Origin of the sequence: Methanoculleus taiwanensis (assembly GCF_004102725.1) — an archaeon.
Taxonomy (GTDB): domain Archaea; phylum Halobacteriota; class Methanomicrobia; order Methanomicrobiales; family Methanoculleaceae; genus Methanoculleus_A; species Methanoculleus_A taiwanensis.
Genome location: NZ_LHQS01000001.1, coordinates 277,439 through 333,497, shown reverse-complemented (window position 1 = coordinate 333,497; position 56,059 = coordinate 277,439). Strand labels below are relative to the sequence as shown.

The 56,059-nt window shown below is 62.4% G+C and carries 57 protein-coding genes and 1 pseudogene (2 of these 58 cut by a window edge); 17 read left to right on the top strand and 41 right to left on the bottom strand.

The window, feature by feature from the left end; genetic code table 11:
• A protein-coding gene (locus ABH15_RS01730) for a PAS domain S-box protein (protein ID WP_128692640.1) crosses the window boundary here: on the top strand, positions 1–3,145 show its 3' portion. The gene continues 2,678 nt to the left of window position 1, outside the view; 3,145 of the gene's 5,823 nt are visible here — the last part of the coding sequence; the start codon falls outside the window, past its left edge; its stop codon occupies positions 3,143–3,145.
• Positions 3,146–3,159: 14 nt separating this feature from the next.
• Here ABH15_RS01730 and ABH15_RS01725 read toward each other — a convergent pair whose 3' ends face one another.
• Positions 3,160–3,750, bottom strand: a complete 591-nt coding sequence (locus ABH15_RS01725) for a site-2 protease family protein (protein WP_128692639.1) — start codon at positions 3,748–3,750, stop codon at positions 3,160–3,162.
• 106 nt (positions 3,751–3,856) lie between these two features.
• Between ABH15_RS01725 and ABH15_RS01720 the strand changes: the two genes are divergently transcribed.
• Positions 3,857–4,141, top strand: coding sequence for a chorismate mutase (locus ABH15_RS01720; protein WP_128692638.1), 285 nt, complete (start codon positions 3,857–3,859; stop codon positions 4,139–4,141).
• Positions 4,142–4,157: 16 nt separating this feature from the next.
• On the opposite strand, the gene argB is transcribed toward ABH15_RS01720, so the two are convergent.
• The 6 genes from argB to ABH15_RS01690 all read right to left on the bottom strand — a co-directional run bounded on the left by argB (position 4,158) and on the right by ABH15_RS01690 (position 9,941).
• Entirely contained in the window at positions 4,158–5,027 is an 870-nt protein-coding gene (gene argB / locus ABH15_RS01715) for an acetylglutamate kinase (protein ID WP_128692637.1), read from the bottom strand.
• Positions 5,024–6,175: a bifunctional ornithine acetyltransferase/N-acetylglutamate synthase gene (argJ, locus tag ABH15_RS01710; RefSeq protein WP_128692636.1), complete on the bottom strand. Its 1,152-nt coding sequence runs from the start codon at positions 6,173–6,175 to the stop codon at positions 5,024–5,026. The genes argB and argJ overlap by 4 nt, the downstream gene beginning before the upstream one ends.
• Positions 6,172–6,654: a CBS domain-containing protein gene (locus ABH15_RS01705; protein ID WP_128692635.1), complete on the bottom strand. Its 483-nt coding sequence runs from the start codon at positions 6,652–6,654 to the stop codon at positions 6,172–6,174. Before ABH15_RS01705 ends, argJ begins: the two co-directional genes overlap by 4 nt.
• 9 nt (positions 6,655–6,663) lie before the next feature.
• Complete coding sequence (gene argC / locus ABH15_RS01700; protein ID WP_128692634.1) at positions 6,664–7,650, bottom strand: N-acetyl-gamma-glutamyl-phosphate reductase; 987 nt, start codon at positions 7,648–7,650, stop codon at positions 6,664–6,666.
• Positions 7,651–7,676: 26 nt separating this feature from the next.
• A complete protein-coding gene (locus ABH15_RS01695) occupies positions 7,677–8,582 on the bottom strand; it encodes an ADP-ribosylglycohydrolase family protein (protein ID WP_128692633.1) in 906 nt (301 codons plus the stop codon).
• A 960-nt stretch (positions 8,583–9,542) separates the two neighbouring features.
• Complete coding sequence (locus ABH15_RS01690) at positions 9,543–9,941, bottom strand: NUDIX hydrolase (protein WP_128692632.1); 399 nt, start codon at positions 9,939–9,941, stop codon at positions 9,543–9,545.
• Positions 9,942–10,056: 115 nt separating this feature from the next.
• Between ABH15_RS01690 and ABH15_RS01685 the strand changes: the two genes are divergently transcribed.
• On the top strand, positions 10,057–10,989 hold the full coding sequence (locus tag ABH15_RS01685; protein ID WP_241647970.1) for an AEC family transporter: 933 nt from the start codon (positions 10,057–10,059) through the stop codon (positions 10,987–10,989).
• A gap of 2 nt (positions 10,990–10,991) precedes the next feature.
• Here the strand turns inward: ABH15_RS01685 and ABH15_RS01680 are convergent, their stop codons facing one another.
• From ABH15_RS01680 to ABH15_RS01635, 10 genes are all read right to left on the bottom strand, one after another.
• Positions 10,992–11,846: a prenyltransferase gene (locus ABH15_RS01680; protein WP_128692631.1), complete on the bottom strand. Its 855-nt coding sequence runs from the start codon at positions 11,844–11,846 to the stop codon at positions 10,992–10,994.
• 13 nt (positions 11,847–11,859) lie between these two features.
• The gene (locus ABH15_RS01675) at positions 11,860–12,684 is read right to left on the bottom strand and encodes a phytoene/squalene synthase family protein (RefSeq protein WP_128692630.1); all 825 of its coding nucleotides are present in this window, start codon (positions 12,682–12,684) and stop codon (positions 11,860–11,862) included.
• A gap of 8 nt (positions 12,685–12,692) precedes the next feature.
• Positions 12,693–14,165 carry a phytoene desaturase family protein gene (locus ABH15_RS01670; RefSeq protein WP_128692629.1) on the bottom strand — a complete coding sequence of 491 codons (1,473 nt, stop codon included), beginning with the start codon at positions 14,163–14,165 and terminating at the stop codon, positions 12,693–12,695.
• 164 nt (positions 14,166–14,329) lie between these two features.
• Entirely contained in the window at positions 14,330–15,085 is a 756-nt protein-coding gene (locus ABH15_RS01665; protein WP_128692628.1) for a carotenoid biosynthesis protein, read from the bottom strand.
• A 56-nt stretch (positions 15,086–15,141) separates the two neighbouring features.
• Complete coding sequence (comE, locus tag ABH15_RS01660; RefSeq protein ID WP_128692627.1) at positions 15,142–16,269, bottom strand: sulfopyruvate decarboxylase subunit beta; 1,128 nt, start codon at positions 16,267–16,269, stop codon at positions 15,142–15,144.
• Complete coding sequence (locus tag ABH15_RS01655; RefSeq protein WP_128692626.1) at positions 16,262–17,536, bottom strand: cysteate synthase; 1,275 nt, start codon at positions 17,534–17,536, stop codon at positions 16,262–16,264. Before ABH15_RS01655 ends, comE begins: the two co-directional genes overlap by 8 nt.
• A complete protein-coding gene (locus ABH15_RS01650; RefSeq protein ID WP_128692625.1) occupies positions 17,533–18,774 on the bottom strand; it encodes a methanogenesis marker 16 metalloprotein in 1,242 nt (413 codons plus the stop codon). The genes ABH15_RS01655 and ABH15_RS01650 overlap by 4 nt, the downstream gene beginning before the upstream one ends.
• Positions 18,771–19,391 carry a (Fe-S)-binding protein gene (locus ABH15_RS01645; protein WP_128692624.1) on the bottom strand — a complete coding sequence of 207 codons (621 nt, stop codon included), beginning with the start codon at positions 19,389–19,391 and terminating at the stop codon, positions 18,771–18,773. The genes ABH15_RS01650 and ABH15_RS01645 overlap by 4 nt, the downstream gene beginning before the upstream one ends.
• Positions 19,392–19,394: 3 nt before the next feature.
• Positions 19,395–20,102 (bottom strand): GTP-binding protein, encoded by a 708-nt coding sequence (locus tag ABH15_RS01640; protein ID WP_128692623.1) that lies wholly within the window; start codon positions 20,100–20,102, stop codon positions 19,395–19,397.
• Complete coding sequence (locus ABH15_RS01635) at positions 20,099–20,878, bottom strand: ATP-binding cassette domain-containing protein (protein WP_128692622.1); 780 nt, start codon at positions 20,876–20,878, stop codon at positions 20,099–20,101. The genes ABH15_RS01640 and ABH15_RS01635 overlap by 4 nt, the downstream gene beginning before the upstream one ends.
• A gap of 105 nt (positions 20,879–20,983) precedes the next feature.
• On the opposite strand from ABH15_RS01635, the gene ABH15_RS01630 reads away from it, so the two are divergent.
• Positions 20,984–21,472: a helix-turn-helix domain-containing protein gene (locus ABH15_RS01630; RefSeq protein ID WP_128692621.1), complete on the top strand. Its 489-nt coding sequence runs from the start codon at positions 20,984–20,986 to the stop codon at positions 21,470–21,472.
• A gap of 69 nt (positions 21,473–21,541) precedes the next feature.
• Positions 21,542–22,432: pseudogene (locus ABH15_RS13930) on the top strand (Na/Pi cotransporter family protein); the annotation flags it as partial.
• Between the two features lie 723 nt (positions 22,433–23,155).
• Here ABH15_RS13930 and ABH15_RS13925 read toward each other — a convergent pair.
• The 9 genes from ABH15_RS13925 to ABH15_RS01580 are packed head-to-tail and all read right to left on the bottom strand — an operon-like array spanning position 23,156 to position 32,077.
• Positions 23,156–24,259: an ATP-NAD kinase family protein gene (locus ABH15_RS13925; RefSeq protein WP_128692619.1), complete on the bottom strand. Its 1,104-nt coding sequence runs from the start codon at positions 24,257–24,259 to the stop codon at positions 23,156–23,158.
• Complete coding sequence (gene trpA / locus ABH15_RS01615; RefSeq protein ID WP_128692618.1) at positions 24,256–25,092, bottom strand: tryptophan synthase subunit alpha; 837 nt, start codon at positions 25,090–25,092, stop codon at positions 24,256–24,258. The genes ABH15_RS13925 and trpA overlap by 4 nt, the downstream gene beginning before the upstream one ends.
• Positions 25,089–26,261, bottom strand: coding sequence for a tryptophan synthase subunit beta (trpB, locus tag ABH15_RS01610; protein WP_128692617.1), 1,173 nt, complete (start codon positions 26,259–26,261; stop codon positions 25,089–25,091). Before trpB ends, trpA begins: the two co-directional genes overlap by 4 nt.
• Complete coding sequence (locus ABH15_RS01605) at positions 26,258–26,830, bottom strand: phosphoribosylanthranilate isomerase (protein ID WP_128692616.1); 573 nt, start codon at positions 26,828–26,830, stop codon at positions 26,258–26,260. Before ABH15_RS01605 ends, trpB begins: the two co-directional genes overlap by 4 nt.
• Positions 26,827–27,585, bottom strand: coding sequence for an indole-3-glycerol phosphate synthase TrpC (locus tag ABH15_RS01600; protein ID WP_128692615.1), 759 nt, complete (start codon positions 27,583–27,585; stop codon positions 26,827–26,829). Before ABH15_RS01600 ends, ABH15_RS01605 begins: the two co-directional genes overlap by 4 nt.
• On the bottom strand, positions 27,582–28,598 hold the full coding sequence (gene trpD / locus ABH15_RS01595) for an anthranilate phosphoribosyltransferase (protein ID WP_128692614.1): 1,017 nt from the start codon (positions 28,596–28,598) through the stop codon (positions 27,582–27,584). Before trpD ends, ABH15_RS01600 begins: the two co-directional genes overlap by 4 nt.
• Complete coding sequence (locus ABH15_RS01590) at positions 28,595–29,176, bottom strand: anthranilate synthase component II (RefSeq protein WP_128692613.1); 582 nt, start codon at positions 29,174–29,176, stop codon at positions 28,595–28,597. The genes trpD and ABH15_RS01590 overlap by 4 nt, the downstream gene beginning before the upstream one ends.
• The gene (trpE, locus tag ABH15_RS01585; protein ID WP_128692612.1) at positions 29,173–30,708 is read right to left on the bottom strand and encodes an anthranilate synthase component I; all 1,536 of its coding nucleotides are present in this window, start codon (positions 30,706–30,708) and stop codon (positions 29,173–29,175) included. Before trpE ends, ABH15_RS01590 begins: the two co-directional genes overlap by 4 nt.
• A gap of 10 nt (positions 30,709–30,718) precedes the next feature.
• On the bottom strand, positions 30,719–32,077 hold the full coding sequence (locus ABH15_RS01580) for a TrpB-like pyridoxal phosphate-dependent enzyme (RefSeq protein ID WP_128692611.1): 1,359 nt from the start codon (positions 32,075–32,077) through the stop codon (positions 30,719–30,721).
• Between the two features lie 165 nt (positions 32,078–32,242).
• Between ABH15_RS01580 and ABH15_RS01575 the strand changes: the two genes are divergently transcribed.
• From ABH15_RS01575 to ABH15_RS01560, 4 genes are all read left to right on the top strand, one after another.
• Positions 32,243–32,806 carry a metal-dependent hydrolase gene (locus ABH15_RS01575; protein WP_128692610.1) on the top strand — a complete coding sequence of 188 codons (564 nt, stop codon included), beginning with the start codon at positions 32,243–32,245 and terminating at the stop codon, positions 32,804–32,806.
• A 108-nt stretch (positions 32,807–32,914) separates the two neighbouring features.
• Positions 32,915–33,367, top strand: coding sequence for a spore germination protein GerW family protein (locus tag ABH15_RS01570; protein ID WP_241647969.1), 453 nt, complete (start codon positions 32,915–32,917; stop codon positions 33,365–33,367).
• 23 nt (positions 33,368–33,390) lie between these two features.
• The gene (locus tag ABH15_RS01565; protein ID WP_128692609.1) at positions 33,391–34,059 is read left to right on the top strand and encodes a DUF2953 domain-containing protein; all 669 of its coding nucleotides are present in this window, start codon (positions 33,391–33,393) and stop codon (positions 34,057–34,059) included.
• Positions 34,052–34,336 carry a hypothetical protein gene (locus ABH15_RS01560; RefSeq protein ID WP_128692608.1) on the top strand — a complete coding sequence of 95 codons (285 nt, stop codon included), beginning with the start codon at positions 34,052–34,054 and terminating at the stop codon, positions 34,334–34,336. Before ABH15_RS01565 ends, ABH15_RS01560 begins: the two co-directional genes overlap by 8 nt.
• A gap of 281 nt (positions 34,337–34,617) precedes the next feature.
• Here the strand turns inward: ABH15_RS01560 and ABH15_RS01555 are convergent, their stop codons facing one another.
• From ABH15_RS01555 to radC, 8 genes are all read right to left on the bottom strand, one after another.
• The gene (locus tag ABH15_RS01555; RefSeq protein ID WP_128692607.1) at positions 34,618–35,790 is read right to left on the bottom strand and encodes an ABC transporter permease; all 1,173 of its coding nucleotides are present in this window, start codon (positions 35,788–35,790) and stop codon (positions 34,618–34,620) included.
• On the bottom strand, positions 35,787–36,452 hold the full coding sequence (locus ABH15_RS01550) for an ABC transporter ATP-binding protein (RefSeq protein WP_128692606.1): 666 nt from the start codon (positions 36,450–36,452) through the stop codon (positions 35,787–35,789). The genes ABH15_RS01555 and ABH15_RS01550 overlap by 4 nt, the downstream gene beginning before the upstream one ends.
• Positions 36,453–36,457: 5 nt before the next feature.
• Entirely contained in the window at positions 36,458–37,591 is a 1,134-nt protein-coding gene (locus ABH15_RS01545; protein WP_128692605.1) for a COG1361 S-layer family protein, read from the bottom strand.
• Positions 37,592–37,601: 10 nt separating this feature from the next.
• The gene (locus ABH15_RS01540; RefSeq protein WP_128692604.1) at positions 37,602–38,240 is read right to left on the bottom strand and encodes a YIP1 family protein; all 639 of its coding nucleotides are present in this window, start codon (positions 38,238–38,240) and stop codon (positions 37,602–37,604) included.
• A gap of 276 nt (positions 38,241–38,516) precedes the next feature.
• On the bottom strand, positions 38,517–38,855 hold the full coding sequence (locus ABH15_RS01535) for a DUF2703 domain-containing protein (RefSeq protein ID WP_128692603.1): 339 nt from the start codon (positions 38,853–38,855) through the stop codon (positions 38,517–38,519).
• An 11-nt stretch (positions 38,856–38,866) separates the two neighbouring features.
• Positions 38,867–39,355, bottom strand: coding sequence for a HEAT repeat domain-containing protein (locus ABH15_RS01530; RefSeq protein WP_128692602.1), 489 nt, complete (start codon positions 39,353–39,355; stop codon positions 38,867–38,869).
• 38 nt (positions 39,356–39,393) lie between these two features.
• Positions 39,394–42,471, bottom strand: coding sequence for a PAS domain-containing protein (locus tag ABH15_RS13920; RefSeq protein ID WP_128692601.1), 3,078 nt, complete (start codon positions 42,469–42,471; stop codon positions 39,394–39,396).
• A gap of 366 nt (positions 42,472–42,837) precedes the next feature.
• The gene (radC, locus tag ABH15_RS01520) at positions 42,838–43,503 is read right to left on the bottom strand and encodes a RadC family protein (RefSeq protein WP_128692600.1); all 666 of its coding nucleotides are present in this window, start codon (positions 43,501–43,503) and stop codon (positions 42,838–42,840) included.
• Positions 43,504–43,736: 233 nt separating this feature from the next.
• On the opposite strand from radC, the gene ABH15_RS01515 reads away from it, so the two are divergent.
• Positions 43,737–45,395 (top strand): tetratricopeptide repeat protein, encoded by a 1,659-nt coding sequence (locus ABH15_RS01515; protein WP_128692599.1) that lies wholly within the window; start codon positions 43,737–43,739, stop codon positions 45,393–45,395.
• A gap of 19 nt (positions 45,396–45,414) precedes the next feature.
• Here ABH15_RS01515 and ABH15_RS01510 read toward each other — a convergent pair whose 3' ends face one another.
• Genes ABH15_RS01510 through ABH15_RS01495 form a run of 4 tightly spaced genes read right to left on the bottom strand, consistent with a single transcriptional unit; the run spans position 45,415 to position 48,595 of the window.
• On the bottom strand, positions 45,415–46,545 hold the full coding sequence (locus ABH15_RS01510) for a pyridoxal phosphate-dependent aminotransferase (protein ID WP_128692598.1): 1,131 nt from the start codon (positions 46,543–46,545) through the stop codon (positions 45,415–45,417).
• Positions 46,542–46,949, bottom strand: coding sequence for a 6,7-dimethyl-8-ribityllumazine synthase (gene ribH, locus ABH15_RS01505; RefSeq protein ID WP_128692597.1), 408 nt, complete (start codon positions 46,947–46,949; stop codon positions 46,542–46,544). The genes ABH15_RS01510 and ribH overlap by 4 nt, the downstream gene beginning before the upstream one ends.
• Before the next feature lie 60 nt (positions 46,950–47,009).
• The gene (gene ribC / locus ABH15_RS01500) at positions 47,010–47,471 is read right to left on the bottom strand and encodes a riboflavin synthase (protein ID WP_128692596.1); all 462 of its coding nucleotides are present in this window, start codon (positions 47,469–47,471) and stop codon (positions 47,010–47,012) included.
• Complete coding sequence (locus ABH15_RS01495) at positions 47,468–48,595, bottom strand: pyridoxal-phosphate-dependent aminotransferase family protein (RefSeq protein WP_128692595.1); 1,128 nt, start codon at positions 48,593–48,595, stop codon at positions 47,468–47,470. Before ABH15_RS01495 ends, ribC begins: the two co-directional genes overlap by 4 nt.
• A gap of 158 nt (positions 48,596–48,753) precedes the next feature.
• On the opposite strand from ABH15_RS01495, the gene purE reads away from it, so the two are divergent.
• The 3 genes from purE (at position 48,754) to ABH15_RS01480 (ending at position 51,056) form a co-directional block, all read left to right on the top strand.
• Entirely contained in the window at positions 48,754–49,149 is a 396-nt protein-coding gene (gene purE, locus ABH15_RS01490) for a 5-(carboxyamino)imidazole ribonucleotide mutase (protein WP_128692594.1), read from the top strand.
• A 70-nt stretch (positions 49,150–49,219) separates the two neighbouring features.
• Complete coding sequence (locus ABH15_RS01485) at positions 49,220–50,341, top strand: V-type ATP synthase subunit C (RefSeq protein WP_277749814.1); 1,122 nt, start codon at positions 49,220–49,222, stop codon at positions 50,339–50,341.
• 43 nt (positions 50,342–50,384) lie between these two features.
• Positions 50,385–51,056: a V-type ATP synthase subunit D gene (locus ABH15_RS01480; RefSeq protein ID WP_128692592.1), complete on the top strand. Its 672-nt coding sequence runs from the start codon at positions 50,385–50,387 to the stop codon at positions 51,054–51,056.
• Here the strand turns inward: ABH15_RS01480 and thiC are convergent.
• Entirely contained in the window at positions 51,053–52,333 is a 1,281-nt protein-coding gene (thiC, locus tag ABH15_RS01475) for a phosphomethylpyrimidine synthase ThiC (RefSeq protein ID WP_128692591.1), read from the bottom strand. The genes ABH15_RS01480 and thiC overlap by 4 nt on opposite strands.
• A 25-nt stretch (positions 52,334–52,358) precedes the next feature.
• Between thiC and ABH15_RS01470 the strand changes: the two genes are divergently transcribed.
• The 3 genes from ABH15_RS01470 to ABH15_RS01460 are packed head-to-tail and all read left to right on the top strand — an operon-like array spanning position 52,359 to position 53,955.
• Positions 52,359–52,958 carry an MBL fold metallo-hydrolase gene (locus ABH15_RS01470; RefSeq protein WP_128693212.1) on the top strand — a complete coding sequence of 200 codons (600 nt, stop codon included), beginning with the start codon at positions 52,359–52,361 and terminating at the stop codon, positions 52,956–52,958.
• The gene (locus tag ABH15_RS01465) at positions 52,951–53,391 is read left to right on the top strand and encodes a GIY-YIG nuclease family protein (RefSeq protein ID WP_128692590.1); all 441 of its coding nucleotides are present in this window, start codon (positions 52,951–52,953) and stop codon (positions 53,389–53,391) included. Before ABH15_RS01470 ends, ABH15_RS01465 begins: the two co-directional genes overlap by 8 nt.
• Positions 53,392–53,403: 12 nt before the next feature.
• Positions 53,404–53,955, top strand: a complete 552-nt coding sequence (locus ABH15_RS01460) for a flavodoxin family protein (RefSeq protein ID WP_128692589.1) — start codon at positions 53,404–53,406, stop codon at positions 53,953–53,955.
• A gap of 115 nt (positions 53,956–54,070) precedes the next feature.
• On the opposite strand, the gene ABH15_RS01455 is transcribed toward ABH15_RS01460, so the two are convergent.
• Together ABH15_RS01455 and cofH are read right to left on the bottom strand one after the other, a co-directional pair.
• A complete protein-coding gene (locus ABH15_RS01455) occupies positions 54,071–54,229 on the bottom strand; it encodes a DUF1328 domain-containing protein (protein ID WP_128692588.1) in 159 nt (52 codons plus the stop codon).
• A 338-nt stretch (positions 54,230–54,567) separates the two neighbouring features.
• Positions 54,568–55,653, bottom strand: coding sequence for a 5-amino-6-(D-ribitylamino)uracil--L-tyrosine 4-hydroxyphenyl transferase CofH (gene cofH / locus ABH15_RS01450; protein WP_128692587.1), 1,086 nt, complete (start codon positions 55,651–55,653; stop codon positions 54,568–54,570).
• 129 nt (positions 55,654–55,782) lie between these two features.
• Here cofH and ABH15_RS01445 point away from each other — a divergent pair, with 129 nt between their 5' ends.
• On the top strand, positions 55,783–56,059 hold the 5' portion of the coding sequence (locus tag ABH15_RS01445) for a YunC family protein (protein WP_128692586.1). Its footprint extends 35 nt past the window's final position; 277 of the gene's 312 nt are visible here — the first part of the coding sequence; its start codon is at positions 55,783–55,785; its stop codon lies off the right edge, out of view.

Sequence of the window (56,059 nt, the reverse complement as noted above, 5' to 3'; positions counted from 1 at the left end):
CCGGATCAAGGATATGGCGATGGAATCCTCTCTGAATGCCATCACGCTTGCCGACCTTGCAGGAAACGTCACCTACGTGAACCGGGCGACCAGAGATATGCTGGGCTACTCTACGGCCGAGGAGATGATCGGGAGCCCGACATCCCGATTCTGGGCGGATCCGGAACAGCACGGACATGTCGCGGAGGCTATACGGGAGCACGGGAGCTGGGCAGGCGAACTCACAGCCAAACGCAAGGACGGTTCCACCTTCCCGATGCAGATCTCGGTCACCCTTGTCACGGACGGATTGGGGAGGCCGCTCTGCTTGATGGGTTCGGGAATCGACATAACCGAACAGAAGCGGGCAGAAGAGAAACTCATCCGGTCGGAACGGGAAAAATCCCTCATCCTCGATTCCACCGGAGAAATGTTCGTCTATTACGATACGAACCTCTCGATCCGATGGGCGAACAGGGCTGCTGCGGAGAGTGTCGGGATGACGGTCGATGAACTGATCGGCGGCAGGTGCTACGAGATCTGGCACTCCAGGGCAGAGCCGTGCGAATGCTGCCCGGTGCTCGAGGCGCTCGCAGCCAAGGAACCGAAGGCCAAGGAGATCACCACCCCGGACGGGAGATTCTGGAGGGTTCGAGGCCAGCCAGTGATCGACGATGCGGGCGAGCTGATCGGGATTATCGAGTTCGGAACAGAGATCACCGGGCAGAAACGGATGGAAGAGGCTCTCCTTGCAGCGATCTCCTATACCCGCAGCCTTATCGAAGCAAGCCTCGACCCGCTCGTCACCATCGCCCCCGACGGACGGATCACCGATGTCAACTCTGCAACCGAAACGGCGACCGGCTATACGCGGGAGGAGTTGATCGGGACCGACTTTTCAGACTACTTCACCGACCCTGAGCGGGCACGGGCAGGGTATCGCAGGGTCTTTGAGGCAGGAGAAGTACGCGACTATCCGCTCGAGATCCGGCATAGGGGTGGCCGGGTCACGCCGGTACTCTACAACGCCTCAGTGTACCGGGACGAGACCGGCCGGGTGACCGGGGTCTTCGCTGCTGCGCGTGATATTACCGATCTCAAGATGGCCGAGCGTGTCCTCCGGAAACAGGCCAGTCTCCTCGACCTCACGCACGACACCATCCTCGTCCGGGATCTGGAGAACCGCATCGTCTTCTGGAACAGGGGTGCCGAGGAGCAGTACGGATGGCGGCGGGACGAGGTGCTCGGCAGGGACTGTCATCTTCTGTTAAAGACGGTCTTCCCGAAACCGATCAAGCGGATCTGGAACCACCTGCTCCTGGACGGGCGATGGGAGGGGGAACTGGTGCAGACCCGCCGCGACGGATCGACCCTTGTGACGGCGAGCCGCTGGGCGCTGGTCCGTAACCAGGACGGCAGGCCTGAGACGATCCTCGAGACGAACACCGACATCACCGAGCGCAAGCGGGCAGAGGATACGGTCAAAACCCGTGCAGCACAACAGGCCGCAATCGCCGCGCTCGGACAGTATGCCCTTGCCGGAAACGACCTTGCCATGCTGCTCAACGAGACGGTCAGAACCGTCACAGATGTTCTCGGCGCCGATTACTGCAAGGTGCTGCGTCTGCTTCCCGGAGAGCGCGACCTGCTCCTTGCGGCAGGTGTGGGCTGGAAGGACGGGCTCGTCGGGCATGCCCGGGTTGAGAGCGAGGGCTCACAGGCCGGGTATACCCTCCAGACGAACAGACCGGTCATTGTCGACGATCTCCGCACCGAGACCAGGTTCCACGGACCCCCCATCCTCCACGAGCACGAGATCTTAAGCGGCGTCAGTGTCGTGATCTACGGCAGAAACGAACCATACGGGATTCTCGGGGTTCACTCGGCCACACCGCACCGGTTCGGGGAGGAGGATGCCTATTTCGTCCAGGCAGTCGCAAACGTCGTCTCACAGGGAATCGAACGTAGACAAGCAGAGGAAGAACTCGAAAAGCGGAACCGGCATCTTTCAGTCCTCAACCGGATCATCGGCATAACCGTGGAGTCGGGCGACCCCGACAGCCTGCTCGAGGCGGTGCTCAGGGCGACCATCGATCTCCTGCACCTCAACGGCGGCGGGATATACCGTATCGATACGGAGAATGACAGGGCAACCCTCGTTTACGCCCAGCACCTCCCGGAAGGCTTCCCGCACCACCGGTGTATCGAGGATATACAGAGCGAACCCTACAAAACCGTCCTTGTGCGGGGTATCCCCCTCTTCTTCGATGCATTGCCGCTCCAATACCCCGGTGATCCCGATGAGACGACGTATGCCTCTGCCAGCATCCCGATTGTGGCGCATACCCGGGTTCTCGGCGCCCTTAACATCATCGGGACGGCAGGACAGCGTTTCTCGGAGGCCGAACGGTACATCCTCGCCCAGATAGGCAGGGAAATCGGAATTGCCCTTGAACGGGCTCTTCTGAACCGCCAGCTCGAGGCGGCGCACCGTGAGGCGAATCTGTATCTGGACATACTCACCCACGACATCCGGAATGCAGAGAACGTCGCCACGCTGTACACCGACCTCCTCTCCGAGATGCTCGACGGAAAAGCCGCAGATTACGCGGGTAAACTGCGGAACACTATCAGAAAGAGCGTCGATATCCTCGTAAACGTCTCGACGATCAGGAAGATCCATGAAAAATCGGCCCCGCTTGCACCGCTCCCGCTCGAACAGATCATCGCGGCCGAGCGGGAGCACTTCCCCGAGATCTCCGTCACCGTCACCTGCCCGGCATCCTGCACCGTCCTTGCCGACGATCTCCTGCCCGAGGTCTTCACCAACCTCATCGGCAACGCCGTCAAGTTCGGCGGATCCGACGTTCTAATTACCATCACCGTTGAGGAGCGTGGGAACGAAGTGGTCGTGGCCATCGCGGATACCGGCCCCGGCATCCCCGATGAGACAAAAGAGGAGGTGTTCCGCCGCTTCGAACGGGGGAAGCAGAAGGGGCGTGGAGAAGGGCTCGGGCTCTTCATCGTCAGGATGCTCATCGAACGCTATGGCGGCAGGGTCTGGATCGAGGATCGGGTGTCCGATCACCCGGAGGAAGGGTCGGTATTCCTCTTCACGCTTCGAAGAGCTCCCTCAACCGGCGGGAGTGACGCAGAAAAAAGATAATCCAATGCCGCTCTTCAGAGCGACAACGACCAGATCAGCATCCCGATCGCAGCGGCGATGAGGATACCGAAGACGACCGGATTCCAGGCGAGCACTTTCCGCCCGTCGAGGACGCTGACCGGGAGCATATTGAAGGCGGCGATCATCGCGTTTATCCGGAGGCCCAGGATACCGAAAAGGCCGATGAGACCGCCTGCGTCGAGTAGTACGAGGCCGATGAACGGGATGCAGAGCAGCAGATTCGTGATGGGGCCTGATGCCGATATCCAGCCGTTCTGCTGGCGGGTAGCGTTCCCGTAGACATACGTCGCGCCCGGCGCGGCAAAGACCACGCCGACAAGTGCCGCGAGCACCACGGCGACGAGGAGCATCTGATTGTCCTTCCTAAACTCCGCCCAGTAACCGTAGCGCATCGCGACGAATTTGTGGGCAAGTTCATGGAGGACGAATGCGAGACCGACCGTTCCAAGTGACATCACGAAGAGCAGGATGAAGTTCTCGACGGTTATGCCACCCCGGACGTAGATCAGGGTGAACGCTATGGATATTGCCAGCCATGCAATGACGAGATCCCGGCGTTCCCGCAGGGGGATACGTTCCAACATTCAGTAACCGGTATGCCACGGCATCTTAATATGCTTCCCCTCCGCCCTCTCGGGGGTGGGAGAAGCACCAGATTTATCTCGCTCATCGGCACGATACTGTAGTACCATGTCACTCGAGACGGTGCGACAGGAGATCCGGGAGATCGACGAGGCGATCATCGATCTCATCGCACGGCGGCAGAATCTTGCAGGAACCGTAGCTCACCTCAAGTATGAGGCAGACCTCCCCATCCACGACGAGCAGCAGAAAATGCTGGTGCTCGAACGGGTCTTCACCTATGCTGTGGAGAGCCGGATCGACCCCACCGCCGTGCGGAAGATCTTCGAGATTCTCATCGATATGAGCGAAGAGCGGCAGCGCGAGTGCAGCGGGGACGGGAACCTGCCGTAGCGGTGAAAAAGAGAGGTTAGACCGAGAGCATTGTTCCGACGCCCTCGTCGGTGAAGAGCTCGAGAAGGAGGTTGTGCCCCTTGTTTCCGTTCACGATGTGAGCGCTCGTAACACCGCTCCCGACCGCTTTCATGCACCCAAGGAGCTTTGGGATCATCCCGCCGACGATGATCCCGTCCTCGATCATCGCCTCCACCTCGTGGAGTTTTAACCGGTGGTAGATCCGCGAACGGTCGGCATTCATTACGCCGTCGACGTCGGTGAGGTTGAAGAGTTTGAACGCCCCGAGTGCCGTTGCCAGCTCCGCTGCTGCGGTGTCGGCGTTGATGTTCAGGCTCTTTCCCGATCGGTCGATACCGATCGGCGCAACGACCGGAATATACCCCTGTTCGAGCAGGCAGTGGACCACACGCGGATCGACCTCCTCGATCTCGCCGACGTGACCGAGATCGACCTCATGCTCGACGTCCCCGATCTTGATCTTCTGAAGATCCATCTTCCGGGCGATTAAGAGGTTGCCGTCGTTCCCCGAAAGGCCTACCGCCCGGGCACCGCAGTTGGCGATGAGGGAGACGATACCGTCGTTTATCTTGCCGACGAGCACCATCTGGGCGATCTCAAGGGTCTCCTGATCGGTGATCCGGAGACCCGCGACGAATTTAGGCTCTTTTCCCATCGCCTTCATCTTCTCGGTGATCTCAGGGCCGCCGCCATGCACCAGCACGACCTTCATGCCCACGTAGCGGAGCAGGACGGCATCCTGGATGACCGTCTCGAGGATATTCGGATCAACCATCGCATGGCCCCCGATCTTGATCACGATGGTTTTGCCATGGAACTTCTGGATATAGGGCAGTGCTTCCATCAGAACGTCTTCTCGCTTCATGTTGTATACTTCCCGTTGATTTCCACGTACTTCTCGGTGAGGTCGCAGCCCCAGGCCGTCGCCTCGCCCTCGCCGGCGGCGAGATCGAGCTCGAAGACCACGGTATCACCGTGCATCGCTGCTTTCGCCTGCACAAGATCGGCGACGATCGCACCTCGCGTAACAAGCGCCGTCTGCTCAGCCCCCCGGCCGACGGAGAGCGAGACGGCATAAGGGTCGAACTCGACACCCGCACGGCCGGCCGCGGCGACGACCCTGCCCCAGTTCGGGTCTTCTCCGTAGATTGCAGTCTTGACGAGCGGGGAGGCTATCACCGTCCGTGCGACCTCGGCAGCCGCTTCTTCGTCTGGAGCTCCGCGGACGGTGACCTCTAAAAGTTTCGTCGCGCCCTCACCGTCCCGTGCAATCTGCACGGCGAGCCGGCGGCAGACCTCTTCGAGCGCGACCTCGAGGTCATGCTCGTCGACAGGGCCGGCCTCGCCGGTGGCGGTGCAGAAGGCGACGTCGTTCGTGCTCGTGTCCCCGTCGACGACGACACGGTTGAAGGTGCGCCGGGTCGCCTGCCGGAGAAGGCCGTGCAGCCCGGGCGTCTCGATCTCGGCGTCGGTATAGATGAACGCGAGCATCGTCCCCATATTCGGGGCGATCATGCCGCTCCCCTTGGTGATGCCCCCGACCGTGAACGACTCCGTCTTCACGACGGCGTGCTTCGGGAAGAGATCGGTGGTCATGATCGCACGGGCGGCCGCGTCCTCCGCCTCGCCGGTTCGCCGGAGATTTTTCGCGACCTCTCCCGTCTGCATACGGATACGGTCGAGATCGAGGTACCTGCCGATGACGCCGGTGCTCGCCACCCCGACCGCTTCCGGATCGAGTTGGAGGGCATTTGCGCCGATCTCGCACATCTCCACAGCGTCGCGGTACCCCCGCTCACCTGTGTAGGCGTTGGCGCACCCGCTGTTCACCATGATCGCGTCGAGCGTCCCACGACGCATCCGCTCCATCATCAGTTCGACCGGTGCTGCCCGCACCTTGTTCGAGGTGAAGACGCCTGCCGCGTTCCCGCTCGCGCGGATGAGGGCGAGGCCGTATTTCCCTTCCTTCACACCCCAGGCGGTCACGCCGTCGACGGCGCAGATACTCTTCACGCCGACTCCTCCGCTCCAGCCCCAACACCGCGGACGATATCCGCCCTGGTCACGATCCCGACGAGCTGACGCTCGCGCACCACCGGGAGCCGGGCGATCCCCTCACGGAGCATCAGAGCAGCAGCAGCCTCGATATCCGCATCTTCAGCGATGGTGATGGCAGGGCTGCTCATCACCTCCCCGACGGGCATATCGCCGATGTCGGAGAGGGCGTTCTTCGTCCGCTCCCAGTTGATGAACTCCCGGATCGGCACCTCGATGATCTCAAGGGGGGAGGGGAGCCAGAGGTCGTCGGAGAGGTTTCCGGTATCGAGGAGGGAGAGCACATCGCTCTCGGTGATGACCCCTTCGATATGGTCGCCCTTCATCACCGGCAGCCCGCCGATCCGGTAAGTCCGGAGCAGCCGTGCCGCCTCCCGGATCGGTGCCTCGACCGGCACGACCACGGGGTTCTTCGTCATAACATCGCGTATCTGCATGATCATCACCTATGGGAGCATCCCGGCAAGGCGGAGACCCGCAGTCTCGTCAAATCCGCACATAATATTCATATTCTGGATTGCCTGGCCGCTCGCACCCTTCACCAGGTTGTCGATCGCCGAGACGGCGACGACGCGGTCTCCTTCGCTCTCGACCGCGACATCGCAGAAGTTCGTGCCCCGTACCGCAGCGAGCGTCGGTTTCTGGTAGCGGACGAAGAACTCGTCCTCGTAGAACTTCCGGTAGAGCGCCTCGACCTCGCCCTGCTCCATCGGCTCGTTGAGCAGGATGTGGGCGGTGGTGAGGATGCCGCGGTTGACGGGGAGGAGGTGCGGCGTGAAGTAGCAACGGGCGCCCGACCCGAGCTTCGCGACCTCCTGCTTCATCTCCGCGAGATGCCGGTGCTTCGTCCACTTGTAGGCGCTGAAGGTGTCGCCGACGTTCGGGTAGTGCGTCGTCTCCGAGGGGGTGTTGCCCGCGCCGGTGACGCCGGTCTTCGAGTCGAAGATGATGGTATGGGCGTGCTCTGCGAGCGGGGCGACGGCGAGGGTGGCGCCCGTTGGGAAGCACCCGGGGTTCGCCACGAACGCGGCGTCCCGCACCTCATCACGGTGGAGTTCGGGAAGACCGTAGGGTGCGTCGAAGTAGGCCTCGTGGGGAACGCCGTAAACCTTCTCGAAGATATCCTTCGGCAGGCGGTAGTCGGCGGAGAGGTCGACGGTCTTAATCCCGCGCTCAAGCAGGGCGCCCGCCACCTTCATGGCGGCAGTATGGGGGACGGCCAGAAAGGCAAAGTCAGCGTCGATATCATCGACATCGATGTTCTGAAACGCCAGATCGGTCAGACCGCGGAGGTGCGGGTGGACGGCCGCGACGGGAAGACCGCCCTGTTTGCGGGACGTGGCGCAGACGACCTCTGCGGAGGGATGGTTCGCGAGCAGCCGCATCAGCTCGCCGCCGGTGTACCCGGAGGCTCCGATGATCGCAATGTGCATGAAACACATGTGGCTTTTATAAAAACTTAATCCTTATTGGTGTAGCGCTGGTAGAGCCGGTTTGCGATATTTTCAATGCGCCCTCTATCCTCGAGCCCGTCCGTGAGATCAGGCCGGAATACTCCCTTTCCATATTTTGCTCCGGCGTATGCACCACAGATGAGCGCGATCGTATCGGTGTTGCCGCCGACGTTCGAGGCCGTGGAGAGGAGGTCGTCGACATCGGTGATCCGGCTTGCGAGGAAGAAGGCGAGCGGTACGGTCTGGTGGACGGTGACGTCGTTGCCGAGTACCGAGAGCGCACTCTCGAGGCTGATCCCCTCCCGCTCTATCCGGAGGGCGTCGCGGATCTTATTGCCGAGGACGGCATCCTCGAACATGGCGTTTCTCCGGGCAAGCTCGAGGGCATCGGGGTACCCGCGTATGGTATAGTGGATCAGCATGGCGACGGTGACCGCTCCTGCGTGAGCGGCCGGGTGGGTGTGGGTGATGCTGCATGCCGTGACCACCCGTTCAGTGACCTCGACGGGGTCGTCGTAGAGCAGGGCGAACGGAATCCCGATACTGACGCACCCGGAAGTGTTCGAGTTCACCCCGCTGTTCATGGGGCCTTTTAAGAGGAGGTGCTCGCATGCCGCACCGACGGAGCCGTCTGCGAATCGCATCTCCCCTTTCATATACATCCGTGCGAGATTCGCGGCGTAGGCCTCGTCCGTGTACGTCCCGTCGGCGAGCAGCTCCGCAACCATGAGCATCATCTGGGTATCATCGGTGAACTGCCCGGGTTTCAAGCCGGCGTTCGGGTGTCCCCGCCATGCACGCCGGTATCCTCCTCCGAGCCGCTGGAGGCTCGGCGGGCCGCTCTCACCCGCCATCCCGAGCGCGTCACCGATCGCGGCCCCCAGCAGACAGCCTTTGAACTGATCCAGCATGGATAGTATCTCTCTTGCGGGAGGGAGATAAGGGTTATTGTGCCGGCGGGACGGCCTGGAGCGTGCTGATGGCCACGGCCGTACCCGGGGAGGGGGCGGCCACTCACCGTTCTGAAACAGGGCAGAATTGCCGCCATTTTCCGATTCTACTGGTGGCTTCCGGGAGCGGATCCCGGCACAGGCAGTTCGCGGCGATAGTCAGCCCGATTCCTGAAATACGGAAGGATCGTGAGGCCATATCGACCATATGAGGGGCAGGTAATTTTTCGAGGAATCCATGCCCGACCTTGTGATCGGTCGTCTGCGGGCATCTGTGCGGGTCGAAATGCCGGCGGATCTGCGCCGGATTGCTGACATTTAAGCATTTCTTAACCAGAACGGCAATTCCCGTCCCCGTGCACCTGGCCGGCGGCTCTCGTCCGGAGGGCGGCGGAAAGGAATGTTACAAGAGCCCAGCAGCGAGACCGTTCACTTCACGGCCGCATCCTCTCGAGGGTGACCGTGGCGTTTGCCCCCAGGTGAAACGTAGGTGCCGATATCGCGGATCTCGAGGGAGATACCCGATGTTTCCGACGCTCCGCCAGCGTCCGAAACAACACCCCGGAAGGAGACCACCTTGTCGTCGTTTTGATAGTCCTCGTCCGGGTTGACAGGGGCGTAGCACGTTCCGTCTACCGCCCGAATGACGTATGTGCTGCCGTTGACGCGAGCGACAGTCCCGAAATCCTCGACGGATCCTCCGCCCGGGCAGCGGTCACCGGATCTCCAGTCTGCTCGGCACCTCGGCCGTCACCCTGACACTCGGAGCGGCCCTCCTCGCCGCGTTCTTCCGTGGGTATACCGTGCAGGGCGCAAGCACCCTCCGCGATCCCCTGCTCCTCTTCGCCGGCGAGGCGTTCCTCTTCGTGACGTTCACACTCTGGTACCTGGTGCTCCGGCGGCTCCGGAAGGGAAGATAGGCTACCTGAAAGCGGCGAACAGCCCCACGAACTGCTCCGCAAGGTCGAGGTCGCGTATCTCCCCGTGAGCAAGCCAGGCGTACTCGTCGTGCTCGGGGCTGAGCCTGACCTCCTCGGTGTCGACGTCGCACGCGAGGATCAGGTAGGCGATCCGTTTGTCGGGCAGATCGAGCTCCCCGGCACCGGCGACCTCCGTGAGCACAACGTGCATCCCGGTCTCCTCGTAGACCTCCCGCCGGAGAGCACGGTCGAAAGTCTCGCCGGGGTCGGGTTTGCCGCCGGGGAGATCCCACTTCCCCGGATTGATCTCGTCGTCGGGAGAACGTTTCAGGAGCAGCACCTTCCCCTCGCGGTTCCGGATCACTGCCGATACTGCGAGATACCACAGTTTTTCGAGCATGAAAGAGAGGTGGCGTTGCCGGCGTAATAACTCTGCTCATCCCGATGGCATCGAGCAGAACCGTAATGGGTGATCGGAGCGCACCTTTGAGGAACAACAGACGGAGTGCAACGGCATGGACGGGATGATCACGGAGTTTCTGACGGTGGCGGATCGGATATTCATCCTCGTCCTTCTGATCGCGGCGGGTTACATCGCCCTCGCCGCAGGCATCCTCGACCGGCACTCGACCGGGCGGATCTCGGCGCTGCTCATCAACGTCACGATCCCTGCCCTGATCATCGTCTCGATGCAGGTGCCCTTCTCTCCTGACCGCCTCGCCGATACCGAAGAACTGCTCCTTCTGAGCGGGGGGCTCTACCTCCTCTCGTTCGCCGTCGCCTACCTCACATCAAGAGCGCTCTCCCGCGAGGCTGCGGAGAAGGGAGTCTTCCAGTTCGCCGTCGTCTTCGGCAACGTCGGTTTCATGGGATTCCCCGTCATCGGGGCCATCTACGGTGCCGAAGCCCTCTTCTTCGTCGCCATCTTCAACCTGCTCTTCAACATCCTCGTCTTCTCGGTCGGGATAGCGATGATGACGGAGGGGCGGCGGGAGGGGTTCGACCCGAAGATGCTGTTAAATCCCGGTATCGCCGCATCGGTGATCGGGTTTCTCCTCTTCCTCTGGTCGATTGAGATCCCCCCGCCCTTCATCGACTCGCTCGCGATCCTCGGCGACGTGACGACACCGCTTGCCATGATCGTCGTCGGGGCACTGCTCGCCACCTTCCCGGCGCGGGAGATGGTCGGGAGCTGGCGCACCGCCGCCGTCAGTGTCATCAGGCTCCTCATGGTGCCGGTCGTATTCTGGTTCATCGCCCGGCCCTTCGTCTCGGACCCGCTCATTCTCGGCGTCCTGATCACCCTCGCCGCGATGCCGGTCGCCGCAAATACCGTCATCTTCGCCGAGCAGTACGGTTCCGACTCGCGCCTCGCCTCGCAGGTCGTCTTCGTCTCGACGATCGGGTCGCTCCTGACGATCCCGCTGATCACGACGGTGCTCGTCTGAACCTACCAGGCGACCGTCCTGAGGGTCGCAAGGGCGAAGACCAGCCCGCCGAGGCTCGTGTTGATGTAGGGGAGATACCAGTAGACCCGCTCGATGGAGAGGCTCTGCCGCATCAGGAGGGCGAGGGGAATGGCGGGGTAGACCAGCACCAGCAGACTGAGCGGGCTCGCGCCGGAGAGCCATACAACGATGGCGGCGAGGCCTGACCAGAACGCGAGGCAGAGGAGAAGCGAACGGCGTTCCCGCAGGAGAACCGCCGTAGTCGTCAACCCTGCGGCCTCGTCGTAGCCAATGTCGGGGATGGCGGAGAAGAGGTGCATCGCCGCGATGTGGAGAAATCCAGCGAGAACCAGGAGGAGCGGCGGGAAGACCCCGCTCGAGAGGTAGTAGCCAAGGATCCCTGGCATAATATACAGCATGTTCGACGAAAAGTCGAGGGACGGCACCTCCTTGAACCGGAGGGGAGGCGCACTGTAGAAGTAGGAGAGGAAGAGGAACGAGAGGAGAAGCGCCTGCCCGACGGCATCGAGCCAGAAGAGCAGCAAAACGCTGATCCCGCCCGAGAGCCCGATGAGGATGAACAGGTCCCGGCCGTCCGCCTGACTCAGACGATACTCCTTTACGTCCTTCTTCGGGTTAAACCGGTCGGTCTCCTGATCCCACCAGTCGTTCACCCCGTAAATGAAGATGTTGGCGGGGAGGAAGAAATAGAGCAAGAAAAGGATGTATTCGGGCGCAAAGAAGGCCGTCCAGGAGTCCATCCCGAGCGCATACCCAACGACGTAGGTGCCGCCGGTGTAGATCCAGAAACGGAAGCGCGATATGCGCCAGGCGAGCGAGAGGAGTTGCAAAACCACGGTTCTTCACATCTCATGTCTTCAGAGCATTGTAGGTGGCGCCGGATACGATACGCATCACCGACGGCTTCACCTTCCGGCAGTAGACGATGGCGGGGTCCCGGTCTATGGTCATGGCGGTCCACCGGTACATATCCGAAGCGGTCTTTATGGGGATCAGATACCGGCGGGGTATAAACCGAAACCCGCTCTCCGCCTGCTCCTGCCACTCCCGGTACCGCCCGATCTGGGACGCGATAAACGCCGCGAAACGCTCCCGGTCTCGGCAGGCGGAGGCCTCCGAAAGGTCGTCCAGATTGAACATGTCCATCTCTTCCCGGGGAAAATAGGTTCTGCCCATGGCGAGGTCTTCGGCGATGTCGCGGATGAAGTTGATGTACTGCATCGCCCGCCCGAGGTTCCGTGCGGCCGTATGCGATTTGGGGGGGAGATCGAGGATCTGCGCCATCATGAGCCCGATCACCTCGGACGAGCCGTAGAGGTACACCTCCAGGTCGTGAATCGTCCGATACGAGTCGACCGTGATATCCTTCTCCATGGAATGGAGAAACGCCTCCGTCCATGCCGGATCGAACTGTTTCCGTCGGGAAAGATCGACGAACGAATCGACTATCACATCCCCTGTCGCCTCCCCGGCGGCCGCCGATGCATAGCGGTCGACAAAAGTATGGAACTCCTCGACCTGCTGCGGCACCGCATCCACGTAGTCGTCAGCCGTACGTACGAAGCTGTAGAGCGCAAAGACGTCCTCTTTGACCGACGGCGGGAAGAAGAGCGTCGAGTAGAAGTAGGTCTTGCTCCCGCGTTTGAAGATGGCGTAGAGTGTTCTGTCGATCACGGTACACCTCACCGATACTGGTTGGTCACCTCGCGGGCGACGATCTGGGACGATATCAGGGTCATCGGCACACCGATGCCGGGATGGGTGTACTGCCCGGTATAGTAGAGATTGCCGATGTGCTTGCTCCGGTGTGCAGGACGCCAGAGCGCCGTCTGCCAGAGCGTATGGGTGAGCCCGAGTGCGGTGCCTTTGTAGGCGTTGTACCGCTCGGCAAAGTCGGATAGGGCAAATATTCTTTTGACGACGACCGAGTCGCGGATATTTTCACCGAGAATCTCTTCCAGGCGGTTCATGAGAAGCTGATAGAACTGTTCGCGCAGAGCCGGCGTATCCTCAAGCCCGGGAGCCAGGGGAGCCAGGAGAAAGAGTGTGTCGGTGCCCTCCGGCGCAGCGGTCGGATCGGTCCGCGAGGGGACGTTGACGTAGAACGAAGGGTGCGACGGCCAGGCGGCCTTCGCGGGGTCGAAGATCGCCTCGAAGCTATCCTCCCAGTCCTGCTCCAGGAAGAGGTTGTGATGCACCAGACTCGCCACTTCACGGTTCACGCCGAGGTAGGCGACGAACGCAGACGGTGCCAGGACTTTTTTCTCCCAGTAGGAGGCGGAGTACGACCGCGTGTCCTTCCCAAGGAGGTTTAGTTCCGCGAAGGGATAGTCTGCGTTGACCGCGACGATATCGGCATCGTAGGAACCAGCGGGGGTGACGACGCGACGGGCAGTCTTATGCTCAACATCGATCGCGGTCACCGGCTCGTTGTACCGGTACTCGACTCCAAGCTCCCGACCGAGAGAAACCAGTGCCTGCACCACCGCCCTGATGCCCCCTTCAGGATACCACACCCCCATGGTCAGGTCGATATGCGACATGATCTGGTAGAACGAAGGAGTGTTCCGGGGCGAGCCGCCGAGGAAACCGATGGCGTACTGCACGATCTTCCTGGCCTCGTCGCTCTCGAAATGGTTCCGGACAAGGGTCTCCAGGCTCTCGAAGGGGTTTAGTTTCATTCCCTCGAGCAGGAGCCGCCTGTCGAACAGATCGAGGATCGTCCGGTAGTCCCGGTAGAGCAGATCGCTCATAGTAAGATCGTACTTCTCCCCCGACTCCCGAAGGTACTCCTTCAGTTTCTCTGCCCCTCCCGGTTCAAATGAGTCAAAGAGGGCGTAGTTCTTCTCGAGATCTGCCGAGACGTCGACAGTCTCTTCACCGCCGAAGAAGACCCGGTACGAGGGATCCAGCCTGACGAGCCGGAAGAAATCTTCGGGACGCCGGTCGAACTCGGCGAAGAACCGCTCGAAGACGTCGGGCATCAGGTACCAGGACGGCCCCATATCGAAGGTAAAGCCGTTCTCCCGGTAGACACTCGCCCGCCCCCCGGGCTGTTCGTTCTTCTCGATGACCGTGACGTCAAAACCCTTCTTTGCAAGAAGGGCAGCAACGGAGAGACCCCCAAATCCCGCGCCAACAATTACAGCCCGCATTACAACTCCCCCCAAGGAACGAAAACGATTGAAAGATCACGAATCTTTCATATAAACTTTCGCGTTGCGACAAGAACCGGGAACGTGCATTGCCGGAGATGGCTGCCGATCGGTACGAAACAGGGGTATTCCCGGTGCGGGACACCCGAGTAGGCAGCACGGCACTATCTCCGGAAGGGAGCGTCTCTGAAGATAACCAGGCAGGTCGCCAGGAACAGTGCCGCCCCGAGAAACGACGGTATGACGAGGCCATTCTGCGTAAGGTAACCGGCCCAGAACGCCAGAATGAGCAGGAGACTGCTCGCCACCATGCCGGGAGCCGGCCGGCCGGACGAGAGGTTCCTTCCGGCGATCAGCAGTACGAGCGCGACGTAGACCACACCGGTCAGCACCCAGCCCGCGAAGTTCGAGGCCGGAACACCGTAGTAGACTCCCCCGTCCATCCAGACCCAGAGGCCGGCGTGCACGGCCGCCGGGTCGATGACGAGGTCGATGAGGAGAAGGAAGAGAGCCCCTGCCGGAATCAGCCGATACCATGCGGTGCCGACGGCGGTGCTGGCGAGGGTCACCGCCCCGAGCAGCATCGGCAGGTACGCAAAGGCAACCGTCCAGGGCACCAGATCGAAGAGCGGGTAGCCGAGGTGCGGCGAGTAGGTGAACCTGCCGTACGGGATGCCGGTGGCGACGGCGTACGCCTCGACGGCCAGCGGCAGCAGGCTGAGCAGAACAAGGAGGGTAATGCCTCTCGCCGCCCCGAGCCATCGTATAACCGCGACGTAGGAGGGAAGGGCGAGCCCGAGCAGAAAGAGCACCGATACGGCGGCCGGCATGTCGGGCGCATCGAAGCGCACCACCAGGTATCCGGCGAGAAAGAGGAGCAGGGCAGCGAAGAGGAGCATCCTCCGACCGGTGAGTCGCATGCGCAGGGAACGGCGGCAGCGGGGATAAATATATCCGGGAACCCGGCAGGGAGGGACTAAACCCGCTGCAGCGCCCGCATAAACCGGTTCCGGATATCGGCCGGAGAATACGGGATGTTCGGTACCGGTGCGTTGCCGGGTTTTATAATCACGTGCAGGAAGGTCGGGCCTTCTCCCCGCGTCTCCCATGCCTCCCGGAGCTCATCCGGCGTATGTACTTTCACGGTATTCCTGATACCGGCAGCGATGGCGACGAGTTCCATGTCCACCTGGGCATAGGCGTTCGTCGGCTGGTTGCCGGTGCTGCCGAAGGCGCCGTTGTCCAGGCAGACGACGGTGAGATTCCCGGGGGACTCGGCCGCCACCACCGGGAGGACGGCTGTCCCGAGCAGGCTGCCATCGCCGTCGAGCACCACCACGTCGCGATCGGTTTTCAGGGAGAGACCGAGGCCGATCGGCGTCGCCTGAGTGTAGCTTCCGAGCATGTAGAAGTTCTCGGGCCGGTCACGGACGGCGTAGAGCTCCTTTGACGGAACACCGATGTTCGAGACCACTGCTTCGTCTCCGAGAAGCGCAGCGATCACCCGGATAGCATCGTACCGGGTCATCTCGGGCTCGCGGATCTTCCGGTGGTATTCGAGCAGGGATTCCCGGCTCCGGGGCGGGAGCGGTCGCTCCGCGGCCGGGCAGGCTTCCACCGCCCCCTCCCAGAAGGCTGGCGAGATAAGCGCTACATGTGGACGCATCTCCCCATAGGCGTTCTCGATGACGGCGTCGATAAGATCCTCCTCTCTCTCGTCGCGGATGATCGTGTAGGGAATGCCAAGTGCCTCGAGCACGCCGGGAACCGCACGGTTGAACGGGATCTGGGCGGGGATCACCTCTTTGTAGACACCCCGCCAGCTCGCGAGGATAGGGAGCGGGAGATCGAAGGTCACCGTCAGGGACATGATAGCATTCAAAGAGTTCCCAAGCCCCGAACTCTGCATATGGAGCACCGGACGCCCCCCGGCGAGGACGAGTCCGGCAGAGATCCCGACGCCGTCCTCCTCCCGGGTCAGATCGACCGTGTGGAATCGCCCCGGAAAGAGTGTGCAGAGATCCTGCGTCCTGTCGCAGGGGAGGGATACCACCGTATCGACTCCCTGACCCGCGAGACGGTCAAGGACACAGGTCTCACGCATGGGAGGCCACCCACCCGGCGATCTCCCCCCGCACTTCCCCCTCGATCCGGGCTCCGGCGGGGAGGCGGAGGAACGGTTCGATACGGTGTTGTTCGTGATCCTCCCGGACGCGATCGTAACCGCCGCCGGTGATGTTGAGGAGGACGACCTTTCCGGGATCGATGCTGCCCTCTTCAACCGCCCGGACGAGCGAACCGACCGCGACGGCGGCGGCCGGATCGAGATCGATCCCCTCCAGCCCGGAAAAGAGCGCACCGGCAGCCCGTGCCTCGTCGTTCGTGACCGCATACATCTTTCCGGCGGTCGCGACGAGTGCGTCATACACTCCGCCCTTCACGCCGTAAGGCGGCTCGCGGTTCGTGAGGACGTCGGCAGAGACCGACGCGATTGCCGCCTCCGCATCGGGCATATCAGCAGGAACGATACGGTCGCGCCCGCCCTCCCATGCCCGCACCATCGGGATGAAGGGGGCGTTCTGGGATAGGTGCAGCTCGGGCCGGTGGGTTCCGAACCGCCCGTCGCCGACCAGCCGTTCAGCCGCCTCCCACGCAGCAATCCCGCCGGTTCCGCTCCCGACGGCCTGGAAGTAGTAGTCGGGCAGCCTGCCTGCAGCCAGCGTGCCGTCGAGCAGCGTCGTCCCCATCCCGTCACGCCGGGCGACGTTCCGCGCCCCACCCTCGGCGATGATGCCAGGGACGGTGCAGACCTGCCTCCCAAGTTCGATAGCGTCGGTGTAATCGCCCTCGACCGTGATCAGGCAGACATTTTCCGCCTTTTCAGTCGTCCAGATGCGATCGGCGTTCTCCGCCGGGACGACGACGACGACCGGCACCCCGGTCAGTGCCGAGATCTGGCAGAACGCCCGTCCCGTGTTGCCTGCCGAGGAGATCTGCAGAACACCACTGCCTTTTTCCTGCAGGCGGAGGTACGTCGGCTGAGCCTCGAGTTCCTTGAACGAGCAGGTCAGGATGTTGCCCCCCCGTTCCGGCCAGTACCCGGAAAATGTCACGATGAGGTGCGCAAGATCGAGTTCCTTCGCAAACGCATCGCTCCGGTAGGAGATTGGCCCCGCATCGAGCGGGAGCGAGTGTTCGACCGGAAGCCAGTCGATGTAGCGGAAGATCCCGGGGAGTTCTTTGATATCGAGCTGCCGAGTGTGGTAGTACGTCCGGATCAGCGCACGGCACCCCATCGGGCAGTCGAGGGTGTAGTGGTCGTCGAACGAGACCCAGCACCCGGGGCATTCGAGCCGGTACTTCTCCGTCACGGCCGCCCACCTCCGGTGAGCCGGAAATGCCCCGCCAGGATCTGCTCTTTGAGGTCGCTACAGATCTCTTCGGCCCTCCGGCGGCTGGACTGCCGGAGCATGATCGGAACCTTCCGGCCGCGAACCCGGAGAGCGCCGTAATCACCCTCGAAAGCGCCACCCGGGCAGACGGAGATACAGGTGCCGCAGTCGAGGCAGCGGTCGCGGTCGATCCCCTTCCCCTTCGAGAAGGCTCCCGTCGGGCAGGTTTCGCCGGCGGCGCAGGCGGAACAGTCCTCGCACCAGTCGGGGTAGTACTGCACGCATGTCCCGGCCTTCTCCCAGACCTCCCCGTAGGTACTCTCGCCGAGAACCTTCCGGTCATTGATGTCGGCGATCGGGAGGGGTATCTCCCCGTCGAGGACGGAGAGCATGGCGATCTGCCGGTCGTCGAGCACCGGGATCGGGGCGGCGATGCTGATGAAGCACTCCGGGGATACCGACGTCCGAAAGCCGCCGAGGTACTGTGGCTGCATCCCGGTCATATCGGCACTGACGGAGAGGTTCGGTTTCTCGGGGCTGCTCCGCGTCCCTTCCCCGAGAACAATTCCCGCCGCACCGTTGAGCAGGATTGGCGAACCCGTCAGAATGGAGAGCCGGGCAGGATCGTTCTGCAGGGGGTTTATCTCACCGCAGCCGCTCACCGAGACCTCGCGGCAGGGGCCGGTAAGCCCCCGCACCGAGAAGATCGTGGCGACGGTCGTCGGCCGGCGGTTCACGAACGCCGTGTAATTTTTAAACGCGCTCCGTGTCGTGAACATCCGGGCGAAGGGGAGGTCGCCGAGCGTGACCGTCGCCTCGAAACTCTGGTCTTTCGCCTCGACGACGACCTCAACCGGGTTTCCCGCGACGATATCACGGAGGAGGTGGCCGCCGCCGTAGTCCATCCCGGCGTGGGCTGTGCCCGAGACGATGAGGTCGACGAGACCGAGCCGCTCGTTCGGGCAGGGGCCGGGGAAACACGGCACGCCGTTGAGCCAGATCTTCTCCGCCCGCTCGAAACTCCCCGGGGGAGCGACCGGCACCGAGAGGATGGCTGCGGTGCCCGAGACTACCCCGCAGGTTCCGGTGGTCACCACGTCGACCTCGGCCGCCAAGAGCGTCTCTCCTTCACGGACGAGCGCCTTGAACTCGGCGGCGGTACAGACGACCGCCTCGCCCTTCCAGATCTTCTCCTCGATCTCCTGAATCGTCTTCATAGCAACCTGACATCCTCCACCCGCACGTGGAGCCCGTACGATCTGCCAAGGATCATGTTGACGACCCCCGTGTGCGCCAGATTCATCATGCAGTACCCGGGCAGAAACCGCTGCCGCATCCCGAACACCGGTTCCCGGAGAACCGGCCGGGCGATTCCCTCAAAGCCAACCATGTGGTAGGCCTCCAGATCCTTAAACTCTGCGCCCCGGGATGCCTGCGGCCCGACGACAAAGCAGGTGAGAAGCCCCGATACGGGGCTTGCATGAATGACCTGGAGGACGTGCTGAACCGGGCAGCCCGCGCCAGTCGGCCTCCCGACGACAATGTCGCCCTCGCGGATATCCCAGGCCTCGACGAGGTCGGGGCGGAACGGGAGGACGATCTTCCTCGCGGAGACCTCACCGGGGAACGGTTCGAGGATGAAGTCGTAACTCCTACCGAGGATATCCCGCTCCGGGTGCCGCGTCTCCGGGGCCGACCCGGGTAAGACCTTCGCTTCCTCGTAGAAGATACAATCGGCACGCTCCCGTTTCCCGGTCCTGGCCAGAGCGAGGAACGCCTCGCAGGTCGGGGCGCCGCAGGCTCCGCAGTCTTTTCCCGGGGGTTTCCATGCCATCCGCTACTCCCCCCGGTAGAGGTAGTCGGCGCCCTCGAGCTTCCTGACGACGCCGAAGTGATGCTGCCACCCGATACCGGTCTTGCCGATGCAGATGGTGCAGACGCCGAGCGGCGGAACACCTCGGAGGACGATTGCATCCGGGTCGTCGATCGCCGGGCATTCCTCGATCGCTCGGAGGAGATACCGCATCCCGGTGCCCTGGACGGCGTTCGTCTCGACGATATCGAGCGCGGGGTTCACCTCCCGGATCCGTTCGCGGAAGACCTCTTTCTCGGCCTGGGAGACGAGATCGATCCGGGTGACGACTGCAGTATCGGCGAGCCCCAGCATAGCCGCCATTTTTAAGGGGGTGTTCGTCCCCGAAACAGCGGAGAGCACCACGATCCCGAACGCCTGCGTGGTGTAGGGCGAGCAGCGGAGGCAGAGCCCGGCGCTCTCGACGATCAGGAGACCCGCACCCTCGTCCTCCGCCCAGACGATCGCGTCCCGCATCACCGTAACGCCCGCGTGATCGGGGCAGAGATCACCGGAGTAGACCTTCCGGGTGGGGATAGCGAATTCAGCCCGGAGTTCCTCATCCTCGAACGCCCGGACGACGTCGATCTTGAGGTACGCGATCACATGCGTATTGAGGAGCCCCCTGACGATCTGCCTGACGACCGCTGTTTTCCCGGAGGACGGCGGGCCGGCGACGATAATCAGTTTCATGCGAATGCCGGATCGGTGATCAGCTCGCCCGCCCGGATCCGCTCCCGCATCCGTGCCAGGATCCCGTCAAGCCGCAGCGCTGCCGCGAGCGCCTCCGCTTCGAGGTCGCCGGGTTCGAGTATGCTCTCGACCGCGCCGTTCTTCATCACAACCCTCCGGGTGGAGAGGAGCGAGACGAGGGGGTCGTGGGTGACGAAGATCACCGCCTTTCCATACTGCCGCAGCACCTCGATAACCCGATCCTTGAATATCCCGGCGTTCTCCACCTCGTCGAGGAGGAGGATCGGAGCGCTGCTGATGACGACGGCATCGGCGACCATCAGTGACCGGGTCTGCCCGCCCGAGAGCGACGTCATCCGTGCTTCGCCCCGGATCTCTTCGCCCGTAAACTCGTTGGCGAGATCAATCGTTCTCTGCACGAGCGTCTCATCCCCAAGCCTCCGTGAACGGATATGCATCTCGAGGAACGCGGCAACCGAGAGATCGGCGAGGCACTTGGTATTCTGGGTGATCAGAGCGATCGGCTTCTGTGCCGGGTCGCGAACGAACTCTTCCGGCGGGAGCTCGCCGTTTACCAGCACCGTCCTCCCGGTGACGGTGTCATTTCTCGCGAAGATCTCGATGTCGTTTATGAATGCGCTCTTCCCCGAGCCGGTCGGGCCGACGATGGAGATGGTCTCGCCCGGCCGGATGACGAGTGAGCCGAAGTTCTCGGGATCCCCGGTCCGGCTCCTTCCCGGCAGGATGGTGATCTCCCGGATCGTTCCGGTGGTCATAGATCTTCAATGATCGTGCATAGGGGATAATGATTCGCTTTATTACTGCCATTTATTCACCAAAAAGGAAATATTTATGGCAAATTATTCTACTACAATAGTATAATGTTCTCGAGAAAGATCTTCGAGACCGGATTTTCGACGGCTCTCGAAGAGGAACTCCGGCGCCGGGATATGAGCATCCGGGAGCTTGCGGACCGGGCAGAGATCCCGGTGGCGACCCTCTACAAACTGACGGGCGGCAAAGCCGACCCCCGGCTCTCCACCGTAAAGAAGATCGTAAGCGTCCTCGAACCCCGGGAGCAGAGTTTCATCGCGGTGATCGCCGCCCGGTTCCTCCTCGACGACCTCGACAACCGCGAAGTCCCGATCGGCGGCGGAACCTATCGCGTCCGCGGCTACGCAGCAGAGTCGATCGACGAGTGCATCATCGCCGCCGTCCGGGCGGACAAAGAGGGTGCGCTCGGGATCATCTGCGCTCCTATCCTCGCTCCCATCGTCGAGAAGATCGTCGACTGCCCGGTCGCGATCATGAAGCCGAAGAAGCGGACGCTGATGGAGGCTATCGAGACGATTGCGAAAAGGATAGAGTAGCAATACCGCTCCGGTGCAATTCATCTCCCTTTTTCCGTCCACATCTCCTAGTACCATTTCGAGTATGCCATGGTCCCCTGGGAGCTCGTATTCGCCATCATTCCCGGCCTGATCCTCTTCTTCTACGGCATAGAGAACTTCTCCCGGGAGATCCTGGCGGTTGCAAAGGGAAGTTTCAACAGGATCCTCGGCAGAGTGACGAAGCGGCCAATCGTCGGGGCGCTCCTCGGTGCCGGCGTTACCGCCCTCGTTCAATCGAGCGCCGCGACGACGATCATCACCATCGGGCTCGTCAACGCCGGGACGCTCTCGTTCCTCCAGAGCCTCGGGATCATCATAGGATCGAACATCGGGACGACCGTCACCGCCCAGCTCGTCGCCTTCAAGATGACAGCCTTCGGGCAGGTGCTGATCCCGGTCGGATTCCTCGTCGGGATCTTCGGCGGCCGGTATAAGTTCCTCGGCAAACCCCTCTTCTACTTCGGCCTCGTCTTCTTCAGCCTGAATCTCATCTCCACGGCGCTCATGCCGTTCCAGAGCGATCCCGAGATCATCGGACTCATCACGGAGTATTCGGCACTCCCACTCGCCATCCTCACCGGATTCCTCTTCACCACCCTGGTGCAGTCGAGCTCCGTCACGACCGGCCTCGTCGTCGTCCTCGCCCAGCAGGGTTTGCTCACCCTCCCGCAGGCGATCCCGATCCTGCTCGGCGCGAACATCGGGTCGACCACGACGACGCTCATCGCCTCCGCCCGGATGAACCTCTACTCCCGGCGGGCGGCGGCAGCCCACTTCATCTTCAATCTCGGAGGTGTGCTGCTGATCCTGCCCTTCCTCGTGCCGTTCACCGATCTTGTGGCGACGATCGGCGGCACCGAGGCGCAGATGGTGGCGAATGCTCACCTCATCTTCAACCTGATCGCGGCGGCGGTCTTTCTTCTCGTCATCGGGCAGTTCAAGCGGGTTGTGGAGTGGGCGGTACCGGGGAGCGAGCCTGAAATCCTGGTGCGGACACGCTACCTCGAGGGCGGCGTCCCCGCCGATACGCACCTCGGGTTCGACCTGATCCGAAAGGAGCTTAAGCACGCCCACGAGGTCACGCTCGACCTCTTCCGGGCGGCGATGACCTACCTCGCCACGGGGAAAGAGGCGGACTATCAGATGGTCGAGAGGCTCGAGAGCCTGAACGACTACCTGGACGGACGGACAGGACGGGCTCTCCGGGCGATCTCCGGACGATCGCTCTCCGACCGGGAAGCACAGGAAGTGGTCTACCTGGTTCGGATGTCGAACGAGATCGGACGGCTCGGATACCTCGGAGCGGATCTCGGGGGGTTCTTCCATCGAGCATATCAGGATGGAAAAGGCATCCCTGCCACCCTGGTGACGCGGGCGGAGAGCGTCTACCGGATCCTCGAAGAGAATATCGTCGGGCTCGGGCTCTTCTTCCCCGAGATCCTCGACACGACGGTCGCAGAGCTCCGCGCCCGAGATATCGCCCTGCAACGCGCCATTAACGAGCAGTACCGCGAGCAGCTCATCAATCTCCGTGCGGTCGGGGATCTCTCCGACAGCCACTACCTCGAACTCCTCTCCATTGTCGAGGCGGCCAACGCGAAGGTTCGGGATCTCCGCAAGCTCGCCGAACAGTACTCCGTCCAGAAGAGAAGCGAGCCGGCATCACTCCGGGTGGACGACCCGTTTCCGCTGTGCAATCCGGTACCCGGAGATGACCGGGAACGTGTCGCCGAGCTGCCGGTCCAGCACCGCATCCCCGGAGTCGACGTACAGGAGGGGCGTGGCGGCGAGCTTGGCGGGCGTGGCGACCACGATGAGATTCGCTAATCCGGCTTTTTTGAGCACCGCCGGACTTATCTGCTGGTTTCCACGGCCGAGAACGAAACCCTGAGCCCCGATGGGGCTTATGACGATCTTCGCCCGCGGGTGTTCGTCGAGGAGTGCGAGCAGCGCCGCTTCGTCGGCGTCACGGGCGACGACCTTCCCGCCCCTGACGGCATCGACACCGAGCAGCGTCGGGGAGAAGCCCATATGTTCCATGATCCGCGCCGTCGTGCTCCCGGCACCGATGATGTAGAGTGTCTCCGGCAGCATGATCTCGGCGATAAACGCGGCGATCTCGTCTTTCGCCCGTTCCTCGTCCTGCTGCTCGAAGACCTGTTTTCCCCCCTGCGTCCGCTCCGGAATGTAGGGGACGCGGGCGTAGCCGTAGAGCCGGGCGGTGAGCCGACCGGCACGGTAGGCCTCTTCGTCGATATCCATGACCTCAGAGTCCCGGCAGCCGATCCGCCCTGCCTGCCTGGCAAGCTCGGCCGCCGCCAGTGGATTGACTGCAAAGACCGCCGAGTACATCTTCACCCCGGCAGGAACACCGAGAATCGGCACCTCGCGGCGGGCGGCGTCGTAGACATCACGGGCTGTCCCGTCACCCCCGCAGAAGAGGATCAGGTCGGCCCCGGCATCGAGGAACGCCTGTACCGCGGCCCGGGTGTCGGCGGCGGTGGTGGGTTCTCCCGGCCGGTAGAGAACGGTATACCCGGTGATCCCCGCACGAAGAAGGATGTCCTCGCCCATCGCCCCGGCACAGGTGATAAATGCGATTCCGTCTTCCCGGAGAAGAAAGAGGGTCTGCACCGCACGATCACAGGCGTGCGGGGTTGCCCCCCGTCTGACCGCTTCGGCGAGCTGCCCATCCGTCCCCTTCAGCCCGACGGTACCGCCCATGCCGGCGATGGGGTTTACGAGGAATCCGATCCTCGGCGTCATCCCTCTACACTCTCTCGTCCGGGTATATCAGGCTCCCGCCCGGGGGCGAGAACACACCGCATCGCCCCGATCACGGTGCGGAGCGCCTCATGCAACCCTGCCTCGTCCCCGAGGTGCTCTTCAACGATCCGGACGAGCGCACTCCCCACGATGACACCGTCCGCACCGGCGGCCGCGACCGCCCGGACGTGTTCAGGGCGCGAGATGCCGAACCCCACCGCGAGCGGGAGATAGGTATCCTCCCGCACCGCCCCGACCAGGCCGGCAATATCGGGAGCGAGCCGGTCGCGCTCGCCGGTCACACCTTCAAGCGATATCAGGTAGACGAATCCGGACGCCTCCCGGAGGATCGCCCGACGGCGTTCCGGCGAGGTCGTCGGGGCGATGAGCATGATCCGATCGATCCCGTGCCGCCTCGCAACCTCTGCGACCTCGCCCGACTCCTCGATCGGGAGATCGACGATCAGAACACCGTCAGCACCGGCAGCAGCAGCGTCAACGAAGAACCGCTCAGGCCCCCGGCGGTGGATGATGTTGTAGTAGGTGAAGAGGACGACCGGCAGATCCGGTGCGTACTCCCGAACCTGCCGGACGAGCGTGAAGACGTCATCCGGAGTGGTGCCGGCCTCAAGAGCACGGGTATGCGCCCGCTCTATCACGGGGCCGTCCGCCACCGGGTCGGCGTAGGGGACGGCGATCTCGAGGAGGTCGAGACCCGCGTCGATCATCGTCCTCACCACCCGGAGCGCTGTTCCGGCATCCGGGTCTCCGGCGACGGTAAATCCGATGAAGCCCGGGCATTTCCGGGTAAACAGCCTGGATATCCGGCTCATGCCGCTCCTCCGTGGATCGTCGCGACGTCGGCAACGTCCTTGTCGCCCCGTCCCGAGAGGTTGACGACGAGGATGCCGTCTTTATCGAGGCCATCCGCTGCCCGGAGTGCATAGGCGACCGCATGGGCAGACTCGAGCGCCGGAATGATCCCCTCTGTCCGGGAGAGACGGCGGAAGGCAGTGAGCGCCTCGGCGTCGGTGACCGCCTCATAGCGGACGCGTCCGGCATCTTTCAGCATCGCGTGCTCGGGGCCGACCGAAGGGTGGTCGAGGCCGGCGGCGATAGAGTGCGTCGGAAGCGCCTGGCCGTCGTCGTCCTGGAGAAGGTATGAGAGCGCCCCCTGGAAGACCCCGACCGAGCCGGCAGAGAGCGACGCTCCGTGACGGGGAGTCTCGAGCCCCTCGCCTCCCGCTTCGACACCGACGAGCCCCACGTCGTCGTTCACGAACGGGTAGAAGATACCGATCGCGTTCGAACCGCCACCGACGCAGGCGACGACGGTATCCGGGAGCCGCCCTTCACGCTCGAGTATCTGCCGTTTCGTCTCCTCGCCGATGACCGACTGGAAATCCCGGACGATCCGGGGGAAGGGGTGCGGGCCCACGCAGGAACCGAGCAGGTAATGGGTCTCCCGGAGATTTGTCACCCAGTCACGCATCGCCGCGTTGATGGCGTCTTTGAGCGTCCGTGTCCCGGAGGCGACCGGGATGACCCGTGCTCCGAGGAGCTCCATCCGGAAGACGTTCAGCGCCTGCCGCCGGGTGTCCACCTCGCCCATATAGACATCGACGGGAAGACCGAGGGCCGCACCCGCGATCGCCGTCGCCACGCCGTGCTGACCGGCGCCGGTCTCGGCAATCAGCCGGCGCTTGCCCATGAACTTTGCCATCAGCGCCTGACCGAGAGTATTGTTCAGCTTGTGTGCACCGCCGTGAAGCAGATCCTCGCGTTTCAGGTAAACACGGCAACCGAGCTCTTGGGAGAGGTTCGTGCAGTAGGTGAGCGGCGTCTCCCTGCCGGCATACTCGCGGAGGTACCAGCCGAGCTGGCGGGAAAACTCGGGATCGGCGGATACCCGGCCGTAGGTTTCCTCAAGCTCGATCAGCGCGCTCATCAGGGTTTCGGGCACGTACTGCCCGCCATATACTCCATATCGTCCTGCTTTCATAGATCTGTCGTCCTGCATATCTTCACAAACGCTCGCATGAGCCGGTCGTCCTTCCGCCCCGGCGCCGTCTCGACGCCCGAGGAGACATCGACGGCATACGGCCGCACTGTTCGTATCGCCTCACCCACATTCCCGCAGGTCAGCCCGCCTGCGAGGATGACCGGCACCGATGATGTGGCCACGCACTTTTTCGCATACGCATGGTCGAATGCCCGTCCGGTGCCGTGACTGCCGTCGACGATCACCGCATCGCAGTCGTCCCGGAGGGCGTCACCAGGCCTGAGAACCCGGAGAACCCGCACCGCCGCATCATGGGGCAGATCGAGACCGCCACCCACCTGTACCGCATCCGGCCGGCAGGCGAGGATGCTCGCAAGATCCTCCTCCCGATCGGTCGAGGTGACAGCAACTGTGGTTACAAACGGCGAAACCGCCGCAAATACCCGCCGTGCCTGATCCGGCGTCACGGAACGCGGCGACGAGCTGTTCATCACCACCCCGACAGCGTCGGCTCCTGCCGCTATCGCGGCGCGGGCGTCCCCGACGGTGGTGATCCCGCAGATCTTCACGCGAATACGAACCCCTCCAGTTTCCTGCGGCGATCCCGGGCCGACATGATGGCGGAGCCGATCAGGAACGCATCGCAGTGCCTACGCAGGTTCCGGACATCGTACGGCCAGATGATCCCGCTCTCGGAGATGACGAGCCTCCCCTCGTCGCGTGCCACCTCCGCGAGACGGATCGTGGTCGAGAGATCGGTGGTGAGCGTCCGGAGATCGCGGTTGTTAATCCCGATGAGGCTCGCTTCGGTGGCGAGGGCACGCTCCATCTCGCCCCGACCGTGAACCTCGACGAGCGGTTCGAGCCCGATGACCTGGGCCTCGTCGACGAACGCGGCGAGCCGGTTCCCGAGCACCCTGGCAATGAGGAGGACGGCGTCGGCACCGAGCAGCCTGGTCTCCGCGAGCTGGCGCTCATCGATGATGAAGTCCTTCCGCAGGATCGGCACCGATACCGCACGTCGTGCCCGGATGAGGTTCTCGGTGCTCCCCCCAAAGAAGGTGGGCTCGGTGAGCACCGAGAGTCCGGTCGCTCCGGCGGCGACGAACTCCAGCGCGATCGCCTCGGGGGTCGAGCCGTCGTGGATCCTGCCGCGTGAGGGGGAGGCATACTTCACCTCGGCGATGATCGCATTCTTCCCCCGGCACGCCCGTATCGCCGCAGCGAGGCTCCGGTGCGGCAGGGTCTCGGGATTGAGAGCCGGAAGAGTCTTGAGGTTGCCGACTCGTTCGCCGGTAGACCTGATGATATCGTCGAGGATCATACCTCGCCCCCGGTTGCCTCGATCAGGCGGGCGAGCCGTTCGGCCGCCTGCCCGGAGTCGATAGCGTCCCTCGCCCGGGCGATTCCGTCCGCGAGGTCGGCCGCCAGGCCGCCGAGATATACGGCCGCACCCGCGTTGAGGAGGACGATATCGCGGGCCGGGCTCCGGACACCGGCCAGCACCCCGCGGATGATCCGGGCATTCTCCCGGGCATCGCCCCCGCGGAGCGCCGCAGCATCCACCCGCGGGATGCCGAAATCCTCACAGTCGATAACACTTGTATACATCCTGCCACCTTCGAGTTCCGCGACGAGCGTCGTTCCGGTCGTCGTGAACTCGTCGAGCCCCGAGCCGTGCACCACCATCGCCCGCTCGGAGCCAAGCAGGGCGAGCACCTCCGCGAGCGTGCCGACGAGCTTTGGCGCGTAGACACCCAGGAGCTGTGCATCTGCCCCGGCGGGATTTGCAAGCGGCCCAAGGAGGTTGAAGAGCGTCCGAATCCCGATCTCCTGCCGGGCATCGCGAGCGTTCCGCATCGCCGGATGGTGCACCGGTGCAAAGAGGAAGGCGATCCCCGCCGTCCGGAGCACTCTGCCGACCTCGCTCGGGGGCGTTTCGATGCGAACGCCGAGCGCTTCGAGCACGTCCGCAGAACCGCACCGGCTCGAGACGCTCCGGTTGCCGTGCTTCACCACCGGCACCCCGGTGCCCGCAGCGACGAAGGCCGCCGCCGTGCTGATGTTGAAGGTGCCGAGCCCGTCACCGCCCGTGCCGCAGGTATCAACGAGCCTGCCGGCCTCGGGAACCGGGGCAGCGACCGCAGCGCTCCGCATCACGCGGGCGAAAGCCGCAATCTCGGCGGCCGTCTCTCCTTTCATCCGCATGGCCGTGAGGAGACTTCCGATCTGTGCCGGCGTCGCCGTCCCTTCGATAACCTCGCGCATCACCGCCTCGGCCTCGTCGGCCGGGAGATCGCCGCCGCCCGCAACCCGTGCGATCGCCTCGCGGATCATGCCGCTCCCTCCGGAGAAGCGAGGAAGTTTGCCATCATCTGCGACCCTTCGGGGGTGAGGATGCTCTCGGGGTGGAACTGCACCCCTTCGATCGGGTAGAGGGTATGCCGGACGCCCATGACCACGCCGTCGTCCGCGCTCCGGGCGGTGACGGCGAGTTCCGGCGGTATGGTTCCGGGATCAAGGATGAGCGAGTGGTAGCGGGTGGCAGTGAGGGGGCTCTCGAGACCCGCGAAGAGACGCTTTCCGTCATGCCGGATCAGAGACGTCCTGCCGTGCATCACGTGGTTCGCCCGCACGACCTCTGCACCGAAGGCTAGCCCGATCGCCTGGTGACCGAGGCAGACACCGAGCGTCGGGACCGTCCGGCTCAGGGTGGCGAGAACCTGCCGGTAGAGGTGGGAATCGCGGGGGTGGCCGTGCCCCGGCGAGAGCACGATCCGATCGCAGGGGATGGCACGGATCTGCTCGAAGGGAACATCGCTCTTCACCACGACCGGATCGGCGCCGAGCGCACCGATCTGCTGGCAGAGGTTGAAGGTGAAACTATCGTAGGTATCGATGACGAGAACCTTCATATGCCGCCCTCCGCACCGAGCGCCCGGAGCATGGCTCCGGCCTTCCGTTCGGTCTCGAGCCATTCGCTCCCGGGGTCCGAATCGGCGACGATCCCGGCCCCGACCTGGATGTACGCCGTACCCCCCCGGACGACGGCCGTACGGATGGTGATCGCCATATCCATCGCCCCGGAAAAACCGATATGCCCGACGGCGCCAGCGTAGGGGCCTCGCCGCGTTCCCTCCACCGCGTCGATGAGCTGCATCGCCCGGACTTTCGGGGCGCCGCTGACGGTGCCTGCCGGGAAACAGGCTTTCAGGACGTCAAAGCAGTCGTATTCCGGTCGGAGAGTGCCGCTGACCGTCGATACGATATGCTGGACGTGCGAGAACCGTTCGACGCCCATGAACTCATCGAGCCGGACGGAACCGTAGGCGGTGACCGCACCGACGTCGTTTCGCGCGAGGTCGACGAGCATAATATGCTCCGCCCGTTCCTTCTCGTCTGCGAGGAGTTCGGCGGCAAGGGCATCGTCTTCCCCGGGCGTCGCGCCCCGGGGGCGTGTCCCCGCTATCGGGACGGTCGTCACCCGGCCACCCTCAACCCGCACCAGCATCTCCGGACTGCTCCCGACGACCGCGGTGTCGCCGAAGTCGAGGTAGTACATGTACGGGCTCGGGTTGTCCGATCTGAGCACCCGGTAGACGGCGAAGGGATCGGCCGGAGCAGGCGCCTCGATCCGCCGGGAGATGACGGCCTGGAAGATATCGCCTGCAAAGATATGTTCCTTGATCCGGAGCACCGCTTCCATGTACCCCTCCCGCGAGAGCGAGGAGACCATCCGGGGGAGAGGGGACTCCGGGACAGGCGCTGTCGCCGGAATACCGACCTCCCCTGTCAGGGACGCGAGCCGCCCTGCCGCCGCGGCGATCGCCGACCGGCACCCGTCATAGATCGCCGCCGGATCGGACTCCTCAGCGAGCAGCGGCGTTCTGACGATGAATGCCTCATGCTCGCAGTGATCGATGATCAGGCAGTCGGTCGCGAGCATGAACCGGACGACCGGCATCCCGAGGTCGTCGCGGGCACATGGGCACACCGTCGGTGCGATCGAGGAGACGATATCATAGGCGAAGTAGCCCACCATACCGCCGGAGAAGCGGGGCAGATCAGCCGGTGCAACCTCGAACCGGTGCATGATCGACCGAATCAGATCGACCGGATCGTTCCCTTCCGCCGATGCGGCGATCGCCGCAAACCGCGGATCGCCCGCAAGATCGACGGATCCGTCGCTCCCGACCGAGACGAAGAGTGCGGGGTCGGTGCAGATGAGCGAGTAACGGGCGACCTTCTCGCTCCCCTCAAGCGATTCGAGTAGGCAGCCGCGACCGTCGCGGAGGTGCTGATAGAGTACCGAGGGCGGGCAGGCCGGGAGCGGGACTCTGCAGAAGAGGGGGATGAGCAGGGGCCCGTCCCGCCGCTCTGCCAGAGCCCGGAACTCTGCAAGGGTCAGGTTCAGTTCTACTAATGGCTCTCTTCGAGCGCCGCCCATTCCACCGGCATCACCCCACCACCGGCAGTCGTCCGAGCGCTTCCTTGATCAGCTCGGCCGGGTACTCGTAATCGACCAGCTTTCCTGCAAAGTAGGCCTCGTAGGACGAAAAATCGAAGTTCCCGTGGCCCGAGTTGTTGAAGAGGATGACCTTCTCCTCACCCGTCTCCCGGCAGCGGACCGCCTCGTCGACGGTCGCCTTGACCGCATGGGCGGCTTCGGGAGCGACGATGATCCCTTCCGTCCGTGCAAAGAGCACGGCCGCGGCGAAGACCTCGTTCTGGTGGTAGGAGGTCGCACGGACGACGCCGTCCTGCACGAGCCGCGAGACCAACGGCGACGCCCCATGGTAACGCAGCCCGCCTGCATGGATTGCCGGCGGAACGAAGTCGTGCCCGAGCGTGAACATCCTCATGATCGGCGTTAAGCCCGCCACATCGCCGAAATCATAGGCATACAGACCTTTCGTCAGTGTCGGGCACGCGGAGGGTTCGACGGCGATGATCTCGGTCTCCGGATGCTTCCCGGTCATTTTCGGTCCGGCGAACGGGAATGCTATCCCGGCGAAGTTCGACCCGCCGCCGACGCACCCGATCACGACATCGGGGTAGGCGTCCGCGAGCGCGAGCTGCGCCTCTGCCTCCTGCCCGATGATCGTCTGGTGGAGACAGACGTGATTGAGCACCGAACCAAGCGCGTAGTTGGTGTTATCGTGGGTCACGGCGTCCTCGACCGCCTCGGAGATGGCGATCCCGAGGGAGCCCGAGGTTTCGGGATCGTGCTCGAGCACCGCACGCCCGGAGTTCGTCTGCATCGTCGGGCTCGACAGGCACTCGGCACCGTAGGTCTGCATCATGATCTTGCGATACGGCTTCTGGTCGTAGCTTGCCCTGACCATGTAGACGGTGCAGGCCATATCGAAGAGGCTCGTGGCAAAGGCAAGCGAAGAACCCCACTGTCCCGCACCGGTCTCGGTGGCGAGCCGCTCGATCCCCTCCTGCCGGTTGTAGTACGCCTGTGGGATGGCGGTGTTCGGCTTGTGGGAGCCGGCCGGGCTGACGCCTTCCCACTTGTAGTAGATCTTCGCCGGTGTCTTGAGGTGCCGCTCGAGCCGGTGCGCCCGGTAGAGGGGGGCAGGTCTCCAGAGGGTAAGAATCTCGCGTACTTCTTCCGGTATATCGATATACCGCTCCGTGCTGACCTCCTGCCGGATCAGTTCCATCGGGAAGATGGCGTGGAGGTCGTCGGGGGTGACGGGCTTGCCGGTGGCCGGGTGGAGGACCGGGTCCATCGGCGTCGGCAGGTCAGCCTGGATGTTATACCATCGCTTCGGCATCTCCCCTTCGTCCAGGAGGAACTTCGTCTGCATGCATCATCGTGTGCCATGTACATAGATATACATTGTGGTGCAAATATGTCGCAAGGAGTATTTGAAAGTGCTACGAAGGCCTGAGACGGACCGGCGGGCATTCCTTGCCTCATGCTCCGGCACCGTGCCGAAGAGTATAACATGCACTCCCGATAACAGGGAGCAATGTTCGTCCTCGCCCACCTCGTCGCAGGGCTGCTCATCGGACTGATCTTCTGGAAGGTCTCGGGCGACCGAAGAGCCGTTGCCGTCGGCGCCGTCGGGGGGGTTCTCTCCGACGTTATCGACAAACCGCTCGGGCACATCTTCCTGAAAGGCAGCGTGGACTACGGCAGGATCTATTTTCACGGCCTCGTCGTCCTCCTTGTCCTGCTAATCCTGGGGCTCGCCCTCTGGCGATACCGCGGAGCCATCCTCGGAATCGTGCTCGCAGCCGGCATCTTCTCGCACCAGATCATGGACGGGATGTGGCGCCACCCTGTCGAATGGTACTGGCCGTTCCTTGGTCCGTACCCGAAGCATCACTATACCGACTACTTCTGGAACTCATTCTGGCGTGAGGTCTCGGAGCCCTCCGAGTGGCTCCTCTTCATAGCGGCCGGCATCATCCTTGGGCTCTTCTACCGCCGCGAGCTCGGGGGGTTCTGTACAAGAGTGCTCGTCGCCCCTCTCCGGAGGCTGATCCGTGCCGTCGCTGCACGCTTCACCGCACCTCACTGCGAGCGCTGACCCGGACAAAGTGACAGGTGCTCCAGATCTCACAAACCGGCGAGAGAACGCATTCGGTTACCCCAACGGTTATATAGGATACCTGAGACTGGTAGATGTGGTGAACGTATGACTGGCGAATCTATGCTGCAACTGACCGTCGACCAGCTCGGCAAGATGCTCTGTGCAAGCACCGTTATCGGTGCACCGATTGAAGCCGGTGACCGCGTGATACTTCCGGTGGCCGAGTTCGGGTTCGGGTTCGGCGCAGGAGAGGGGAGTGGGGGAAGAACGGAGACAGAGAAGAGCGGCGGAGCCGGCACGGGCGGAGGCGGCAGCGTCTCCGTTGTTGCACTCGTGATCATCAACAGAGGCGTCATCGGCCCTGAGGGAGTTCAGGTCATCTCGCTCAAGAAGAAGAGCGAACTCGCGGAGGTGATCACCTCACTCGGTGAGACCGTCGGCCCGCACATCGGGAGAGCGATGGAGAAAGGTTCCGAGATGATGATGAAACGCCAAAAAGAATCGCAATCTGCCGGAGAACCAAAAGATATTCAGGTTAAGTGCGAAGGAGAACTGTAGGTTCCCCGCCCACACCTTCTCGCATGGCTGCATCACTCCTCCTTGCTGTTTTGCTGATTGGCACGCTCCTCGTACTCGGCCTCATCGCCGCGCTCTACTTCATCCCTATCGCGATAGCCTTTGTCGCCGAGAAGACCGGCGAGATTGTGCTGCTTCTCGGGACAGTCGTCTGGGGTATCCTCGGCATCCGCCTCCGGATTCTCGGTGAAGATCAGACGGTCGAAGTGCTGCTCGCCGGTCGGGCGGTGCTAAAACGCGACCTCGCGGCGATCACCCGGGAGGAGAAGCCGGAAAAACCACCAAAACCGCGGCCGCGGCCCGGTATCGGGGAGTACGTCAGCGCCGGAAGCGATCTCTGGCCGTACATCCGCCGTGTGCTCGATACGTTTCTCCGGTCGCTTTCGCTTGAGCGGTGCATCGGGGAGGTCACGCTCGGCCTTGCAAGCCCCGCGGCAACCGGACGGATCTACGGTTATATGACCGCTCTTCGCTACGCACTCTGGCCGATGGAGCGGATCGATCTCATCATGCACCCGGTTTTCGGCGATGAGATCCTCGAAGGGAAGGCGGATGTGAAGGTGCATATCAAGCGGCCGCTCCTGATCCTCCTATCAATCATTGCTGCGCTGATGCACAAAACGGTGAGAGACCGGCTGAAGATGCTATCAGGGAGAGGTGCATCCGGTGCGTAGTCCCGGAACAACAGGGTTTTGCCGGGAGCTCGTGGCCGGGGGCATGCAGACGGTCGACGACCGCTGTATCATCCCGATCATCAGCCTCTCGACGATCGCCGGATGCGCCGGAGGCTACGTTTCGGTAGTCCCGGTCGCCCTCATCATTAGCGAGGGCGGTTGCGAGCGGATCGTGTATCTGACCGCAGATAACGTTTCAGAAGAGAACCGGGCAGGGATCGAAGCGTTCTGCAGGGAGACCGCCCACACAAGGACGCATCCATCGGGTCCACTATAACAAAGAGCCCTTTTCTTCCCGGGTCCCGGAGTCTCCCGAGAGCATGACGACCATCGCCGCACTGAACCCGGGGTGATCCGCAATCCGATTCCATGCTGTGATGCTCGCACTGTAGTGCTCGGCAAGCAGGCGGAAGATGTACAGCCCGGACTTTTTTGCACGCTTTCACCCGTATCCACGGAAGACAGCATAGGTGCACCACTCATACCGGATGCGGAAGCGCCCGGGGACGCTGCATTATCCTTCGGATATGCTCAAAAAATAGTGGAACGAGGGATCGCTCACTCGTGCCGCAGTGCCTGGATGGGGTTGAGCTTCGCCGCTTTCCATGCCGGATAGAGACCGCAGAGAACGCTCGTCCCGACCCCGAAACTCATCCCGAAGGCAATGTAGAGGAGGCTCGTCGGGTTGAAGAGGTATGAGGAGTCGCCGAGGAAGACTCCCGTCATCAGGTAACCGCCCCCGAAACTCAAAAGACCGCCGACGATGGCACCAATGCTGCCTAAGATCAGCGATTCATAGATGAAGATCCGCATGAGTTCATTCCTGCGGGTGCCAATACTTCGCAGAACGCCTATCTCGCGGGTGCGTTCGGTCACCGACATCATCATGACGTTTAAGATGGAGACACCGGCGACGAGGAGCGATATTGCCCCGATTCCCATCAGAAAGAGCGTCACCGATTCATACATCGACGTGATGCTCTCGAGGATCCGCCGGGTATCCATGACGTTGACAACGTCGTCACGCCGGTTCATGCGCTCGTCGATCGCATCTTTCACCGCGTCGATGTCATTGACGTTCCGCACCTTGACAATCACCTGGCTGTACTCGTCGACGTCGTAGCGGTCCGAGTACCACCGGTACGGGACAACGATCGCGTTGTCGGGATTGACGTCAAAGCTCATCCCGCGCTCCTCGAGTATCCCCACCACCCGGAGCGTCTCGCCGCCGACCTGTATCCTGCTGCCGAGCTTGAGGCCCTCGTCCTTCCAGGCGTCGGCAAGCCCCTTGCCGATCATGCAGGCCGCGGCCGTCTCCTTGACGTAGGCTCCGGACTCCTTCTCGAGGAGGTAGGGAATATCCTCGGCGTGCATCGCGTAGATCATGACGCCGCCGGTCGTATCGCCGACCGTCATCCGGTCAGCCCCGCTGATCACCGGTATGGCACGGTTCGTCCCGATGGCCCGGCGGATATCCTCGACCTGCCGCTCCGAAAGACCGGTGCTGGCTCCGCCGCCACCGCCGAAGATACCACCGCCCCCAACGGCGGGAGAGACGATGATGGTGTCGCCGACGTCCGAGACCACGTCCCCGACCATGAGGTTGATACTGTTGCCGAGAACACCCATCGAGGCGATGGCGACCACACCGATGACGATCCCGATGATGGCGAGCGCCGAGCGGAACATGTGACGCTCAGTATTGCGTCGGGCAAGGTCGAAGAAGGTCATGCCAGTCTCCCGTCGACGATCCGGATCGTCCGGTTCGAGTAATCGGCCATCCTCGGATCGTGGGTGACCACGACGACGGTCGTCCCTTCCTCATTCATCCGGGAGAGAAGATTCATGATCCCGGTTCCGGTCACCGTATCGAGGTTGCCGGTCGGTTCGTCGCAGAGGAGGAAGTCGGGGTCGTTGACGAGCGCCCGGGCGATAGCGACCCGCTGCTGCTGGCCGCCGGAGAGCTCGCCCGGTTTATGGGTGTAAAGCCGCTCCTCGAGCCCGACCGCTGCAAGCACCTCGAGCGCCCGCTTCCGGGCGTCACCCTTCCTGCCCCGGAGTATCATCGGGTACTCGACGTTCTCGACCGCCGAAAGGAGCGGGATTAAGTTGAAGTGCTGGAAGATGAACCCGATGTGATCACGCCGGAGCAGGGTCAGCTCGTCGTCGTTCATGACGCCGATCCTTGAGCCGCTGATATATACGTCACCGGAGGTCGGGACATCGAGAGATCCCATGATGTTCAGCAGGGTGGACTTACCGGAGCCGGAAGGCCCCATGACGGAGACGAACTCACCTGACTCAATATCGAGGGAGACACCGTCGAGCGCGACGACGTCCCCTGCCGGGAGCGGGTAGACCTTCGTGACGTCCTGAAACTGAATGACTGCCATGGAAATTAGGCCCTTCTCCACGAATAGATGACGGCGCCCGCTATCCCGACAGCCACGAGAGCAAGGACGGCAATGGCGGCACCCGGGAGTCCCTCGCTCTGCTGCTGCGGCAGAACGGTCGTCGTACCGATATTCACCATAGCCTGCTCCGTATAGACGTTCCCGTCGCCGTCACGGTACTCGATGACGAGCGGAATCTCCACTGCGCCCGTCTCCGTCCTGAAGGTCACCTCGAAACTCGAGAAGTCGTCGGAGTCGAGCGTCCCGACGACGTAGACCCGGAAGGGATCGATCGGAGTCGCGGGCTCGCCGCTCGTGATGATCACCGACCGCGCCGACTCAAGGCCGGCGTTGGTCACATCGCCCGTCACCCGGTAACCACCGGCGACCGGCTCGACCTCGATGTTCGTGAGCACGGGATCGGCACTCCTCTTATCGCTCGTGAAGGCGACCGGGAGCGTGAGCATGGTCTCGTGAGTATTCACGCCGTTCCGGTAGATAACACGAAACGCAATATCCGTCGGTTCGCTCGGCGTTACGTTGAAGATCACCCGCGCAGCCTGATCGGACTCAAGAGTCCCGACAAAAGCGCTCGACGGAGTGGAAGTAAAACCGTCACCCTCGGGCACGACCGTAACCCCGGTCACCCGGGCGGAGCGGGGGTTGCCGATCGTGAGGGTGACGTCCGCTTCCCGCCCTTCTGCAAAGGCGCTCGGCTTTGCCGCGACGGCTACCGCAAGACCGGTGTTCTCTACCCGAACCGGGATCGGGTAGCGGAGGCTCCCGCCGTCCCGGAAGTCGATGACAAACTTCGGGTAGTAGGTGGCGTCGGGGGCGTTCGCCCGAACGGTGAAGGTAAACTCCTTGGTAGTGCCCGCCCCGATGTCGCCGACCGAGGAGTAGGCGTCGCTCAGGACCTGGATTTCGTCCCCGTAAAGACGGGCGCTCCGAATCGCAACGCTCTCGGCACCGTTGTTCATGACCGTGACGGTGAGCGTGCCGGAGTCCCAGCGCATCAGCGAAGCGGGGTCGGTCTGGTAGGAGGTGACCGTTACGTCCGCCGTCCCGGCGCTTGCCGCGGGGATCAGAAACCCGGCGGCGAGGAGAACGGCAATGATGAAAATATGTGAGAGTTTCATGGATTTGACCTCATAGCAGGGTGAAGAGAACATAGAGGATGTAGAGTGCCATAGGAACACCGACGGTGATCGCAGCGTTCTTGAGCGAGAGATTCCGTGCAGCCCTGACGCCGAAGATCCAGATGTTCGCACTCCAGAGGACGAAGAGGAGGCTGATAATGCCCCCAATCTGGATGAGCGGATCTTTCATCAGGTCGGCGAAGATGGTCGGATCGGCGGAGATCGCCGAGGCGGGAGGAAGCTGCAGGTTCGCCATGAAGAGGTAGACGAAGACCACGTAGATCGCAGTGCCGATGACCTGCGGGGCATACCCATAGCCGACGAACGCCAGCGTCCGTTTGAACGAGCCTTCGCCACCAAGGAGTGCCGAGATTCCGTGAAAGACTCCCGCAAACACGACCCACATGACGATGGCCATGATCAGTGCAACTACCGATCCGAATGCAGCGAAAACCGGGCCAAGGCCGGCGACCTCGGGAGGCAGGTACTCCAGGAAAGGAAGGGCGAGCACGTATGCAGATATTGCGCTGACAATCCCGATAGCAAGCACGATCAGAACCGGTACCTTCAGGCTCTCGCCTTCAGCCTTCTTTGCGTCAAAGAATGCCCGCGGATTCAGGAATAAGTCTTTTGTTGTTGTTGTAACCATGACAACCACGTGTGGGTATCAGATATGTCGCACCTCCTATATTAGCCTCGCCCGAAGGCGCTCCCGAGCACCGGAGGAACGGAAGATTTTTGTAGGAATGTAAAGCGATTCCAGCAAGATGGGAAGATGCGATGGCCGTTTCGGGCAACACCGGTACGCTTGAAGAACAGATCGAATATCTCGTCCGGCAGTGGAAGTACGCCTTTGTGTCCAACCGCGAGGTATACGGCATCCGGGTACCTGAAGAGGTGAGCGCTCCCGCCGTCAGCCGGAGATTTACCGCCTCAACTCGGATGCCCGCAGCGCCGCGAGGCAAAGAACGGATTCGGACAGTTCCTCGCATGCCGGCAGGCCACATCCGGCACCACTGCCCACACATCCGTTGCAACCCTCCTCCCGCCCCTGCACCGGGACGAGATCTTCTACGGGAACGCCGTTCATCAACACCTGCCCGGCGGCATCCCCGAAAAGCGGTGTCTCCGTCACCGCCACCCCGACGCCCCGCTCCTCGAGCCGCCTCCGGAGATCCTCGAGGACCGCCCGGAACGCCCTGGCCTTCTCAGGAGACCGGGGAGGTTCCGGCCGCCTCCATTCTATCACGACTTCGCCTTCCATACCGACCGTCCTCAACGGGCCGCCTGCCGGATCCTCCGCTCCTCCATCTCCTGCAGGATCTCGGCGGCAACCAGCCGGAGCGGTTCGTCGCCCGTCATCGAAAGATCGACGAGCGTCGGCCGTGCGGGCTCCCCGATAGTCACCAGCGCCCGTGCCGCCGCGATCCTGACGGCGAGAGCCCGATCCTGCAGGCGCCGGACGAGCGGGTCAACTGCCCGAGGATCGCCGATCTTCCCGAGGCTCACCACCGCCTCCTCCCGGACGTGCCTGCTCTCGTCTTCAAGAGCCTCCACAAGAGGCCCTACTACCCGGGGATCACCGATATTTCCGAGCGCCACGGCTGAACGCCAGCGGATGCTGAGATAATCATCTTTTAGCGCCTCAGCAAGCAGTTCGGTCGCCCGGTCGGTATGCGCCTCTTCAAGCAGCAGGACCGCCGTCCACCGGACTTCGGAGTCCGGGTGATGCAGCGCTTTTTCGAGACGTTCCGGATCACGCATTATGCACCGCCGGCAGCATTTCCGCCGTCTGATAAATTCTATTCATTTCTCTGCAGAAACTCCCGGACCTTCCGCGATTCGACCCATCCCTGATCGAGCTGTTTGATGATCCCGTTGATTCTCCGTACCTCGTCAATAATTTTCCCCGTCCGATCGTCGTCGATCAGCTCCGCAAGCCCCAGGATCACCTGAAGCGGCTGACGGACATGATCGCCGAGGATGGCAAACTGCTCGATGTTCTTATTGATCCGCTCATACGCCTCCTGTTTGAGGGCTTCCATCCTTACCTGCTCGGTGATGTCCTGAACCTGAAGCATATAGCTCTCCGGCGCTCCGCCCCTCTCCACAGGGCTGATCGGCGTGATCAGCAGATCGAGGAAGATGCACCCCGACCGCGTCGTACCGTAGAGGTTCCGGCGCTTCACCTCCTCAAAGTCGTAGGCTATCCTGCACCGGACAACCTCGCCGTCCTTCAGGTGCAGTAACTCCGCCTCCGGCAGATTCGGGTCTTCAAAGAGGTTGAACTCCTGCAGGCCATTGCAGTCGTAGAATCCGAATATGCCGACGCAGGCATCGTTGATGGTGAGCAACCTGCCCGCCGCGTCGTAGACCTGGATGCCGATCGGAGACTCTTCAAAGATGCTCCGGAACCGCTCTTCGCTCGCCCGGAGAGCCTCTTCCGCCTTCTTACGCTCGGTAATATCCCTGCCGGCCGCCTGGACGCCGACGACCAATCCGTCCCGGAAGATAGGGGATTCGTTCAGCTCGACAAGCGCATAGGTTCCGTCCTTCCGCCGGAATCTGATCTGAATACCCTCGACCGGGATGCCGGCAGCGATCGTCCGGTAGGCCTTCTCCCAGACCGGCCTGCTCTCGGGGGCGACGTAATCTCTGCAGATAGTGCCGACAAGCTCTTCAGGTGTGTAGCCCAGGACTCGCTCCACCGCCGGGGTGATGAAGGTGATACCCTCCCGGTGGTAGCAGGTATAGATCATATCGAAGCTCCGCCGGGTGATCTCGCGGTACTTCCTCTCGCTCTCCCGAAGCGCCTCTTCAGCCTCCTTCCGGGCCGTGATGTCGTAGAGCATCCCTTCAATCCGGATTGGATGCCCCGCTTCGTCGGGGACATTCCGGGAGAGCTCCCGGAGCCACCGGATCGTACCGTCTTTCCTGATGATCCGGTACTCCCGGTCCGAAATGTGCCCCGGGGCCGTAGTGAGCTGCCGGGTGCTCTCCTCCATCCGCTCGCGGTCATCCGGGTGGATCAGCAGCTCCCAGCGTTTAACGCCCCCGATGATCTCTCGCTCGGTATACCCGGTGATCTCAAGAACACTCCCGTGGAGAAAGAGCGGTCGGAGATCGAGAGTCCCGTGGAACGCAATTCCCTGGAGGTTCTGCACGAAGGAACGGTACCGCTCTTCGCTCGCCCGGAGCGCCCTCTCCGCCCGGTGCAGCTCGGTAACATCGAGGACAGCCGCTATAGAACCGCGGTAGACTCCCTCATCGTCGATGAGCGGGGCCGCCGATACAAGCGTCCGCACCCGGCTTTTATCCTTCCGGAGGAAGGTGAACTCGCGCTGGTCCCGGATACCCCGGCTTCTCCTATCAAGTCCTGCACGCGCCAGTGCAATCCCGGCCTCGTCCATGAACGTAAAGAGGTGCATACCGTGCATCTCTTCAGACGTGTAGCCGAGGAGTGCCGCCATCTGCGGGTTGACGTACGTCGTGATACCCTCCGGGTCGGTCTGCCAGATCCCCTCGTTGAGGTTCTCGATCAGGTGCCGGTACCGCCGCTCGCTCTCCCTGACGGCCTCTTCAGCCCGGCGAAGCTCGGTGACGTCCCGTGCAGCAGCAATGACACCGACAATACTGCCGCCTGCGTTCCGGAAGACCGAAGAGTTGCAGAGGATGGGGGTGGTATGCCCATCCCGGTGCAGAAGCTCAAGCGGGTAATCCCGGACTGTCCCCGCCTCAAAAACAGCCGCAAATCCGGTCAGAGCACGCTCGGGGTCGGTGAAACACGCGGCGAACGCGGTCCCGATAATCTCATCCCGGGTCTTCCCGGTGATCCGCTCCGTCGCTGCATTCAGATCCGTGATGATACCGCCCGGGTCGATGACCGCCATCGGATCGGGACTCGCCTCGATAAGGCTCCGGTTGTAGGCATTCACCCGCTCGAGCGCCTCGGCCGCCGAGACACGGTCGGTGATATCGATGAGCTGCTCGATGATCATCGTCACCTCGCCCGCCTCGTTCAGCACAGGACTTGCCCGGCATTCAAGGTGCCGCCCAAGCTCGGGAACGTACTTCTCGACGACCTCGGTCTTCCCGCTCTCGTGCACCCTGGCACTCGCACAGACCGGACAGGGGGAGGAACGCCCGATCACCTCATAGCACCTCCTGCCGATGGCTTCCTCGGGTTTCACGCCGAGGCTCTCGTAGCCTGCTCTGTTGTAGCGGATGACCCTCCGATCGGGTGTCTGGATCCCGACGATATCACCGATATTATCGAAGATCCCTTCAAGGAGAACAAGGGTTTCCCTGACGTCCTCGCAGGACGTCCGCTCTCCGGTGGTTTCACGCAGAATCCAACGGAGGCTCGAGAGTCGCCCGTCAGGAGCGTAAGCCGCACCGACCGTTCCGGCGACGGTCACCGGCTTTTGGTTCGGCGGCCGGAGCGTTCCCTCCCACGGCGGGTTCTCAGCGCCTGCGTGTAGCCGGCCGATCGCAGAGAAGAGGGCTTTACGGCTCTCCGGAGAAGTATAGAGGAGGAGGGGCTTTCCGACCGGCGTAGTTCCGGCAAAGCCAAACAACGCCTCTGCCGCAGCATTTGCCGCAGTGATAGTCCCACACGGATCCGTCTCGATATAGGCTTCGGGAGCCGAAGTGAAGAGATCGCGGTAGTGCGCCAGCATATCCTCCTCAGCATCCCGGGAACGGGCGAGCCTGGCATTCTTCTCCAGCAGATCCTCCCGCTCCGCTAGCAGTGCCTCAAAGAGGCCGGAGATCTTCTTCGCGAGATCTCCTTCTGTCCGGTCGGGATGTGCACCACAGCTCAGCATGTTCAACCGTCTTCGGACGGATTCGATCTCCTCTTCGAGCGGCCGTGCGTTCATCGCCCTCTCAACAGATCCATACCTGTCTGCCGTATACCTCTCTCCCCCCGCGGAATGACCGGGGTGGCCGCCCCGGAAACCCGGCTCTTCCCTATAGATCTATCGACCATCCGATCAGATGCGATACCGTATCGTTCGGCCGGATATAAAATCGATTATATCTAGTGGACAATATAATTTAGCCATTCTACCAAAAGAGTCTTCTTCAAGACAGGATTCTCAGAAAAGAGGCAGTATACAAGAGAGATTCTCTCCATCAGAAGGCATGGATCCCGTACTATTGCAGAAACCCCCGGTTCCCAGGCGGTGCTCCTGACCGAAGGTATATATTCCTGCACGATACCGTAGCCCGATGGCGGTAAAGCTTCAGAGATGCCCGAGTTCCTTCAAACTCGCATACCCCTTTCTCGAGACGATGAGATGATCCAGAACGCGGATGCCGAGTATGGATCCGGCTTCGGCGAGCTGGCGGGTGATGCCGATATCCTGCTGGCTCGGCTCGAGGCTGCCTGAAGGATGGTTGTGCACCAGGATCACCGAAGCTGCCCGGTCGGTAATGGCATCGGCAAAGACCTCGCGAGGATGGACCAGGCTCTGATTGAGCAACCCGACGGTGACAGTTCGCCGGGAGATCACTTCGCCGGCCCCATTGAGGGTGACGCAGATAAAATGCTCCTGGCGTTTCTCCGCGAGGTCGGCAACCAGCGGAAGCACATCTGCAGGGGATCCGATCCTCCGCCCCCGGGGATCGGCATCCAGATACCGCCGGGCAAGCTCAAAACAGGCCACGATCTGGCAGGCCTTCGCCGATCCCACGCCATTGATACGTTTCAGATCATCGTATGAAAGAGCGGCATTCGTCGCGTGCAGGCGCCGGGCGATCTCGGAAGCGACGAGAAAGACATCCCGCCCCCGGGTGCCCTTTCCGATGATCGCCGCCACCAGCTCTGTGTCCGAAAGGACTGCAGGCCCGTTCTTTGCCAGCTTCTCGCGGGGGCGGTCGAGATCGGGGAGTTCGCGGATTCGTTTCATGGTTATCCAGGCAGAAATGCCCCTCCGTAGTGTCGTTTTTGTCACAGGGGGTAGTATAAGTTACCAAATGCACCGGGAGCGGGAAGGGCACTTCCGGGCTCCGAAGGGCGCCTACATTCATCCGGCGAGAGATACACCCCCTCCACGGGGAGAGGAACCCAAATGGATAGATACGGCGGGCGCCCCTATACTGATACTTATATATACTCCTGAGCTTATGTCTCCACTTATTCATGGTCTTCTCCCGGAGGGATGCCGATGCATGGCAGAGCAAAGGTCTCGAGCATGCCGGCCAGGGGCGATACGAGGAGGCGGTCAGGTGCTACGACAGGGCGCTCAGGATAGACCCGGAGCATGCAGCGGCATGGTCTGCCCGGGGAGCGGCGCTCGGGCGTCTCGGCCGGTGTGACGACGCATGGGTTTCGTTCGATCGGGCGATTGAGATCGATCCGGATCTTACAGAGGCGTGGCGGGGCAGGGGCAAACACCTCCATCGGCAGCGGCACTACGCCGATGCGGTAACTGCCTATGACCAGGTGCTCAAGCACAATCCCGACGACGCTCCCGCCTGGTGTGCCAGAGCGAGAGCGCTCACCTGTCTCATGCGCCACGAGGATGCGCTCCTCTCGCTCGACCGGGCGATCGGAATACAGCCGGACTCCGTCGAGGCGTGGTTCGAGAAAGGTTCGGCACTTATCCTGATGAAACAGTACAGCCATGCCGTCGCCTGTCTCGATGCAGTGACGACGATCGAACCGGAGCATACGGAGGCGTGGTTCCGGAAAGGGAAACTCCACCTCATCCTGCAACAGGACGAGGCGGCGATCCGGTGCTTCGACCAGGTCGTGAGGATACAGCCCGACCATCCGGGCGCCTGGTATAACAGAGGAGTCGCCGCAGAGCGCCTCCAGTACTCTGACGAGGCGATAATCTCTCTCGAGCAGGCGCTCGCTCTCAACCCGGAAGACATCAGGGCATGGTATCACAAGGGACTCGTGCTCCGGCACCTCGGGCGGGACGAGGAGGCTATAGCCTGCTTCGACCACATTCTGCGTCTCGATTCGGGTCACGCAGCCGCCTGGCATCACCGCGGCCTCGCGTTCGCACGCCTGCAACGGTATAACGGGGCAATCGGCAGTTACGAGCACGCCCTGAAGCTCGATCAGGCGAACCCCGAGATCTGGCATCACAAAAGCCTGGCTCTGCTTCGTCTGAAACGCTACGAAGAGGCGCTCGCATGCTGCGACCATGCCTTGAAGATAGACCGGAACCACGCCGGAGCGCTGCTCTCTATGGCTGAAGCGTTCCTCCGCACCGGGCGCTACGACCAGGCGGCAGCCGCCTACGCAGAGGGGCTTGTTCTCAATCCGGGATGCATCGCGGCATGGAACAACCGCGGAAACGCCCTCTGCCACCTCGGACGTTTCGACGAGGCGCTCGCATGCTACGAACAGGCACTCGAGATGAACCCGGAGAGCCCCGGCGTGCGGAAGAACAGAGCCGATCTTCTCTGCATCACGGAGCGGTACGACGAGGCGCTCGCATGCTATGACCGGGAGCTCGACGGAAACCCGGAGAATGTGGATGCGTGGTACCGGAGAGGACTCGTGCTGCACATCCTCGGGCGGTATGACGAGGCGATCGCGAGCTTCGGGCGTGCACTGGCTCTGGACAGAGGGCATGCAGATGCCCTCGCCGCCCGGGGCAACACGCTGATGACACTCCGGCGGTACGAGCCTGCCGTCGAGTGTTATACGCGATCGCTCACACGCGACCCCGACAATCTCTTCCTGATCGGGGTGAAGGGCCTCGCGCTCATGCACCTCGGCAGGATAGGGGAGGCCGACCGGTGCTTTGAACGTCTGAGCTCCGCTCCTTCATTGCAGGAGTAATAAAACAGAGAGAGCCGGATCAGACCGTGCTGATCCGGTACATCGCTTCTTTGAGATTTGCCGTCGACGTCGCATAGGAAAGCCGTTCCCAGCCCGGTGTCCCGAACGCGGAGCCCGGCGTGACCGCAACATGCGCTTCCCGAAGCCATCGGCGGGCGATCTCCATGTCGTCGCCCTCCACCTTCACGTAGGCATAGAACGCTCCATCCGCAGGAGCCGTCCGATACCCCATCCCATGCAGGGCCGCGATGACATAATCGCGCCGCTGCAGAAACTCGCGCCGCATCTCCTCGACGCAGCATTGATCTCCGGTAAGCGCCGCCACGGCTCCGAACATCGCAAACGTGGCCGGATGCGAGATGGTATGCTGCTGCACCTTGTTCATCTGGCGGATGATCCGCTCAGGGGCGACGGCATACCCTATCCGCCACCCGGTCATGGCGTAGGCCTTCGAAAAGCCGTTGATCGTGATCGTCCGCTCCGCCATATCGCCGAGGCCGGCGAGCGAGATATGCTCTTTATCGTAGACGAGTTTTTCATATATCTCGTCGGAGAGCGCGACGATGTCGTGGTCTGTGCAGATATCGGCGACGAGCTGCAGGGAGCGCTCGTCGAGCACTGCTCCCGAAGGGTTCGAGGGGGAGTTCACCACGATCATGCGGGTGTTCCCGTTCACCGCCTCGAGGAGAGAGTCATCGAGCTGGAAGGTCTCCTGGTCGACGGCGTGGTGCCGCGTCGTCCCTCCTGCGAGCTGGACGCAGGGTTCGTAGGAGACCCACGCAGGATCGAGAATGAGCACTTCGTCACCGGGATTGACCACCGCCTCCATCGCCTCGTAGATAGCATCCTTCGCCCCGCAGGTGACGATCACCTGGTCGGGCGAAGCGGAAAAGCCGTTCTCGCTCGTGATCTTCTCCGCGATCGCCGCCGTCAGCTCGGGAATACCCTGACTTGGAGCGTAGTGCGTCTCCCCCCGGCGCAGGGCGTCGATACAGGCATCCGTGATATGCTTCGGGGTATCGAAATCGGGCTCGCCGATACTGAGACTGATCACGTCGATGCCCTCCTGCACCATCCTTTTCGCCGCGTTCGAGATCTCGATCGTGGCGGACGGCGCAATGCCGGCAACCTTCTCCGAGAGCCTCCTCATTGCAATCGCTGAACCATCTTCACGGCAGATTCAACGGCACGCTTGGCATAGTCGATCCGCTCGGTCGCCTCGAGGCGGGTCATCCCCGGCCCGGATATACCAAGCGCGACGGGCTTGCCGAACTCAAGCGAGAGGTCGATGATCTTTCGCGCCGCATGCTGCACGACGATCTCATCGTGCTGGGTGGCGCCCTCGATGACGCACCCGATGGTGACCACAGCGTCGACATCACCCTTCGTGAGTATCTTCTTGATCGCAAGCGGCATATCGTAGGCACCCGGGACGTAGATCGTCTCCGTTACCTTCGCACCCAAAAACTCGGCGTGTTCCCGGGCTTCAATCTCCATCATGTAGGTGATGTCCCGGTTGAACTCCGCCACCACTAAACCCAGTTTGATGGTCATGCTCTATCTTCCTCTGGTATCGTTTGGCATCTTATTGCTGATATCCTTCTCGTTTCTGCGCTACTGCCGGGCGGGGCCGACGTCGGGGAATCCCTGCCGCTGCCCGGTTCCGGCGGCTTTTTCAAGCTCCTTCGGGTAAAGCGCGAGCTTGACGGCGTTAAGGGCATGCTCGCGGGTGCGCTGCTCGAGCAGCCATGCGAGCTCCTGATCATCCTTCGCTTCGTCGGCGTGGACAAAGACCTCGATGATATGCCGGTTGGTCATCAGCTGGGCAAGGATCAGACCCTGCGATGCTTCATGGGCGCACATCCGGTCTTTCTCGACGCCGCCGGGCATCCCGAGCGCCATGACGATATCGCAGCCCCGCTCCTCGATAAGTTTCTTGCAGGCGACCGGGAGATCCTTGATCCCCGGTACGGTGGAGCGCTCGATCCCGACGCTGGCGTGGCGCCGTATCTCGTCGATGGCTACCCTGCCCATATTGACTCTCGCGAAGGTCGTATCGGCGATCCCGATCTTCATCCCAGCACCCCGGCAGCCGCCTCGACCCCGTCGCCGGCGTCGAATCCGTGCTTCCGGAGCGCATGTTGCACCGCCGCCAGGGTCGCGAGGATCTCAGGCGTGCCTACGCCGCCCATCGTACCGATCCGGAAGATCCTGCCCTTCAGGTGATCCTGACCGCCGGCGATCTCGATCCCCATCTTCTTCACGGTTCCCCGCAGGTCCTTATCGGTAATCCCTGCCGGGATCTTCATGGCCGTCGCGGTGTTCGAGTAGGCATGATACTCGTCCACGACCGGGAAGAGCTCGATACCCCAGGCTCCCGCCGCCGCCCGGACGGCATCGGCCATCCTTCTGTGGCGGGCGAACCGCTGCTCGACGCCCTCCTCGTCGATGATCCGGCAGGCCTCGCGAAGAGCGAGGAAGAGCGGGACGGCGGGGGTATAGGGCGTCTCCATCGGGGTGCCGCTGCCGCTCTTGCGGTAGGCGGCAAGGTCGAGGTAGAACGGGCGGTTCTCGGCAATCATATCCCAGGCCCTCTGGCTGACCGAGACTGCGGCGAGACCGGCGGGAGCCGCGAGGCACTTCTGGGAGCCGACGATAGCAACGTCGACGCCCCAGCGGTCGGCTTCGACCATATCGCCGCCGATAGAGGTGACACCGTCCATGATAAAGAGGGCTCCGTGCTTCTTTGCGAGCGCTCCGACCTGTTCGGCGGGGTTCCTGATGCCAGTGCTCGTCTCGTTATGCACCATCGTGACAACCTCCGCGCCCTCCTCGAGCGCCGCTTCGAGGCCGGGGAGATCAAGCGGCGTGCCCCACTCGGAGCCCAGAGCGGTGACGCTGCCGTAACGCTCTCCAATCTTCTGGAGGCGTTCACCGAACTTCCCGTTCACCAGGGAGACTATCTTTTTATCCTTGCCGAAGTTCGCGACGGCCGCCTCCATCCCGGCGGTACCGGAGCCGCTGATCACGTAAATCTCGTTCTCCGTTCCAAAGAGGGGCTTTAAGACCCGCACGATATCGGCATAGGCGGCGCCGAACTCGGGGCCGCGGTGGTTGATGGCCTGCTGCACCATTGCAGAGCGTACACGCTGTGGAATGGGCACGGGGCCGGGGATCATCAGAAGTGGTTCGTGTTCCATTGCAGATCAGTCCATAGATACGATTTTTCCGGAGCTCTTCAGGTTACCTAATTTGATCTTGTTTCATATCAAGGTCATCCTTACCCCCTTGCCCGGGGTACGGCGGGCGGTGACAAAGAGCAGTGTTAATGACCCATCAACGGATATGCATGAACCATATGGCTGACGTAGCAGTACTTTGTGGGTCTGCATCCGACCGGGCTATCGCAGAGAAGGCCTTTGCAGTTCTGCAGGAGAAGCAGATCTCCTACGACTATCAGGTGATCTCCGCCCACCGCGACCCCGACCGCCTCGACGAGTATATCCGGTCGAGCCCCGCCAGAGTCTTCATCGCTATTGCGGGGCTCTCTGCAGCGCTTCCCGGCGTGGTCGCGTCGAAGACACCCCGGCCGGTGATCGGTGTCCCGGTGAGCGGTACCTTAATGGGGTTTGACGCACTCCTCTCCATTGTCCAGATGCCAAAAGGCGTCCCGGTTGCGTGTGTCGGCGTTGATAATGGTGAGAATGCCGCTCACCTCGCGGCACGGATACTCGCGCTCGCGGACGAGAAGTAACCCCTGCGGATGGAAGGCCTGAACGCGGCGGGATGCCGCGGCAGACGCAGCCAGGGAGGAGACGGGGATAGTGACGGTTGGCTTTCCGAGTTCAGGGTGTATTTATGTCTGCACCAGATTCAGGGTGCGCAAAACCCTGCTCTACCCCCGGGAGGAGTATACGCGGTTCCTCAACCGGAGCATTCCCGAGATCGCTCATTTTCTCAGCAAGGGGGATTACGGCGAGGAGATCACCCTGCTCGCACGGACCCTCTCCGGCACCGATCTCATCGAGGCTGCCCTCAACCGGAATCTGGCACGCACTTTTCAGAGTGCGCTCCAGATCAGCCAGGGTGACCTTCACACGCTCGTCTCGCGGTACCTGAACCGGTGGGATATCTCAAACGTCATGGCGATCTTCCGGGGGATCGAACATGATATTCCACGGGAGCAGATACAGGAGTACATCGTTCCTGCAGGGGAGATCCCGCCTGCACATATCGAGCATCTCCTCACCCTCCCGACGTGCGACCGGGTGGCGGAGGAACTCGAAAGCTGGGTACTCGCGCCGGTTATCGCCGAGCACTACCGATCCTGCGAGGAGAAGGGTGCCCTCGCCAGGCTCGAGAACGAGCTCTACAAACAGTACTACGCCGATCTCCTCGCCGATATCAGGCACGGCGTCCGGGGAGGCGACGTCGTCACCCGCTACCTCCGGTTCGAGATCGATATCACCAACATGAAGAACCTCATGCGGCTTCGCTGCGGGAAGGGTGCCTGCGACATACGGACAGTCCAGAGGAGCATGATCCCGGGTGGCGAGACCCCGATCGAGGTCTTCCAGCGAATGTACGGTATGGAGAGGCGCGAAGAGTTCATCAATGCCTTTAAACAGACCGACATCCTCCCCATCCTCACCCGTGCGCTCCGGGAGGTCCGCGGGGACGAATCACTCGACCAGGAGGCGGCGGCGCAGCGGGTCTGGGAGCGGTGGCATGCACGGCGGCGTGCCGGTCACGAGATCGAGGTTGCCATAACCCGGGTACGGCTCCACCGCATGGACAGAATGGCACGACGGCACGCCTTCTCGGCGCTCCCGATCCTCTCGTACCTCGAGCACAAGCGCTACGAGGTCGGCAACCTCCGTGCCATCGCCCGCGGCAAAGAGTTCGATCTCCCTCCCGAGCGGATACGGAGGTACCTGGTGCTGTGACCGACGGCACAGGGGGGATGATGCGGATGGAAGGAGAGAGGCGATGCCGATAAGGGATGTCCGGGCGACACGCGCCGAACTGCTTGCCACCCGCCGGCAGATAGCGCTCGCCGACCGGGCGCACACCGTCCTGAAACGGAAACTCGACGGCCTGATCCTCGAGCTCTCGCGGCGGGCGGGCGAGGCCAGACTGCGCCGCGAGGCTCTTGAAGAGCGGTACCGCGAAGCGCGGGATGAGATCGCGGCGGCGACGATGATGGAGGGGGTGACCGGGGTGATGCTCGCCGCGTTCTCGGTTGAGGAGTACCCGACGATCAGCCTTACCCGGCAGAACGTCTTCGGCGTGATCCTCCCCGAGCTCGAGGGCGAGAATATCCACAAGACCCTTGACGAGCGGGGGTACGGGCTTCTCGGCACTGCCTCGGTCATCGACGATGCAGCCGATGCCTTCGAAGACCTCATCGAGCAGATCCTCGCGACTGCCGAGGCGGAGGGCAGCGTCACGAGACTCGTCGTCGAGATAGAACGGATGCGCCGGCGCGTGAACGCACTCGAATACAAGGTACTCCCCGATCTCATCGAAAAGCGGAGAGCCATAGAACTCCGGCGGGACGAACTGGAGCGGGAGGAGCGGACACGGCTTCTGCGGATCAAGAAGATAAAAGCCAGACGGGCGGCAGAGAAGGGAGAAGATCTCCTCTCCGGTCTCCGTTAGTCGTCCGACGGCGGGGTGAGAATATCCCGCACCATCTTGACGGCGCAGAGATCGCCGCACATCGAGCAGGTGTCAAGATCGCCGTCGCGTTCGTGGATCTTCCGGGCGACGTCGCCGAAGAGCGCTGCTTCGAACTGTGCGTCCCAGTCGAGGCTCCGCCGTGCTTCCGCCATCCGGTACTCCCGGTTCCGGCTGGCCGTATTGTTCCGGAGCAGGTCGCCGACGTGGGCGGCGATCCGGGCGACGCGAGTGCCCTCTTCGATATCCTCGAGGCGTGGGAGCGCAAGGTGTTCGCTCGGTGAGACCATGCAGAGGAAGTCCGCCCCATTCTGGCAGGCGACGGCGCCGCCGATCGCCGCGACCACGTGGTCGTAACCGGGGGCGAGATCGGTGACGAGTGGGCCGAGGAGGTAGAGAGGCGCGCCTTCGGTCAATTCTTTGAGCATCTGGACGTTGTAGCCGATCTGATCGACCGGGATATGGCCGGGTCCTTCGATCATCCGCTGGACGCCGGCAGAGAGCGCCCGGCGAGCGAGGCGGCCGAGCGTGAGATACTCCGTCGCTTTGGCAAGCCTCGTCGCATCGACGAAGGCGCCCGGCCGCATGCCGTCCCCGAGGCTGATGACGACGTCGTACTCCGCCAGGATCTCGAGCAGGTAGTCGTACTCCGCGTAGAGCGGATTCTCTTCACCCGTCGCCGCCATCATGGCGACGTGAAACGCGCCGCCGCGGCTGACAACGCCCATAACCCGGGGATCGAGCTTCAGCGCATCAAACGCCTCGCGGTTCACCCCGCAGTGGAGCGTCAGGAAATCGACACCCTGCCGGCAGTGATCCCGGATGACCGAGAAAAGGGTGTCTGCATCGATATCGGCGGCACTGCCGGCGCGGCGGACGGCCTCGTAGATCGGCACCGTTCCAAGCGGGGCGTCGAGCGTGAGGAGCTGCTTTCTGATCTCCTCAAGGTCGCCAGCGGTGGAGAGGTCCATGAGGGCGTCGGCGCCCTGAGCCAGTGCCGCCCTGCCTTTCGCGACCTCGAGGTCAGGGTCGCAGAGGTTGGCGGACGTCCCGACGTTGACGTTGACCCGTACCCGGCACCCCTCGCCGATGGCACAGAGCCGGTGCGGCCGCCGGGGGTTCGCCGGAATCACGATACGGCCGCGGGCGACCGCTTTCGCCGCGTGATGAGGATTCAGCCCTTCATCTCGCGCGATAGCCTCGACCTCGGGGGGGACTCCGTTCAGGCAGGCTGTGATCAGGGTATGCATAAGAAACATTTGTCTGGAATCCTTATTAGTGTACATGCCAGTCCGGTGGATAACGAGCGGCGCACAGGCTGCCAATTCATTTGTATACGGAAATATCCTCATCGATGCAGGCGTCCCCCCGATGGCGCTCGAAGCGTATAAGGACCGGATCGAGACGATCATCCTCACGCACTGCCACTACGACCATACCGCGTATGCAGCCGAAATTGCCAGGCTCTGCAACGCAACGCTCTGCATCCACGAACTCGACGCACCGGGACTCCTCGAGGATGCGCGGAGCCTCGCCATGCTCTTCGGGGCACGAACGAAGGGCATCGTCCCGGACCGCACCCTCACGAACGGCGAGATGGTCGGGAGTCTCGAAGTCATTCATACGCCCGGGCACACGCCCGGGTGCATTTCGCTCTACGATCGGGAGAAACGAATCCTCTTCTCGGGCGATACCGTCTTTACCGGCGGCTCGTTCGGCAGGTATGACTTCCCGGGCGGCGATCGGATCGCGCTTGCAGCATCCCTTGAGCGGCTCGCCGCCCTACCCGTCGACGCCCTCTACCCCGGGCACGGTGAACCGGTCACGAGCGGCGGAGAGCGGCATATCGCCGCCGCCCGCGAGCTCATGAAGACCTATGGATAAAGGGGTCTACTGCCTCCTCTTCAGGAACCGCCCCGGGGAGATCCGGGTCGGCAGCCTCGGCTCCGTTCCGTTTGCGGGAGGCTGGCACTGCTACGTCGGGTCGGCCCTCGGAAGCGGCGGCCTTGCCCGGGCGGAGCGGCACGTCCGCCTCTCCCGGGAGCGTGACCGATCGCCCCGCTGGCACGTCGATTACCTGCTTCTCGACCCCCGCTTTACTCTCTCAGCCATCGTCTCCGCCCCGACCAGCCGGGGGGTCGAGTGCGATCTCGCCCGGCTTATCAGCGAGTGTCCGGTCCCCGGATTCGGCTGCAGCGACTGCCGATGCCGATCGCACCTTTTCTGGCGGCCGGAAAACCCGACAGAGGAGGTTACCGCAGCGTTCCGGGCTCTCGGCCTCGCATGCAGGTATCAAAACTATCAAGAACGAGAGTGACAAGGATAACATATGAAGGTTCTCGGCATTTCAGGCAGCATGCGCGCGAACGGGAATACCGCACAGCTCATCAACGTCATCCTCGATCGCGTGAAAGAGGCGGGGATCGAGACCGAGTACATCTCACTTGCCGATAAGGAGATCCGACCGTGTACCGGGTGCGAGGTCTGCCGGACGGCAAAGTGGTGCGCTACCGAAGACGATGACTGGGCATCAATCGTCGATCGGATCCTCGAGTGCGAGGTGCTGGTGCTCGGGTCGCCGACCTACTACTACGATGTGAACGGGCAGCTGAAGAACTTCATCGACCGGACATACTCCCTCTACCACGACAGACGGCTTGCCGGCAGAAAGGCCGTTGCAGTCACCGTCTGCGGAGACCGGGGATGCGAGCGGGCGCTCGGGACACTCGAAGGATTCCTTAACACCCACGAGTTCGCATACCTCGGCTACGTCTGCGGGAAGGGGTCTGCTCCGGGCGACATCAGGCGCGATGAGCGGGCGATGCAGAAAGCACGGGACGTTGCAGGGACCATTGTCAATCTTCTTCAGCCCTCGGACTGACGATAAACGTCCCACCATCGATCCCTGTCTTTTTGTGCCGCCCGCTCGAAGGATACCGCCCAAAAAGAGAAAAGATCGGATCTCCTGACCCTCGCTGCCCGGAACCGGGCAGCAGCTAGAGCAAGAGCGCAATAATGGCAAGCACAATGAAGATGATCACCAGCCACTTTGCTATCGACATGGATATGCCCGCGATACCCCGCGCACCGAGCACTGCGAAGACCAGTGCCAGAATAAAGAACAGGATCGCAAGCCCAAGTAAACCGTTTACCATCTCTTCACCCCTTCCTACCCGGCGTATTGCCGAATGAGAATTCCCTGTATCGGGGAGGGGGTATTTAAATTTTCTCGAGATTATAAAAATCCCGCATGCCTCGGCGAACGGTTCCATCCGGGCATGTCGGGAAGGCTCATCCCGTCACCATCCAGGAGCGGTGAAGAACATTTACTGTCCCGCTTAAGCGCTCCGGGGGGATCGGATACAGCACCCCTCCTGAAGAAACCAATCCTGTCGGGTGCGGTGCTTTCAACGTTGCATCTCTGCAGGCCTTCGGCTATCCGGCGGGCGTCGTCAGCAAACGAGGCCGCCCGGGGGCTCTCCTGAAGCAGCGGTCAGACCCGCTCGTAGAGCGTCGTCCGCTGCAGGAGCGGCCGTCCAAGGTCTTCGGCCATCCGCTGCATCACCCCGGGGTCGAGATAGTCGGTGTCCCGCGCCCCGGCGCCTTTCGAAATGCTCTCCTCGAACATCGTACCGCCAAGGTCGTTTGCGCCGGCAAGGAGCATGAGCTGAGAGAACTTGACCCCGAGTTTCACCCAGGAGACCTGGATGTTCCTGATATTATCGAGAAAGAGCCGGGAAACCGCGTACATCAGGAGGTCTTCCCTGCCCGTAGCGCCGGGGCGGGCGAGCCCCGCCCGGTAGATGGGGGTGTTCATATGGATGAAGGAAAGCGGGACAAATTCGGTGAACCCTCCCGTCTCGTCCTGTATCTCCCGGAGGATCGCGAGATGCCGGACGCTATCTTCCACGGTCTCGATATGGCCGTACATGATCGTCGCGGTCGAACGGATGCCGAGTGCGTGCGCCTCCTTCACGATCCTTATCCAGGTCTTTGTATCAATCTTTCCCGGGCAGATCACCTGCCGCACCTCGTCGACGAGGATCTCCGCCGCCGTCCCGCAGAGCGTCCCGAGACCCGCCTTCTGTAGCTCCCGCAGCACTTCCTCCGTGGAGATGCCGCTCTTCTCCGCAGCGTAGGCAACCTCCATCGGGTTGCTTGCGTGAATGTGAACGCCGGGAGCACCTTCCCGGATCCAGCCGATGATATCGATATAGGATTGCGCGGAGAAGTCAGGGGCGAGGCCGCTCACCGTGCAGATTTCGGTCACGTCCCGTTCACGCGCCTGCGCCGCCTTTGCCCGAACGACCTCTCCTCCGAAATTATACACCCCTTCGTCACCGGGCTTCTTTGAAAAACCGCAGAACCCGCACCTGTTGACGCAGAGGTTCGTGACGTTGATGTTCTGGTTCCGGACGTACGTGATCGGATCTCCGGCGATCCGTTCCCGGAGCGTATCCGCTGCCGCCGCTATCGCAAAGACGTCCCTGCCCCGAACCTTCATCAGGACTGCTGCCTCCTCCTCGGTCAGACGGTGGCCGGCGAGGACGTCGTCGAGGATCGTCGAAACAGGTCTCATGGTAGTGGTGCCTGCCACACGGGTGTGGTCGCATCAGAGTTGGCCGGAGATCTCATAAGGATGCTGCCGGGACACCTCGGACCGGGCGGGGCATAAGACTTATTACCGTGGATACCCACCCCGGAGATCATGCAGCAGGAGATGATGCACGAGCGTATCAGGCTCGCCTATAAAGACGCGTACAGCTACGTCATCCCGATAGGGTCAGTAAAACTGATGGCGGTCGTCACCGAGACCGGGATGATCGGGACGGTGGGGTTCGATATCGAAGCGATCGAGAATCTCGGGGTTCCCGCAGCGGTCGTGCACGCCGGAGAAGGGATGGCGATTGAGAGCATCGACGACCTCCTCGACGGTGAGGTCAAGGCGGCCAACCTGCATGCGGTCCAGCACCGTGTCGAGGTTG

Excerpts from the sequence above, each read along its gene's own strand:
- ABH15_RS01575 (WP_128692610.1), top strand. The coding sequence starts at position 32,243 with ATGTTCGTCCTCGCCCACCTCGTCGCAGGGCTGCTCATCGGACTGATC.
- cofH (WP_128692587.1), bottom strand. The coding sequence starts at position 55,653 with ATGAGACCTGTTTCGACGATCCTCGACGACGTCCTCGCCGGCCACCGT.
- ABH15_RS01645 (WP_128692624.1), bottom strand. The coding sequence starts at position 19,391 with ATGGCATGGAAACCCCCGGGAAAAGACTGCGGAGCCTGCGGCGCCCCG.
- ABH15_RS01685 (WP_241647970.1), top strand. The coding sequence starts at position 10,057 with ATGGACGGGATGATCACGGAGTTTCTGACGGTGGCGGATCGGATATTC.
- ABH15_RS01545 (WP_128692605.1), bottom strand. The coding sequence starts at position 37,591 with ATGAAACTCTCACATATTTTCATCATTGCCGTTCTCCTCGCCGCCGGG.
- ABH15_RS01470 (WP_128693212.1), top strand. The coding sequence starts at position 52,359 with ATGCCAGTCCGGTGGATAACGAGCGGCGCACAGGCTGCCAATTCATTT.
- ribC (WP_128692596.1), bottom strand. The coding sequence starts at position 47,471 with ATGAAGATCGGGATCGCCGATACGACCTTCGCGAGAGTCAATATGGGC.
- ABH15_RS01565 (WP_128692609.1), top strand. The coding sequence starts at position 33,391 with ATGGCTGCATCACTCCTCCTTGCTGTTTTGCTGATTGGCACGCTCCTC.
- comE (WP_128692627.1), bottom strand. The coding sequence starts at position 16,269 with ATGCGTGAGACCTGTGTCCTTGACCGTCTCGCGGGTCAGGGAGTCGAT.
- purE (WP_128692594.1), top strand. The coding sequence starts at position 48,754 with ATGGCTGACGTAGCAGTACTTTGTGGGTCTGCATCCGACCGGGCTATC.
- ABH15_RS01465 (WP_128692590.1), top strand. The coding sequence starts at position 52,951 with ATGGATAAAGGGGTCTACTGCCTCCTCTTCAGGAACCGCCCCGGGGAG.
- ABH15_RS01515 (WP_128692599.1), top strand. The coding sequence starts at position 43,737 with ATGGTCTTCTCCCGGAGGGATGCCGATGCATGGCAGAGCAAAGGTCTC.
- argC (WP_128692634.1), bottom strand. The coding sequence starts at position 7,650 with ATGCACATTGCGATCATCGGAGCCTCCGGGTACACCGGCGGCGAGCTG.
- ABH15_RS01600 (WP_128692615.1), bottom strand. The coding sequence starts at position 27,585 with ATGATCCTCGACGATATCATCAGGTCTACCGGCGAACGAGTCGGCAAC.
- trpA (WP_128692618.1), bottom strand. The coding sequence starts at position 25,092 with ATGAGCCGGATATCCAGGCTGTTTACCCGGAAATGCCCGGGCTTCATC.
- ABH15_RS01460 (WP_128692589.1), top strand. The coding sequence starts at position 53,404 with ATGAAGGTTCTCGGCATTTCAGGCAGCATGCGCGCGAACGGGAATACC.
- ABH15_RS01650 (WP_128692625.1), bottom strand. The coding sequence starts at position 18,774 with ATGAAGACGATTCAGGAGATCGAGGAGAAGATCTGGAAGGGCGAGGCG.
- ABH15_RS01590 (WP_128692613.1), bottom strand. The coding sequence starts at position 29,176 with ATGAAGGTTCTCGTCATCGATACCTACGATAGTTTCACCTTCAACCTC.
- ABH15_RS01510 (WP_128692598.1), bottom strand. The coding sequence starts at position 46,545 with ATGAGGAGGCTCTCGGAGAAGGTTGCCGGCATTGCGCCGTCCGCCACG.
- ABH15_RS01690 (WP_128692632.1), bottom strand. The coding sequence starts at position 9,941 with ATGCTCGAAAAACTGTGGTATCTCGCAGTATCGGCAGTGATCCGGAAC.
- ABH15_RS01640 (WP_128692623.1), bottom strand. The coding sequence starts at position 20,102 with ATGAAACTGATTATCGTCGCCGGCCCGCCGTCCTCCGGGAAAACAGCG.
- ABH15_RS01580 (WP_128692611.1), bottom strand. The coding sequence starts at position 32,077 with ATGCAGACGAAGTTCCTCCTGGACGAAGGGGAGATGCCGAAGCGATGG.
- ABH15_RS01480 (WP_128692592.1), top strand. The coding sequence starts at position 50,385 with ATGCCGATAAGGGATGTCCGGGCGACACGCGCCGAACTGCTTGCCACC.
- ABH15_RS13925 (WP_128692619.1), bottom strand. The coding sequence starts at position 24,259 with ATGACGCCGAGGATCGGATTCCTCGTAAACCCCATCGCCGGCATGGGC.
- argB (WP_128692637.1), bottom strand. The coding sequence starts at position 5,027 with ATGAAGCGAGAAGACGTTCTGATGGAAGCACTGCCCTATATCCAGAAG.
- ABH15_RS01570 (WP_241647969.1), top strand. The coding sequence starts at position 32,915 with ATGACTGGCGAATCTATGCTGCAACTGACCGTCGACCAGCTCGGCAAG.
- ABH15_RS01665 (WP_128692628.1), bottom strand. The coding sequence starts at position 15,085 with ATGCGACTCACCGGTCGGAGGATGCTCCTCTTCGCTGCCCTGCTCCTC.
- trpE (WP_128692612.1), bottom strand. The coding sequence starts at position 30,708 with ATGGGCGGCGCTCGAAGAGAGCCATTAGTAGAACTGAACCTGACCCTT.
- ABH15_RS01535 (WP_128692603.1), bottom strand. The coding sequence starts at position 38,855 with ATGGAAGGCGAAGTCGTGATAGAATGGAGGCGGCCGGAACCTCCCCGG.
- trpB (WP_128692617.1), bottom strand. The coding sequence starts at position 26,261 with ATGAAAGCAGGACGATATGGAGTATATGGCGGGCAGTACGTGCCCGAA.
- ABH15_RS01725 (WP_128692639.1), bottom strand. The coding sequence starts at position 3,750 with ATGTTGGAACGTATCCCCCTGCGGGAACGCCGGGATCTCGTCATTGCA.
- ABH15_RS01530 (WP_128692602.1), bottom strand. The coding sequence starts at position 39,355 with ATGCGTGATCCGGAACGTCTCGAAAAAGCGCTGCATCACCCGGACTCC.
- radC (WP_128692600.1), bottom strand. The coding sequence starts at position 43,503 with ATGAAACGAATCCGCGAACTCCCCGATCTCGACCGCCCCCGCGAGAAG.
- trpD (WP_128692614.1), bottom strand. The coding sequence starts at position 28,598 with ATGATCCGCGAGGCGATCGCACGGGTTGCGGGCGGCGGCGATCTCCCG.
- ABH15_RS01705 (WP_128692635.1), bottom strand. The coding sequence starts at position 6,654 with ATGCAGATACGCGATGTTATGACGAAGAACCCCGTGGTCGTGCCGGTC.
- ABH15_RS01630 (WP_128692621.1), top strand. The coding sequence starts at position 20,984 with ATGTTCTCGAGAAAGATCTTCGAGACCGGATTTTCGACGGCTCTCGAA.
- ABH15_RS01695 (WP_128692633.1), bottom strand. The coding sequence starts at position 8,582 with ATGCTGGATCAGTTCAAAGGCTGTCTGCTGGGGGCCGCGATCGGTGAC.
- ribH (WP_128692597.1), bottom strand. The coding sequence starts at position 46,949 with ATGACCATCAAACTGGGTTTAGTGGTGGCGGAGTTCAACCGGGACATC.
- ABH15_RS13920 (WP_128692601.1), bottom strand. The coding sequence starts at position 42,471 with ATGAACGCACGGCCGCTCGAAGAGGAGATCGAATCCGTCCGAAGACGG.
- ABH15_RS01455 (WP_128692588.1), bottom strand. The coding sequence starts at position 54,229 with ATGGTAAACGGTTTACTTGGGCTTGCGATCCTGTTCTTTATTCTGGCA.
- thiC (WP_128692591.1), bottom strand. The coding sequence starts at position 52,333 with ATGTTTCTTATGCATACCCTGATCACAGCCTGCCTGAACGGAGTCCCC.
- ABH15_RS01540 (WP_128692604.1), bottom strand. The coding sequence starts at position 38,240 with ATGGTTACAACAACAACAAAAGACTTATTCCTGAATCCGCGGGCATTC.
- ABH15_RS01550 (WP_128692606.1), bottom strand. The coding sequence starts at position 36,452 with ATGGCAGTCATTCAGTTTCAGGACGTCACGAAGGTCTACCCGCTCCCG.
- ABH15_RS01670 (WP_128692629.1), bottom strand. The coding sequence starts at position 14,165 with ATGCGGGCTGTAATTGTTGGCGCGGGATTTGGGGGTCTCTCCGTTGCT.
- ABH15_RS01720 (WP_128692638.1), top strand. The coding sequence starts at position 3,857 with ATGTCACTCGAGACGGTGCGACAGGAGATCCGGGAGATCGACGAGGCG.
- ABH15_RS01555 (WP_128692607.1), bottom strand. The coding sequence starts at position 35,790 with ATGACCTTCTTCGACCTTGCCCGACGCAATACTGAGCGTCACATGTTC.
- ABH15_RS01495 (WP_128692595.1), bottom strand. The coding sequence starts at position 48,595 with ATGGAACACGAACCACTTCTGATGATCCCCGGCCCCGTGCCCATTCCA.
- ABH15_RS01635 (WP_128692622.1), bottom strand. The coding sequence starts at position 20,878 with ATGACCACCGGAACGATCCGGGAGATCACCATCCTGCCGGGAAGGAGC.